Genomic DNA, 54,079 nt, shown 5'->3' on the forward strand with positions numbered 1-54,079 from the left:
GATCACGCTCTGAGTGGGGAGGAGGACCGGATCCCCTACCCCCGTCGCCTCGGGCAGGCCTTCTGCGCGCTGCTGGAGCATCTCGACCCGACCAAGCTGCCCCAGCATGGTGGGGATGCGACCACGGTGATGGTCACCATCGGCCTCGACTCGCTGCGCGCCGAGCTGGGCGCCGGCAGCATTGTCGGCGGCGAACCCCTCTCCGCCACCCAGGTCCGGCGGCTCGCCTGCAACGCGGACATCATCCCGGTCGTCCTCGGCGGGAACGGCGAGATCCTCGACCTCGGCCGCAGCCGGCGTCTGTTCTCACCGGCGCAACGCAAAGCGATGCGGCTACGTGACCAGCGCTGCCGGGCCGAGGGCTGCACGATCCCCGCCGCCTGGACCGAAGCCCACCACTTGAAACCCTGGGCCGCCGGCGGGAACACCGACCTCGACGACGGCATCCTCCACTGCAACTACCACCACCACCTCGCCCACGACCCCACCCACACCACCGAACGACTCCCCAACGGCGACATCCGCTACCACCGCCGGACCTGAGCTGAAAACGGGCAGGCTTTCAGGGGCCAGGGTTCCGTATCGCATTCACCAAAGCTCTGCGCACGTCCAGATGGGCGGGAGGAGGCAGTTCCTCCAAACCAAACCATCCGATGTCGTCGTGTTCCTCGGGAGCAACGTTCGCTGGCGTTCCGTGCCACTCGCGCACGAGCCAAGCGCTCAGTAGTGCTGACTCTTCTTCAGGTCCAGCAGTCACCCGACACAGATGGGACGCCGAGCCTGTCGCAATCTGCACGTCGAGCTCCTCCTGCAGCTCGCGCGCGAGCGCGCCCAGCTCTGACTCGCCAGTCTCCATGACTCCCCCGGGCAACTCCCATACGTCCGGGTACGCACGCTTGTCCGGACGCCGATGGACGAGCAGGACTCGACCTTCACGAACCAGCGCGCCGACAACGACCTTGTGCATTCGCGGATTGAAGCACTGACATCCGACACTCGATGTCCGCGATTGCCGTCAGTCCACCATCGCCAACAGGTGCCTGGCCTGCGCCTCGGTCGTGCCGGGCGGGTTGCGGCGGAAGCCGCCGTTGCCCGGGAGCAGCATGGCCAACCAGAAGGCGGCCCACACCGGACGGAAGGCCTCCATCCGGGCCCGGTCCTCGGCTGACAGGCCGACCGCCTCGACCAGACCGGCGGCGTCATAGACCGGTGGGATGCGACCAGCGATGTGCTCGATGTGGTCGGCGAGCTCGTACGCCGGATCAGTGAGACCGCCGTCCTCAAAGTCGACGAGTCGGCAGGCGGTGCCGTCCCAGATGACGTTGGCGGGGTTGAGGTCTGCGATCCCGAGTGCGGTCAGCTGCGGCTCAGGACGCTGATCGGGTCGCGCCAGCCAGTCGAGAGCTGCGTCGACCGCCTCCGCGACCAGCTGCGGCTCGCGACACTCGCTGACGTCGTTCGAGTCGCTGAGCCATCCCGCCACGATGTCGTGGTGCGTCGACGGTCCGTAGCGACGCTCGCCGATCCCGGCGTCACGGACGGCGGCGAGAGGGACGTCGTACACCCGCCGCAGTGCTCGTCCGAGAGCACGGGTCTGGTGCGCATCGAGTGGCGCGGCGCCGAGCGGCTCGCCGGGCAGCCGATCCATGACGACGACCGGGCCGCCGGACTCCGACTCGCGGCGCAGCGGCCGCGGGGCGACGCCGGGCGCGTGCTCGGCGAGCACGCTCAGGCAGAGCCACTCGCGGTCGGCCTCGCCGTCGTCCCACAAGACGTACCGCTTGCGCACCTCCGTCGCGGTGAAGGCGAGATGGTGGGTGTGGGTCTGCACGTCGGCGAGGGTAGTCCCGGGCTTGGGATCCGGACCGAGACCGACGGGTTGCGACGGGCACATCGGGGAACTGGTCCCTTATGACGAATCGCAGCGACGAACCTCGGGAGAGCGGGAGCGAGGCGGACATCGTCGAGCAGACGCAGGAGCTGGACGGCGCCGGCTCGGTGAGCGACGGACCGGACGTCTCGAGCGCCGAGGCCGACGTGGCGGACGCGCTGGACCAGGGCGCGATCCTGGACGCCGACGAGGACGACTACCCGCACCAGGCCGAGCAGACCGACCGCTAGGACTCTCGCAGTCCCCGGGCGGAACTAGAACGCGTTATCGTTCCGGGCGTGGATCGATACGCGGGCAAGGTCGTGCTGGTCACTGGTGCGTCGTCGGGGCTGGGAGCGGCGTGCGCCCAGCTGTTCGCCGCGCACGGGGCGCGGGTGTTTGCCGTGGCGCGCGACGAGACCCGCCTCGCCAAGGTGGCGGCGGATGCGACCGGCGAGGTCACCACGCACGTGGCCGACCTCGCGGACCCGGATGCGTGCGGCGACGCGGTCTCGGCATGCGTGCGTGAGCTCGGTCGGCTCGACGTCGTGGTCAACAACGCGGGGCGGCACGACTTCCGCATCACCACCGAGGTCACCCAGCAGCAGTGGTCCCGGGATCTCGCGGTCAATCTCGACAGCGTCTTCTTCACCAGCCAGGCCGCACTCCCCCACCTGCTCGAGAGCCGCGGCAACATCGTGAACGTAGCCTCCGTCGCCGGGGTCCTCGGCGAGGCCTACTCGGCGGCCTACACCGCGGCGAAGCACGGTGTCGTCGGGATGACCAAGGCGCTGGCCGTCGAGTACGCGCGGTCTCCCGTGCGGATCAACTGCGTGTGCCCCGGCGGCATGGACACGCCGCAGGCGCACACCATCGACGTGCCTGAGGGCGCCGACTGGGAGCTGATCATGCGGGTCGCTGCTCTGCGCGGCTTCATGTCCGCCGAACAGGTCGCTCAAGTCGTCGCGTTCGTCGCCTCGGACGAGGCGTCAGCGATGCACGGCAGCATCCTCGCCGTCGACCAGGGCCACACCGCCGGCTGATCGCCGGCTCGACCGAAGGCTCTCAGAGCCGGCCGGGGTCCGCCTCGACGCCGAGCTCCGCCGCGGCGACGGAGATCTCCCGGGCCAGCGCCACGTCGCGCTCGGTCAGGCCGTCGACCTCGTGCGTGGACAGCCGCACCGTCACCATCGGGTAGCGCAGATCGACGTCGGGGTGATGGTCCGCGGCATCGGCCAGCGCCCCGATCCGGACGACGAAGTCGACCCCCTTGTTGAAGGAGCCGGTGCGGAACACCGTCCCGGCCTGGCCGCTCTCGAGCACCCGCCAGTCGGCTACCCCGTCGGCAGCGCTGAACTCATCCGCAGTGATCGCCTCGACCATGTCGCCGACCCTAGGTGCGGCCGACGTGCCGATCAACCGAGGCGGTCCTCGGGACCCCGCGGCAGGATCACGGCAGCGATCCCCGGCCACGCGTCGTCGATCAGCGCCGCCATGTCGAAGTCGGTCGCCCGGCGGACGTAGGGCTTGGCGAGCTCGGTGCGGACCACCTTGACCAGGAACCGTCGCAGCTCGGACTCGAGGCCTGCCACCTTCTGCAGCACCGCTCCACGGCGGGTGTCGGCCTGCAGGGTGAGGGCCACCTCGTCCTCCCCCGGCACCGTGATGTCGATCCGGACCCGCAGCGGCGCCGCGGTGTGGACGGTCAGGGTGAGAGGCACGACCACGTCGGCCGTGAACCGGTGCTTGTCGACCCGCAGGTCGACGTCGAAGACCACGCTGATCGGGAGGAAGACCCGGTAGGAGAGCAGGTCGCCGGGGATCTCCTCGCCCTTGGTCTCGCGGAACGTCCCGAGCACGCTGACCATGGCCGCCTTGCGGCCGGGTCCGGCGCCGATCGGCCCGAGCTCGATCGTCGGGCCGAGCACGTCGTTGACCATCTTCAGGATCCGGTCCTTGTGCAGGACCTGGCGGATGTAGGCGGCGCCGAACTGCTCATAGCTGATCTCGGGCGCCGGCTCGTCCTCCGGTCGGCCGCCCTGGGCGACGATGACCACGCCCTCGGCGACGTCGAGACCCGCGAAACCCGGGAGCTGGTCGACACCCTCGCCCATGGCGTCGAGGAGGACCTCGACCGAGTCGTCCTGCTGGTCTGCCTCGGTCACCCAGCGAGTCTAGTCACGGCCGGCGACGACCCGGCCCCGCACCTCACCGAGCTCGATCGTCCCGCCGTCGGCAGTCGGCGCGGTCGCTGTGATCACGACTTCGTCGCCGTCCTCCAGGAAGGTCCGCTCCTGGCCGTCCGCGAGCTCGACCGGCTCGGCGCCGTTCCAGGACAGCTCGATGAACGAGCCCCGCTCCCCGGGCTCCGGCCCGCTGACCGTGCCCGACGCGAACAGGTCGCCGGTGCGCAGGGACGCCCCGTTGACGGTCATGTGGGCGAGCTGCTGGGCGCCGGTCCAGTACATCTGGGCGAACGGCGGCACCGACACCAGGTTGTCGTTGAGCCGGACCTCGAGCCGCAGGTCGAGACCGGCAGGCGCCGTCCCGGCGTCGTCGAGGTAGGGCAACGGCTGAGGGTCGCGCGGCGGTGGCGCGACCCAGGCAGCGTCGAGCGCGGCCAGCGGGGTGACCCAGGCCGCTACCGAGGTCGCGAACGACTTGCCGAGGAACGGCCCGAGCGGCTGGTACTCCCAGCCCTGGATGTCGCGCGCCGACCAGTCGTTGACCAGGCAGACGCCGAACACGTGGTCGGCGAACGCGCCGAGCGGCACCGGGCTGCCGAGCCGGGAGGGTACGCCGACGACGTACCCGACCTCGGCCTCGATGTCGAGCCTCGTGGTGGGCCCGAAAACCACCTCGCTCTCCGCGGTCCGGCGCTGGCCGCTCGGCCGCACCACGTCGGTGCCCGACACGACGACCGTGCCCGCCCGGCCGTGGTAGCCGACCGGGAGGTGCCGCCAGTTGGGAGGCAGCTCCGGCTGGCCGGGCCGCAGGATCCGGCCGAGGTTCCGGGCATGGTGCTCGGAGGAGTAGAAGTCGACGTAGTCGGCGACGGTGAACGGCATCAGCAGCCGTACGTCGGCGAGGTCGTGAAGGTGCTCGTCGGCCGGCTCCAGCACTCCGACCGCGTCGAAGACCTGCTGCCAGACGGCCGGGCCACCGGCGAGCAGGTGGTCGAGGTTGGGCCCGGCGACCTGAGCCGCGAGCTCCGGGTCGAGCGCGGCGGCGAGGTCGAGCACCCGGTCGCCGTACCGCACTCCGACCCGCGAGCCGCCGTCGGATCCTCGAGGTTCGAACGCCCCGTAGAGGTGGGTCACGAACGACGCCCGCCCGTCCAGGACCAGGCGTACTCGCCGTCGTCGCTGGCGCGACCGGCCTCGCCGATCTCCAGCGGCCGGAAGGTGTCGACCATGACCGCGAGCTCGTCGAACCGCTCCGCGCCGAGACTGGCCTCGATCGCACCCGGCTGCGGACCGTGGGCGTGCCCGCCGGGGTGCAGCGTGATCGACCCGATCCCGATGCCCGAGCCCTTGCGCGCCTCGTAGTCGCCGGCCACGTAGAACATCACCTCGTCGCTGTCGACGTTGGAGTGGTAGTAGGGCACCGGTACCGCCAGCGGGTGGTAGTCGACCTTGCGCGGCACGAAGTTGCAGACCACGAAGTTGTGGCCCTCGAAGACCTGGTGGACCGGCGGCGGCTGGTGCACCCGCCCGGTGATCGGCTCGAAGTCGTCGACGTTGAAGGCGTAGGGATAGAGGCAGCCGTCCCAGCCGACGACGTCGAACGGGTGGTTCGGCACGACGTGCACCGACCCGGCCAGTCCGCCCGGTCCGACGCCGCGGTGCTTGATGTAGACCTCGACGTCCGTGTCGCCGCCGTGCGTCTCGACCAGCTCGAACATCGATGCAGGCGGGCGCAGGTCGCGCTCGCAGTACGGCGCGTGCTCGAGGAGCTGCCCGAAGCGGGACAGGTAGCGCTTCGGCGGGGTGATGTGGCTGTTGGCCTCGATCGCGTACAGCCGGAGCGGTTCCTCACCTGACGTGACCCAGCGGTGGGTGGTCGCCCGGGGGATGACGATGTAGTCGCCGGGACCGGCCTCGAGCAGGCCGAAGACGGTCTCCACGGTCGCCGTACCGCTCTCGACGAAGACCACCTCGTCGCCGACCGCGTTGCGGTAGAGCGGGGAGGTGGTGCCGACGACCGCGTAGCTGATCCGCACGTCGGCGTTGCCGAGCACGAGCCGGCGGCCCGTGACCGCGTCGACCCCCTTCCACCCGTCGCCCGGGAACAGGCCGTGCAGGCTGAGGTGCCGCGGCATCAGCGGCGCGTTGGTCTCGGTCGACTGGTCCGGCAGGTCCCACGTCCGGGCGTCGACCATCGCCGACGGGACGTTGCAGTGGTAGAGCAGCGAGGAGTCGGACGAGAACCCCTCCTCGCCCATCAGCTCCTCGTAGTAGAGGCTGCCGTCCGGGTCACGGTGCTGGGTGTGCCGCTTCGGCGGTACGTCGCCGACCCGCTGGTAGTGCGCCATGTCTCTCCCGCTTTCGGTGGTCGAGTAGCCGAGCCGCTAGGCGAGGCGTATCGAGACCCTAGAGGTTGCCGCGCTTCTCCTGCTCACGCTCGATGGCCTCGAAGAGCGCCTTGAAGTTGCCCTTGCCGAACCCGAGCGAGCCGTGCCGCTCGATCAGCTCGAAGAAGACCGTCGGCCGGTCGCCGATGGGCTGGGTGAAGATCTGCAGAAGGTAGCCGTCCTCGTCGCGGTCGACCAGGATGCCGCGCTTCTGCAGCTCCTCGATCGGCGCCCGCACGTTGCCTATCCGCGCCCGGAGCTCGGGGTCCTCGTAGTAGCTGTCGGGAGTGTTGAGGAACTCGACGCCGGCCGCGCGCAGGTGGTCGACCGCGGTGAGGATGTCGTTGGTGGCGAGCGCCAGGTGCTGCGCGCCGGGACCGCGGTAGAACTCGAGGTACTCGTCGATCTGGCTCCGCTTCTTGGCGATCGCCGGCTCGTTGAGCGGGAACTTCACCCGGTGGTTGCCGCTCGCGACCACCTTGCTCATCAGCGCGGAGTAGTCGGTCGCAATGTCGTCGCCGATGAACTCGGCCATGTTCGCGAAGCCCATCACCCGGCGGTAGAAGTCGACCCAGTCGTCCATCCGGCCGAGCTCGACGTTGCCTACGACGTGGTCGAGCGCCTGGAACAGCCGCTTCGGTGCGCCGGCCGGGCGCTGCAGCGACGACGTCCGCGCGACGTAGCCGGGCAGGTAGGGACCGTGGTAGCGGCTGCGGTCGATCAGGGTGTGCCGGGTCTCGCCGTACGTCGCGATCGCCGCGCGGCGGACGGTGCCGTGCTCGTCGGTGACGTCGTGCGGCTCCTCCAGCACCGTGGCCGCCTGCGAGGCGGCGTGCGCGATGCAGCGATCGACATCGGGCACCTCGAGCGCGATGTCGACGATGCCGTCGCCGTGCTGGTTGTGGTGCCGGATCACCTCGCTGTCGGGATCGACGCCGCCCTCGATCACGAACCGCACCGCACCGCTCTCGAGCACGTAGGACTTGCGGTCGCGGTTGCCGGTCTCCGGCCCCGAGTAGGCCACCAGGTTCATACCGAACGCGGACATGAAGAAGTGGGTCGTCTGCGTGGCGTTGCCGACCGCCCACACCACCGAGTCCCACCCGGTGACGGGGAACGGGTCGTGGCTGCCGTCGTACTCCACGAGGCCGACGAGCTGGTGCAGCTGCTCGAGGCTGAGGTGGGCGAGGCGCTCGGCGTCCGTGAGCTGTTCCAGTGTCATACGTGCAGCCAACCGGGTGGGCATCGGGCTGTTCAAGTCAGCCAGCGAGTGATGGACCAAATGGCAACTTCTGCCCAGGTCGCGGTCGGTGAACTAGGCTATCTGCCTACCATGCACCTCGACCGCCTCGACCTCGCCCTGCTCACCGCGCTGCGCGATCATCCGCGCGCCGGCGTGCTCGAGCTGTCACGGCTCACCCAGGTCGCCCGGGCGACCGTCCAGGCCCGGCTCCAGCGGCTCGAGTCGACGGGGGTGGTGACCGGCTACGGCCCCGACATCGACCTCGAGGCGGCCGGTCAGCACGTGTCGGCGTTCGTCACCCTCGAGATCGCGCAGGGCGCCCTCGACCAGCTCGCCCCCGAGCTCGAGGCGATGCCGACCATCCTCGAGGCCTACGTCACCACCGGCACCGCCGACGTGCTCTGCAAGGTCGCGGCAACGTCGCACTCCGACCTGCAGGAGACGCTGATCGAGCTCAACCGCTCCCCCTCCGTCGTCCGTACGACGAGCGTGGTCGTGCTCGGCACCGTGATCGCACCCCGGGTGCTGCCGCTGCTCGAGCGCTCGGCCGAGCAGCGCGACGCCCGCGCGCCGGCGTACCGCTCCCGCTGAGCAGGCAGGTCACGCCACGAACAGGTCGCCGCGCGCCGACCGCCGGTAGTCAACGTGCCGGCCACGCCGGCTGGCGACGAGCAGTCCGGCAGCAGCGAGCGCTCCGAGGTGGTGCGAGACGGTGGCCTTGGCGAGCGAGTGACGGGCGCTGAGCTCCGTCGTCGTGCGGGGGACGTCGAGGTCGCGCAGCAGCGCTGCTCGGGAGCTGCCGAGGAGCTCCCCGAGCCCGCCGCCACCGCCACGGTGCCTGCCCTCGCCGAACGCGGTCGCGGGAAAGACGACGCTGCCCCTGCTCTCGTGGACCACCTGGACGGTGAGCCGCGGCCAGGTCAGCACCGAGGGCGACAGGACCAGCTCCTGGTCCCGGTAGCGGACGGACTCGTCGAAGGGCTTGGCGATCCGAAGCTCGCCACCGGTCCACCGGACATCTCGGTGCATCCCGTCGAGCACGGCGCCCACACCCTCACGAGCGGCGGTCGCCGCTGCCTCGTGCGTCGACCGCTCCAGCATCCCGGTGACGGACTCCCACCGATCTCCCATCGCCCGACGGGCGGCCGCGAGACCACGCGCCGCCAGCCGACCGAGATCGCCGCGATCGACCGCATCCCGGACCCGGCGCGGTGCGGGCCGCCCGGCCGACCACCACGCGACCTCGGTCGCGCTCTGGGCCTGGTCGGCCGCAGCGACCGCGTCGAGCTGGTCGCCGAACGCGGTCTGGACATCGCCACAGCCGGCCACGGGCGTGAGGAGGTCGGGCTGGTAGCCACCTCCGGCCACCATGGCCGCGACCAGCGACACGTCGGGATCGCGCAGCGCCGCCCGGTCGGATGCGTTCGCCCGCCCGTAGACGGGGTGCCGGTCGCCCGAGGCGATGAGGCGGAGCCAGCCGATGACCTCATGGACGGGCGACGGCCGGATCGTCATCCGGGCGAGGGTCGACGCGTCGAGGTCGGCCACGATCATGCCCGCCAACGTAGGCGGCGCGACAACAGGCGACGAAGTGCAGGGATTCGATCGTGACCGAATCGTTGGCCGGTCGGAACGGGCGCGATGTCTCCTGGGGCGACCCACCTCACCCTCGGATCGGAGATCCCCATGTCCAGGATGCGTATCGCCACCCTCTCGACCACCGTGCTCGCGGCCTTCGCGGTCGGCGTCGGCGCGCCGGCCGTCACGTCGGCTCACGACTCGGCGGAGCAGAGCCGCCCGTTCAACCACTGCCAGCGCAGCTTCGCCGGCGCGGTCGAGGACTACCGGCAGACCACGTTCGACAAGGACGCAGACGGCTTCAACGACCTGCTGCACGACGACGTCTCGGCGATCTTCGCCGACGGCAGCACGCTGCTCGGCAAGGAGGCGACCGCCGGGTTCATCGAGAGCTTCTTCGCCGACGAGGAGTGGACGCAGACCCTCGACGTCGTCCACACCGAGGTCGAGGGCTGCCGCAGCGGCTTCGTCCTCTTCGACTCGGTCTACACGCCGTCGCCGTCCAGTGAGGGCGTGCCCCTGGCCATCGGCGTGACCTTCACCTTCGAGCGGGGCGAGTGGCTGGTGCTGCACAACCAGGACAGCGACGGCCCCGTCTCGTAGCGCCCGTCACTTGCGGCGGACGGCGTGACTTCGGCCAACTAGAACGCGTTATCGTCCTGGGACCCCGGGAGGAGCAACAACCATGCGCCGTCGTCACGCCGTCATCGCCGCTCTGGTCGCCGTCACAGCGCTGCTCGGCGCGACGGGTGGCGTCGTGACTGCGCCGGTCGGCCACGCCGAGGACGGCGGTAGTGGCGACCTGCCGGTCAGCTACAACTTCCTCCTCAGCGCGGTGACGGCGGGTGCGCAGGTCGACGCCGACCCGCCGGGTGGCAACGACTGGTCCTGCCGGCCCACCGCCCGGCACCCGCGGCCCGTCGTACTCGTGCACGGCACCGCCGGCAACAAGAACTCGAACTGGCAGACCTACTCGCCGCTGCTCGCCAACGAGGGCTACTGCGTCTTCGCGCTGACCTACGGCGTCCCCCCGGGCGCGCCGCCCGTCCAGGACCAGCTCGGAGGCATCACCGCCATGCAGGGCAGCGCCCGTCAGCTCAAGGCCTTCGTCGCCCGGGTCCTGCGGGCGACCGGCGCCAGCAAGGTCGACATCGTGGGGCACTCCCAGGGGACGTTGATCCCGGAGTACTACGTGAAGCTCCTCGGCGGAGCGAAGCACGTGAAGCGCTACATCTCGCTCGCGCCGCTCTGGCACGGCACCACGATCGCCAACTACTACCGCCTGCTCGCCAAGGTGTTCGGCGTGCCGGAGGACCAGATCCCGTTGTGCCAGGCGTGCGGGCAGTACGCGGCGACGTCGGACTTCATGCGCCGGCTCCGGGCGGGCGGGCTCGTGGTCGGCGACATCGAGTACACCAACATCATGACCAAGTACGACCAGCTGGTGGTCCCGTACAGCAGTGGCCGCGAGCCCGGGATGCGCAACGTCGTCGTGCAGGACCACTGCCGCACCGACTACTCCGAGCACTTCGAGATCGCGGCCGACCCGGTCGCCGCCCGGATCGTGCTGAACACCCTCGACCCGGCCCACAAGCGACCAGTTCCTTGCATGGTCGTGCTGCCCTTCATCGGACCGGTCGGCGGCCCCTAGCGGCCCGCTGAACATCGCACTCCTAGGCTCGGCGCCATGCCGCTGCCGTTCCGCCAGGTCAACGTCTTCAGCCCCGATCCCCTGCTCGGCAACCCGGTGGCCGTCGTCCACGACGCCGACGGGCTCAGCGCCGAGCAGATGGCGGCGTTCGCCCGTTGGACCAACCTGTCGGAAACGACATTCCTCCTGCGCCCGACCGACGCGACGGCCGACTACCGGCTGCGGATCTTCACCCCCCGCGGCGAGCTGCCGTTCGCGGGGCACCCGACGCTGGGTTCGGCGCACGCGTGGCTCGAGGCGGGAGGCATTCCGAAGGACGAGCGGCTGGTGCAGGAGTGCGGCGTCGGACTGGTGCGGCTCAGGCGCGCGGAGCGGATCGCCTTCGAGGCGCCCCCACTGATCCGGTCCGGCTCCGTCGACGACGACGACCTCGACCGGATCGCGGAGGCGCTGCGGATCGACCGCGCCGAGATCGTCGACAGCCAGTGGGTCGACAACGGTGCGCGATGGGTCGCCGTACGGGTCCGCGACGCCGAGGCGGTGCTGGCGCTCGCGCCCGACTTCGGTGCTTTCGCCGGTCTCGACATCGGTGTGGTCGGGCAGCGCCCGCCGGGCGGTGAGACGGCGGTGGAGGTCCGCGGCTTCGCACCGGACTTCGGGATCCCCGAGGACCCGGTCACCGGTTCGCTCAATGCCGGCCTGGCCCAGTGGCTGGTCGGCAACGGCGTGCTGCCGGCGTCGTACGTCGCCGCGCAGGGGACGGCGCTCGGTCGCGCCGGCCGGGTGCACGTCGACTCCGACGCTGACGGCACCATCTGGATCGGCGGCGCCACGGAGACCACGATCAGCGGAGCGGTCAGCCTCTGACGACCCGCACCCGGGTGCCGACCCGGCCGAAGTCACGGTGGCACTCGTAGTCGCCGGCGGCCATCCGCCTGGTCCTTTGGGGCCATTGCCGAGAGCGCGCCTGTATGGCATTTTCCGGATCGTCTTGCTCCAGACCGAAGGAATCGTCATGTCCAGTTCCCGTCAGACATCAGCTCTCAGCATCGCCACTCTCGCCATCGCCCTGCTCGCGCTCGTTGCGAGCATCGCCGGAGCGGCGTACGCCGTCACCACCGCACCCAAGAACTCCGTGATCACCAAGTCGATCAGGGACGGTGCGGTGACCTCGCCCAAGATCAGGAACGGGGCCATCGGCATCAACAAGCTCGCCGGCTCCACGATCAACAGGTTCCTCCCCGCGAGACGGAGCGTGCCGATCGAGGTGTTGGCGACCAACTGCGCCACGGGCGCGAGTCCCGGGTGCTCCGGCACCCTGGTGAAGTTCCCGGGCAATCCGCTCCGGTTCTCCTGCTCGAGCCCGGACGCGTTCTCGTCCACGATCAAGCTCGAGGGCACGGTGCCGGACAACGAGCGCGGTGTCTCCGGGAACTTCGTCAACTCGGACGGGAACGTCAATGCCATCACCGTCGCAGGTACGACCCCAGCCGTCGACGAGACGTACGGCACCTTCGGCCACGGCAGTGGCACGCTGATCCTGCGCAACGGAGCCGACGTCATCGGCACGATGACGTTCAGCGTGGCCGGGATCGCCGGGGGATCCATTCCGGGCGCGACCGGATCCACGTGCCGGATCTTCGGTTCCGCGGTCGTCTACTAGCGAGCGCGCGCCGGTGAGTGAAGTAGTCAGCCTCTGACGACCCGCACCCGGGTGCCGACCCGGCCGAAGTCCCAGAGCCGCGCGGAGAACTGCTGCGGCAGCCGGACGCAGCCGTGCGACGCCCGGAGGTTGGTCCCGACCATCCAGTCGGGGTGGATCTGGTTGCCGCTGGACATGTACCGCGGGATCCGGTGGAAGCCGATCCCGCAGGCCGCGAACCGGGTGAAGTTGTCGAGCCACAACCCGCCACCGGTCGCGGTGTTGCGGCGGATCTTCGCGGCCCGGCCGCAGTAGGACCCGACCCGCTTCCACCCGGTGCCCAGCTCGCCGGGGTTGTCGATCATCCCGCTCTGGCCGACCACGTTGCCACCCGCGGCCACGAGCCACACCCAGTTCTGGCGCTGGCTGATCACGATCCGGCGTCCCGTCCCGCTGCGCGGCGGCACCGGTCGTACGTCGCAGCGGTGCGCGCGGTCGCCGTACAGGGTGCGGGTGGTCGCGGTGTTGAGGTGGCCGGTCTGGGAGAGCCGGTGGCGGGACTGGAAGCGGACGACGGCCGACCGCGTCCACTCGCCCATCTGGCCGTCAGCGGGTCCGGAGCTGCACCCGAGCTGGTTGAGCCGACGCTGGGCACGCTCGACCGCGGGGCTGGCGTCCGCCGGCGCGGACGGCACCGCGGCCAGCACCAAGCCGGTGAGCAGTGCCAAGAGAGTGCGAAGCATGAGGAGGGCCCTTCCGAGAGGAAGTGTCTACCTCCGTGACGCGCCTGTCCTCACTTTGGTTGCGCAGGGCGGCAGGCGAGCTCAGCCCGGGATGACGTCGAGCGCGAGCCGGGTGGCCCGCTCCGTGCCGGACCAGGTGCCGTCGCTCGTGAGCTGGTCCTGGGTGTTGCCGGCGCTGAGGTAGGCGTCGATCCGGAAGGCGTCGTCGACCGGGTTCGCCGATCCGGCCGCGGCCAGCTCCGACTCGAGCAGGTCGAGCCACTCGCGCTTGAGGCGTCGTACGGCGTCGGCCACTGGTCCGCTCCGATGGCCGTACTCCACCGACGTCGCGGCGATGAAGCACCCGCCGGGGAACACGCCCGCCTTAAGGTAGGCGACCCACGAGCGCAGCAACGCCCGCAGCCGCGGGCCGCCGGCCGGCTCGGACCAGATCGGCGCCAGCACCTGCTCCTGGTAGATCCGGCGGGCCTCGGCCACGGCCGCCACCTGGATGGCTTCGCGACTGCCGAAGACGGTGAGGATGCCGCTCTTGCTGACGCCGGTGCGCTCGGACAGGGAGCCGACGGTGATCGAGTCGAGGCCGCTGACGGTCGCGATCATCGAGGCCTCCCGCGCCACCCGACGCCGGGTCACGTCGCCGCGGGCTCGGCGTCCGTCGGTGGTGGGGGTGTCGGTCGTCACGCGGTCCACCATACGCCAACAATAAGACCGACTGGACGTATAGGGGCAGACGGCGTACATTGAAACAATACGACCGATCGAACGTCTATCTTTGGGAGCTCACGGTGATCGACACCAGCGCCGGCGTCCTCGTCCGCAAGCGGGTCTATCTCGACGACCTCGACGGTTTCGGGATGCTGCACCACGCGCGGTTCGCGCTGCTCTTCGACAACGCGGTCATCGACTTCTGGGCCGACGCCGGCTGGCAGCTCGATCCCAGCGAGTCGGTCCTGGTCATCCGCGAGCTCAAGATGACTTACCACCAGCCGGTGGTCGGCCTCTCCGAGGTCGACGTCCACTTCTGGGTCGAGCGGGCCGGCCGCACCAGCGTCACCTATCGCTTCCAGGTGCTGTCGGCCGATCACACAGTGCTCCACGCCGACGGGCACCGGGTCGTGGTCAACCTCGACGGCCAGACGCTCCGACCGGCGCCGATCGGCGAGCGCGTGTGGGAGCTGGCCGCGCCGCTGCTGGCGCCCGGCGTGGAGCGGCCCGCTGCCTGATTCAGGCGTCGGATGCGTCCCAGGTCTCGCCGAGCACCTCGCGGTGCGTGGGCCGGGCCTCCTGGTGCACCTTGCGGCCCTCGTCGCTCAGGCACACGAAGATCGCCCGCCGGTCGTCGGTGCACATGCTGCGGTGGACGAGACCGTCGCTCTCGAGGCGGGCGACCGCGCGGGACAAGGCGCTCTGGCTGAGGTAGATGTCCGACGCCAGGTCGCTCATCCGGTAGCTGCCCTGGTTGGCGTCGACGAGACGGTCGAGGATCTCGAACTCGCTGAGGCCGATGCCGTGCTCGTGCTGCAGCGTCTTCTCGAGCGCGCAGCTGACCTTGGCGTGCCGGTCGAGCAGGGTGCGCCACTCGTCCACGACCGCACCAGGGGCCGGGGAGGACGCACGGGTGGGCATGGCCCGCATCTTAGCCGGGCCGATTAGTTTATGCAAACACATTAATTGCTCTTGCATTCAATGCACACGCATGGAAGTCTATTCTGCCATGACCACCACCTCTCCCCCCGCTCCTACCGGAGCCATCACCACCACCGGCTGGTCCCTCCGCGTCTGGGCGATGCTCATCACCCTCTGCATCGTGCTGTTCCTCGACGGTCTCGACGTGTCGATGATCGGCGTCGCGCTCCCGTCCATCGGCGCCGAGCTGGACCTCGGGACCTCCTCCCTGCAGTGGCTGATCAGCGGTTACGTCCTCGGGTACGGCGGCCTGCTGCTCCTCGGCGGCCGTACGGCGGACCTGCTCGGTCGCCGTCGCGTGTTCCTGATCGCGCTGGCCGTCTTCGCCGTCGCTTCGCTCGCCGGCGGCCTGGTCTCCAACGGACCGCTGCTCATCCTGACCCGCTTCGTGAAGGGTCTCGCGGCCGCGTTCACCGCGCCCACCGGCCTCTCGATCATCACGACCAACTTCGCCGAGGGCCCGGCGCGCAACAAGGCGCTGTCGATCTACACCGTGTTCGGTGCCGGCGGCTATTCCTTCGGCCTCGTGTTCGGCGGCCTGATGACCGGCGTCGGCTGGCGCTGGACGTTCCTGCTGCCGGTCCCGATCGCACTCGCCGCGCTGGTGTCGGCGTACCTCCTGCTCCCGAAGGACAAGCCTGCCGAGGAGGGCGGCCACGACATCTTCGGCGCGGTCTTCTCCACCGGTGCGATGCTCCTGCTCGTCTACACCGTGGTGAGCGCGCCCGAGGCCGGTTGGGGGTCCGCGCGGACGGTCCTGTCCTTCATCGGAGTGGCCGCGCTGGTCGCGGCGTTCATCGCGGTCGAGTCGCGGGTCCGCCACCCCCTGATCCGGCTCGGCATCCTGCGCAAGGTGTCGCTGGTGCGCGCCAGCCTGGCGATCGTCGCCCTCGGCGGGTCCTACTTCAGCTTCCAGTTCATCGCGACGCTGTACTTCCAGGACACCCTCGGCTGGAGCCCGCTGGAGCTCGCCCTGGCACTGCTGCCGGTCGGGCTGATGGTGACCGCGTCGGCGTTCTTCTCCGACCGGCTGGTCGAGCGGTTCGGGACCGGACCTGTCATCGCGGTGACGCTGAGCGTGATGGCGATCGGCTACCTCGCGTTCCTCCGCATCGACACGTCACCGTCGTACGTCGCGATGATCCTGCCTGCCGTGTTGCTGATCGGCGTCGGCTGGATCGGGTTCCCCGCCGTCAACATCCAGGCCACGAGCGGGATCGACGACCACGAGCAGGGACTGGCCGCCGGCGTCCTCCAGACCTCGATGCAGGTCGGCCCGGCACTGATCCTCGCGGTCACGACCGCGATGATCACGTCGGGCAGCCCGGCAACGACCCCGACCGAGGCGCTCGATGCGTTCCGTCCGGGCCTGGTGTTCGCCGGGGCAGTCGCGCTCGCCGGCGCGGTGGTCGCGATCCTCGGCCTCGCGCTCGCACGGGAGCGGACGGCGGACCCGACCACCGATCCGACCACCGATCCGACCGTCGACCCGTCCACCGATCCCACCACCGACGCCGACCCCGAGCCCGCGCTCGAGGCGGCCTGACCCACCGCACCCCACGGCGTCCGGTCGCAGTCGTCCCACGGCTGCGATCGGGCGCCGTCCGTCGTCCCGAGGTGCGTTACGTTCCGACCATGCAGTCGACCGTCCGAACGACCGTGTCCGACCCGATCGACGCCGTGTGGAAGGTGCTCGCCGACCACGAGGGGCTCAGCGACTGGGGCCCCGGGATCTCGGCCAGCCTGACCACCCCCGGTCGGGCCGAGCCCAACGGCGTCGGCGCGGTCCGGCGGATCAGCACGCCGCTGCCGGCGCCTGCCATCGTCGAGGAGGTCACCACCTTCGAGCCCGGACGGCGGCTGTCCTACAAGGCCCTGTCGGGCGTGCCGCTGCGCAACTACCGGTGCGACGTCGTGCTCGAGGAAGCCGGCGGCGGCACCGCCATCAGCTACACCGTGCTGGCCGACCAGCGGGTGCCGCTGGTCGAGAAGGCGCTGACCAAGGTGATCGCGGCGGGCCTGCTCAACGGGCTGGTGCGGGCCGTCAGGAAGGCCGACTGACCCTCGCCGTTGGTTTCACGATGCCGCCGTGGGCCCGTCATTCCGCTCCAGCATCGCCTTGAGCCGCGCCAGGTCCTTGGTGGTCGCGCGGCGCATCGCGGCCTCCATGACCGGCGCGGCGATCCGTCCGAACCCGGCGGGCGATCCGGCATTCTGCAGCGTCATCCGGGTGCTGCCGTCGGCAGGCTCCCAGGTGTAGGTGGTCCGCATCGGGAACGGCCCCTGCGCCGTCTCCATCACCAGGCGCCGGCCGGGGACCAGCTCGGTGACGCGATAGGTGTAGGACAACGTCCGCCCGAGGAAGCGGGCGATGAAGTCCATCTCCGAGCCGACCTTCACCGGCGGCTCCGTCCGCCACTCGACCGAGGTGATGCTGGCGTACCACTCGGGCGCGTTGCTCGGGTCGCCCGCGTACGCCGCCACCTCGGCCACGGGCCGCGCGATCGTGGTCTCCACGACGACGTCGACACCCACGGCACGAACCTACTCCGGGGAGGTCTCCCGACCGTCCGCGACCGTCGGACCACTGATGGGGAGCGGAGCTTGAGATCAAGCCAGGTGGCCTGGTCCGCCCTCGACGAGCAGTGAGTGCCCGACCTTCTCGACCCAGCGCCGCTGGGAGCGGGTCTCGACCGCCTCCGGGTGGTAGTGCGTCCGCACCCACGCGACGGCCTCGTCGGGACCGACGCCGCTGAGCACGGCGAGCACTGCCAAAGCCGTGCCGGTCCGGCCGCGACCGCCGGCGCACGCGACCTCGACCCGCTCGGTGGCGGCGCGGGTGTGCGCCGCAGTCAGCACGGCGACGGCGTCCTCCGCGGAGGCCGGCAGGTGGAAGTCGCGCCACCGCACCCAACGGCTCGGCCAGTCGGTGACCTGCGGGTCACGGCCGAGCAGGTAGACGGCGAACTCGGGAGCAGGCGCGCTGTCGCGCGGTCGCCGGATGCCGGTGCCGCATACGCGGCGGCCGTCAGGAAGCTCGACGACGCCGGGCGCCGCGGGCCACTCGCTCATCCGCCCAGGGTAGGGACTCGCCGGAGTGCCCTCAGGGGTGTCGGTGGCAACGCGGGCTTCGACCGGTGCAGCGAGGCGGCACACGTTGGGTTGCCCGCGTTCCCTAGCTCGCCCAGACGAAGCCGTCGGGGTCCGTGAACGACCCTGCTGTGCACCCGATGACGACCCGGTGCGACCCGGAGCCCTCGGCCGGGACCCCGGCGTCCTTCGCCGCGAACTTCCGCGAGTACAGGGCAAGCTTGATCGACCCTTCCGGGCTGGCGAACTCGGCGTACTTGCCGCCGAAGCTCTTCGCCACCTCGAGCCCTTGGTCGACGTAGAACCGCTTGGTCGCCTTCACGTCGTCGACCCCGAGCAGCAGCACGACCTCGTCGATGTCGCGCGTGGCCGGGCCGGTGTCCTTCTTGGCGGAGGTGGCGATCTTCCAGATCGTCCCGTCCGGCGCCTGGACGACGCCGCCCACGCCCCAGAACGACTTGGTGGCCGGCTTGAGCGTCGTCGCGCCGGCGGCAACAGCGGCGTCGACGAGCGCGTGGACGGTGCTGGGCTGCGCGACGACCAGCGAGATCGTGAAACCGCGGAACCCGCTGGTCGGGTCGTCGGACTCGCGGAAGTCGAGGGGGAGGTCGTCGCCGAAGGCGGACTTGTAGAAGTTGGCGGCGGCCTGGGTGTCGGCCACCTCGAGGGTGATGGTGTCGATGGAGTTCATGTCGATGACGCTAGGTCCGGCAGCACGGCGGCGGCTTCTTGATTCCTGCTCGATCGCGCCGCCGAGCGTCCGGGCAGAATTGCGCAACCAAAGGTTGCGTTCATTCCGGCTCTGCCGTAGATTGATGTGCAACCAAACGTTGCACGATCGAGGAGCAGGACATGGAGTACGGAACGATCGAGCGGGAGATCCACATCGAGGCGACTCCCGAGGTGGTCTACGAGGTCATCAGCACACCCGAGCACCTGCGGGAGTGGTGGCCGGACGAGGCCGAGCTCGACCCGACGCCCGGTGGCACGGGCGTGGTCTCGTTCGGCAAGCCCGGCGAGCCTCCCGCCCATGTGGAGGAGCTGACGGTGGTGGAGGCGGACCCGCCCCGGCGGTTCGCGTTCCGCTGGGTGTACGACGACGGCGTGACCCCGGCGGCGGACAACTCGCTCCTCGTCACCTTCGAGCTGTCCCCGTCGGGCGACGGGACGCTGCTGCGCTTCACGGAGTCGGGCTTCCGCGAGCGGGGCTGGGAGGTCGCCGTCCTCGAGGAGGCCTACCGCGACCACGCCACCGGATGGGACCACTTCCTCCCCCGCCTGGTGACCTACGCGGACCGGCTGGTGTCGCAGTCGTGAGCACCGCCATCGACGACGACCTGTGGTCGGCGGTCGGCGACCCGACCCGGCGCCGGATGCTCGACCTGCTGCTGGCCGCCGGCAGTGGTACGTCGACCTCGCTGAGCGGACAGCTCCCCGTGTCCCGACAAGCGGTGGCCAAGCACCTCGCCGTCCTCGAACGCGTCGGTCTGACCCGCGCCACACCGTCCGGGCGGGAGCGCCGCTACCAGGTCGACGAGGCCCAGCTCGCGCGCGCGGTCGCTCAGCTGTCATCCGTCGGCGATGCCTGGGACGCCCGCCTCAACCGGATCAAGCGCATCGCCGAGACGATCGAGCGCAACAAGAAGAACTGACTCCCCCGTCCATCACCCGACGATCCCCGCCACGCGAGTGGCGGGCCCCATGAAGCGCGCCCGAGAACCGGGCGTGCACCCACCCAGAGAGGTACCGCAATGTCTGACATCCTGCACCGGATCGGTGCCATGGCGTTCCCGGAGGACGTCTACGCAACCCTGACCACGACCGACGGGCTGGCCCGCTGGTGGACCGCGGACACCAAGGGCGACAGCGATCCCGGCGGCGTCGTCGCCTTCCGGTTCGGCGAAGCCGGCGGCTTCGACATGAAGGTGCTCGAGGCCCGGCCCTCCGAGCTCGTGCGGTGGGAGGTCGTCGACGGCCCCGAGGAGTGGATCGGCACCCAGATCCGGTTCGACCTCAAGCGCGAGGGCGAGTGGACGATCATCCTGTTCCGCCACGAGGGCTGGCGCGAGCAGGTCGAGTTCATGCACCACTGCAGCACCAAGTGGGCGACCTTCCTGATGAGCCTGAAGAGCCTGGTCGAGACCGGCCAGGGCCAGCCGGCGCCGTACGACGTCAAGGTCAGCAACTGGCACTAGGTCCAGTGAGCACACCCCGCCACGGGACTGGTCGTCTAGCCTCCGAGGGGTGATGATCCGACCCGCCGAGCTCGAGGCCATCCGGGATGGCGAGATCGACCTGGCGTTCCGACGCTGGGACCGGCCCAGAGTGAAGGTCGGCACCCGGTTGCGGACGGCCGTCGGGCTGCTCGAGGTCACCAGCGTCGAGCCGGTGCCGCTCTCGGCGCTCCGCGCCGATGACGCCAGACGATGCGGCGCGGCATCATTGGCGGCGCTCAAGAACGCCCTGTCCGTGCGCACGGACGGCCGCGTCTTCCGCGTGGGCCTGAGCTACGCCGGACCCGACCCGCGTGAGCGCCTGCGCGAGACCGTGCCCGCCCCCGACGAGCTGGCCGACATCATCGCCGGGCTCGACCGACTCGACGCCGCGTCGCCGATCGGGGCGTGGACCCGCGCCACCCTGCGGCTGATCGACACCAACCCCGAGGTGCGGGCGCCGGAGCTCGCCCTGGAGGTGGGACGGCCCACTCCGGAGTTCAAGCGCGACGTCCGCAAGCTCAAGGAGCGCGGGCTGACCGAGTCGCTCGCGATCGGCTACCGGCTGTCGCCGCGCGGTGAGGCGGTGCTCGACCACGAGGACGGTCCCCGCGAGCGCGCGCCCCGTCGGACGGGCACGCCGCTGCCGCGGACGATCGGCGCGCCGGCGACCCGCGCACTGCGCGCGGCCGACCTCCACACGGTGGAGGCGGTGAGCACCTGGACCCGGCGCGACCTGGCCGCCCTGCACGGGGTCGGGCCGATCGCGTTGGACCGGCTGGCCGCGGCACTGGCCGCGATCGGCCTCGACTACGCCGGCGAGCAACACGACTAGGCTGCACCGGCAACGGTCGCGCATCCTCGTCAGGAGGTAAGAGTGAAGCCACGCATCTTCCTCGGGTCGTCGGGTCACCAGGCGAAGCTCCTGGACTCGCTGACCCGCGGGCTCGAGCAGGTGGCCGACGTCGAGCCGTGGACCACGACGTTCAACCCCGGCACGTCGACGCTCGAGCGGCTCGTCGAGCTCACCCACCAGGTCGACTTCGCGGCGTTCGTCTTCGCGCAGGACGACTGGACGTCCCAGGGCGACGCGGCCGGACAAGCCTCACCGCGCGACAACGTGGTGTTCGAGGCGGGCCTGTTCGGCGGCGTCCTCGGCATGCGGCGGACGTTCATCCTCCACGCCAACGGCGCCAAGCTGCCCACCGACCTGCTCGGGCTGACCTGCGTGCGGTACGCCGGCACCACCCCGACTGAGATCAAGGCGATCAACCAGAAGCTCCGCCACGCGATCGAGACCGAGGGCCGGCTCGCCAGCATCGAGGGACTGTGGTGGCAGCACTCGCTGACCGTGCGCACGGAGCAGGAACCCTCGGCGGTGAGCCTGCTGCGGATCTCGCGGGCCCGCCACGGCGGGTTGGAGGTGAGCGGTCGCGCGTGGCAGGAGGACGGCACCCTGTCGACGCGCTACTGGAGCGAGGCGGCGAAGGAGATGACCGACCCATCGGGCGTCTTCTACTATTGGAACGGCGAGCGCCCCCGCCACCCGGATGCACCACAGCTCGAGGGCACCGGCCAGATCAGGCTCGAATCCGTCGACCGGGCCGCCGGCTACTGGACCACCCGGGCCGACTCCGACCCGACCCTCCGGGCGCGCACCTCCGGCGTCTACCTGCGGGCAGACCAGGAGGACCTGGCCATCCTGGACGGCAACGACCAGAAACGCCGCGCCGACCTGATCGGGGCGAAGCTCGAGGAGTGGCGGGCGATCGCCGGCTCCTGAGCCGTCAGCTCAGCTCCTGCGCACCGGTCGCAAGGGTCGCTCAGGCGGCGGTCAGGAGGACGACGAACGCCGCGAGCGCGCCGATCGCGGCCACCCCGTAGCAGAGCACCGCGGTGATCCGCTTGCTCTTGATCTGGAGCCCGTCGTAGAGCGTGTAGCGGAAACGGTGGGCACTGTGGACGAGGAGGACGACGAACATCCCGAGGAGGAAGAGGAAGGTCAACGGGTTGCCGACGACCGCAGCGAGGTGCTCGTGGTCGGGCGGGGAGATCCAGTCCAGGGGGAACGCGAAGGCGAACAGGAACACGAGCACCGGCAGGAACACCGCGGCCATCACGCCGCCGCCGCTGAACATCAGCCACACGAGCGGCTCGATCCGGCGCTTCAGGGGAGGGTGGGCGACTGTACTCATCGGGTCACCAGCCAGAGCACGAAGGCGGACACGACCGCCAGGCCGACGTACTGCGACGCGATGATCACGGCGGCGGGCGCCTTCTCGCCTCGGATCCGGACGTCCATCGCCTTCGGGGTGAGGCTGAACCAGGTCACCACGTGCAGCACCAGGAACGCGAACGCGATCAGGTTGATCGCCACCATCCACGGGGCCGCCGCCCAGTCGAGGAAGTCCTGGTACGCCGCGTCGCCGCGCCCCACGGCCGCGACGAGGACCAGCAGGAAGGCCACGAACCACGCGATGAAGAAGCTGCTCAGCTCCCGCATCACGAACACGAAGTAGGAGCGCTTCTTCGTCCACCACCACGTGGACATGGTGGGTCGGTGGACCCGCGGCTCGGTGACGTCCGGGGTCGTCATTGCAGGAACCTCGGCAGCACGAAAGCCTTGACGTTCTCCTTCGCGGCTTTCAGCTTGTAGCGCTGGATGGCGCCGGCGGGGTCGACGTGCTTGGGGCAGACCGTCGTGCACTCGCCGACGAAGGTGCAGCCCCAGACACCCTCGTGCTCGATGAGCACGTCGAGCCGTTCCCGCGCTCCGTGGTCCCGCGAGTCGAGGTCGTACCGCTCGGCCAGGGCGATCGCGGCGGGCCCCATGAACTCCGGGTCGAGCCCGTAGACGGGGCACGCGGCGTAGCAGAGCATGCAGTTGATGCACATGCTGAACTGCTTGTAGGCGTCGAGCTCCTCGGGCGTCTGGAGGTACTCGCCGTCGATCTCCGTCACGTCGTCGTCGCGGATGATCCACGGGCTGACCTTCGGCAGCTTCTGCATGAAGTCGTCGATGTCGACGACCAGGTCCCGGATGATCGGGAAGTTGGACAGCGGCTCCACTCGGATCGGGCCGGGCGCATAGTCGCTCAGGAACGTCGCGCAGGTCAGCTTGGGCTCGCCGTCGACGTTCATGCCGCAGCTGCCGCAGATGCCCATCCGGCAGGACCACCGGAACGACAGCGTGGTGTCCACCTCGTCCTTGACGTGGTTGAGCCCGTCGAGGACCGTCCACTCCCTGCGCAGGGGTACGTCGTACTCCTGGAGCTGTGGCTCGGAGTCGCCGTCGGGCCGGTACCTGGTGACCTCGAGCCGGATGCTGTCCTCGTTGCTGGCCATGGCTACCTTCCGTAGACCCGTTCGCCGGGGGGCCACCGCGTGATGGTCACCGGCATGGACTCGACCCGCGGGGTGCCGTCGCGGTGTCGGTAGACCAGCTGGTGCTTGAGAAACTGCTCGTCGTCGCGGTCGGGGAAGTCCGTGCGCTGGTGGGCACCGCGCGACTCCTCGCGCTGCAGGCCGGACTGGAGGATGCACTCGCCGATGTCAAGCATGTTGGCCAGCTCCAGGGCCGCGAGCAGCTCGGTGTTGAACGACCGGCTCGTGTCGGCGATCCCCACCCTCCCGATCCGCTGCTGGAGCTCGCGAAGGGTGTCGATGCCCTTGGCCATCTCGGGTCCGGTCCGGTAGATGCCGGCGGCGTCCTCCATCGTCGCCTGCAGCTCGCCGCGGATCGCCGCCATGCTCTCGCCTCCGGACTCCTTGCCCAGGAGGTCCCGCTCGAGCCGGCGCACCTCGTCGGCGGCCTGGGCCTCGATCACGCCCGGTGTCGGGCCCGCACTGCGGGCGAACTCCGCGGCGGCCCGGCCGGCGCGGGCGCCGAAGACCAGGCACTCCGGCAACGAGTTGGACCCGAGCCGGTTGGCGCCGTTGATGCTCACGCAGGCGGTCTCGCCCGCGGCGTAGAGCCCGCCGAGGGGGGTGGCGCCGTCGATGTCGGTGTGGACGCCGCCCATCATGTAGTGCACGACCGGGCGGACCGGGATCAGCTCGTGCACGGGATCGATCCGCTCGTACTTCAAGCAGAGCTCGCGCACGAACGGGAGCTTGGTGTCGATGAGGTCCGCGCCCAGGTGCCGCAGGTCGAGGTGGACGATCGGGCCCCACGGGGAGTCCGTCGTACGACCCTTCTCGACCTCGTGGACGAACGCCTGCGAGAGCCGGTCGCGCGGGCCGAGCTCCATGCTTCGCAGCTCCGGCGTCGGTGTCGGCTTGCCGAGGTCGTAGTCCTGGAGGTAGCGGTAGCCGTCCTTGTTGATCAACCACCCGCCCTCGGCGCGGGTGGCCTCGGTGATGAGGATCCCGGTGAACGGCAGCCCGGTCGGGTGGTACTGGACGAACTCCATGTCCTTGAGCGGCGCGCCCGCGCGGTAGGCGAGGCCCATGCCGTCGCCGGTGTTGATGTTGGCGTTGGTGGTGAACGGGAAGACCTTGCCGCAGCCACCGGTGGCGAGGATGACCGCCTTCGCGGTGACCGCCTGGATCTTGCCCGAGTAGAGCCCGATCCCGACCACACCGTGCACGCGGTCGTCGTCGTGCAGGAGGCGGGTCACGAACACCTCGTCGTAGCGTTTGACCTCGCGGTACTTCAAGGTCGTCTGGAACAGGGTGTGCAGCATGTGGAAGCCGGTCTTGTCGGCCGCGAACCAGGTCCGCTTCTTCTTCATGCCGCCGAACGGGCGGACGGCGACGCGGCCGTCGTCCTGTCGGCTCCACGGGCAGCCCCAGTGCTCGAGCTGCAGCAGCTCCCGAGGCGCCTCGTTGACGAACGCCTCGATGGCGTCCTGGTCGCCGAGCCAGTCGCTGCCCGAGATCGTGTCGTAGATGTGCTCGTCGATGCTGTCGTCGTCGGCGATGACGCCCGCCGCACCACCCTCGGCCGACACCGTGTGACTGCGCATCGGGTAGACCTTGGAGATCACTGCCACGTCGAGATCCGGGTCGGTCTCCGCGATCGCGATCGCCGCCCGCAGGCCTGCCGCGCCGCCGCCCACGATCAGGACATCGTGGGCGGCGCGTATCAGGCCTTCACTCACCTCGCAGCTCCTCGTCGAGAAGCACCTTCCCGTGGTGGTTCACGACCATGAAGTGGACGCTGCCGTCGTGGTACTCCTCCTTCGTGGTCCGACACCCGCAGGAGTAACGGCGATCCTCGGTGAAGAGGCCCTGGTGGTCCTCGGTCATCACGCTCTCGCCGTCGCGCTTCTTGCCGCATGGCGCGAGCCCGGTCTCGAAGCGGCTGACGGTGGTGGTCACGCTGCACCTCGCTCACGAAGGGGGCTGTTCGTTGTCAGGGTGCTCCCCTCCGGGCCGAATGTGAAGAGGTGATCGCGCGCCCGGCCGGATGTCTTCCCCTTCGACCCGGGTTGCGGGCATGCTCTGACGATGAGCCTTGACCCCGCGGAGACGAACCCCGATTTCTACAAGGTCATCTTCGAGAACGACCGGGTCCGGGTGCTGGAGTACCAGGACCAGCCGGGCGACGCGACGACGACGCACGCCCACCCCGACAGCGTGATGATCACACTCAGCTCGTTCCGCCGCCGTCTCGTGCACGGCGACGAGCAGCGTGACGTCGACCTCGAAACAGGCACCGTGCGTTGGCTCGACGCACAAGTGCACCGTGGCGAGAACATCGGCGACACCCCCAGCCACTCGATCTTCATCGAGCTCAAGGAAGGTGCGGGCGGCGAGGCCAAGGGGACACTCGGACCGTCGTGACGATCGACGGTGCTAGCCCGCCGCGATCTGCTCTGTCCAGGTCCTGCCGGACGTGGGTCGTCCCTTCGTGCAACCGATGGGCGGGTGTGTGCGTCAGTCCTACTACGACCACATCCGCATCGTGAGGAGCAGGAATGCCGGACGGGACCAGGGGTCAGCGGGAGCGCGGCCATGGGCAGGAGCAGTACGTCATCGAAGGCGAGGGATCGGTGGGCGCCGACCGGGCTGTGAGCGCGGCCGAGGCGGCACCGCCGTTCCGCTTCTCGCGGGTCGGGCCCCGGGGCAAGCGCCTCGACTCGAGGGTCCGGAGCAAGGTCGCGCGCGCGATGACCACCGGACGCCAGCGGGACGGGAGGATCCCTGCGGGCTACACCTACTTGGGGCAGTTCGTCGACCACGACCTCACCTTCGACGCCACGACGGTGGCGCTCGGCGAGAACATCACACCCGCCGACCTGCTGCAGGGGCGGTCGCCGACCCTCGACCTCGACAGCCTCTACGGCTTCGGTCCCGACGACGAGGTGTCCCAGAAGTTCTACGCGGACGACCGGACCCACCTCGAGGTCGGCACCACGACCAGGATCGGCAACCTCGTCGCCCGGGAGGGGTTCGACGTACCCCGGGTGGGGACGGGCACCCGGCCCCGGCGGGCGAACATCCCCGATTCTCGAAACGACGAGAACCTAGCCGTCGCCCAGCACCACGCGGCCTTCATCCGGTTCCACAACCGCGTCGTGGACAAGCTGCCCGCATCGGTGCCGGCGGCCGACCGGTTCCAGAGGGCACGGCGGGTCGTCGTCCTCCACTACCAGTGGATGCTGAAGACCGACTACCTGCCGCGGATCGTCGATCCCGCAATAGTCACCGACGTGTTCACCAACGGACGGAGGGTCTTCGAGGTCGGCGCCGATCCGTTCGCGATGCCGACGATGCCGGTGGAGTTCTCGGTGGGCGCGTTCCGGCTGGGGCACTCGATGATCCGCGAGTCCTACGACTGGAACGCGGAGTTCCCTGACGGTGCGGGCTCGCTGTTCCTCCTCTTCGACTTCTCGCGCACCAGCGGGACCTTGGGCGGGTTCCCGACGCTGCCGAGCAACTGGATCGCCGATTGGCGCCGCCTCTACCGGTTCAGCCAGATCGACCGCCCGGACCTCGACCCGCCGGCCGGGGAGTTCAACAACGCCCGGCGCATCGACACCGCGCTGGTCGACCCGCTCGCCGACCTACCGCTCGGTTCGTTCGGTGGGGAAGACGGAGACGCCGGGACGCTGCGGGCGAACCTTGCCTTCCGCAACCTCACCCGGGCCGCGATGCTCAGGCTGGCCAGCGGCCAGCAGCTGGCCGACTTCATGACGGCACGAGGTGTGCCCATCGCCAAGCTCACCGCAGACCAGATCCGTGACGGGCTGAACGGCGCTGACCTGTCCGCTCTCACCCCGGCCCAGCTGTCCGCGTTCCTCACCGACACACCGCTCTGGTTCTACGTGCTGCGCGAGGCCGAGCTCAACAACGGCCGGCTGACCGGGGTTGGGGGCAGGTTGGTCGTCGAGACGTTCCACCGGGCGATGGAGGGCAGCAGGAACTCGATCGTGCGCAACCCCGCGTGGCGGCCGAGGATCGGTCCGGTGGCCGAGCGGTTCGGGATGGTCGACCTGCTGGTCTTCGCGTTCCAGAACAAGAAGTCCCTGCTCGCACCGCTGGGCGACTGACCGGTCGACCTACCCGGCCACGAAAACGGCCCACGTGATCAGCCGGCCAGCCATGTTCGGAGTATTCCGGGTGAGGCAAGAGCCGACACACCGCGACGCGCTGCGTCCTCAGCCGGTGTAGCTGGTCCACACGGGGTCGGTCAGGAGCTCCTTGACGTGCTCGACGGTCAACGCCGGCTGGTCGGCGGGGTCGTGCTGGGTGTCGGGCCGGTCGTCCCGCGTGCCTTCGCCGACGTAGATCTCGACGTGGCCGCCGTCGGGACCGACGAGGGTGGCCAGGATGTAGGACTTGTCCGTCGGTTCGTCCTGGCCGTTGACGACCGTCGCCTCGACCTTCTCGGTGATGACACCGACCAGGTTGCCTTCGTCGTCGCGGATCTCTTCGCACGTGATCGCGGGGTCGCAGGCCTCGACCGTCTGCATCGGCTCCCAGGTGGCGCAGAGCGTGATGGTGCCGTCGTCATTCGGCATCGGCTCGACCGCCGGCGCGGGAGGCGGGAGGAGCCGCACCGATGCGAAGTCGGGATCAGCCGCCTCGACCAGGTTGCCGCTCCAGATGCCGACGGACGCGTCCTCGGTCTTGCCGATGGTCATGGCCCGGGGCAGCCGGTCCGCCAGCGTGGCGGTGACCTGGTCGGCCGGCATGTCCCACCAGCCGGCGGGGCGGACGCGACAGCCGTTGTCGTCGATGACGTCACTCTTCGATCCGGTCGGGTCGGCCTTCGGGGAGGGGCTGGGCTCGTCGCCGTAGCCCGGATCCGTGGCTCCGCCACCCGGCTCGGTGCCGGTGCCCTGGGTCAGCGGATATCCGAGGGCACCGGCGGCAGCGATCACGGCCACCCCACCAGCGGCGTAGCCGACGCGCCGATGGGTGCGGTGCCGCCGTGCCTTCGCCATCACGCCGTTCGTGACGTCGGGCGCACGGAGACCTCCGACCGCGCGGTCCATCCGGTCTCGCAGGCCGATGTTGTCGTCGATGTCGAACATGGTCGTCTCCTCGAAGTGGCCGGTCACGCCACGGGGTTGGGGCTGGACGGGTGGGATGTCGTGGGATCGGGGGCGTCGTCGCCGAGCAGGTCGCGGAGCAGCCGTAGGCCGCGCAGGCAACGGTTCTTGACGGCCGCCTCGGTGAGACCCAGGTCGGCGGCGGTCGCCGCGACGCTCTGGTCGTTCCAGTAGCGCAGCACGACCGCGGCCCGGTCGAGCGGAGCCAGCTCGGCCAGCGCCGCCATCAGCGTCAGTCGCTCGACGGGGTCCACCGGCTCGCGCGCCGGCGGCTCGGGTGTCCGGTCGACCGGCAGCTCCCCGCTGCGGCGGAGCCGGCGCTCACTCAGGAACGACTTGATCAGGATGCCGTGGGCATAGGCGACCGGGTCGTTGGCGGCACGCAGCCGTCGCCATCCGACGTACACCTTGGTGAGGGTGGTCTGCAGCAGGTCTTCGGCGGCGTGCGGCGAGGTGGTGAGCAGGTAGGCGCTGCGGTAGAGCTGGTCCGATCGTGCGGCCACGAACTCGGTGAACTCCGCGTCGTCGCGGGCACTGCGTCGCAATGGTCCTCCTCGGTGGGTTCACGCTGAAGACGCGCCGTACCAAGGATCCGGTCTCAACCGATCTGGTGCACGAGAACGGCCGGTCAGTCTCCGAGGTGCGCCCGCTCGGCGCCGATCGTGGTGTCGTCGCCGTGACCGGTGTGCACGACCGTGTCGTCGGGGAGCGCGAACAGCTTGGCGCTGATCGACGCCTCCAGGGTGGGTAGGTCGCTGAACGAGCGACCGGTCGCGCCCGGGCCACCCTGGAACAGGGTGTCGCCGGTGAACACGCAACCCAGGTCGGGCGCGTGCAGGCAGACCGCACCCGGTGCGTGGCCCGGGGTGTGCAGCACGGTCAACGTCGTACCGGCCACATCGATCTTCATGCCGTCGGAGAGGTCGACGTCCCACAGGTGGCCGTCGACGGCATCGGGGCCACCATGGGTGAGCTCCCACAGTGGCCGGTCGTCGGGGTGGAGCAGGATCGGCGCCCCTGATCCGTCGTTGGCCCGTTCGCGCAGTGCCGGTGCCACCCGCACGTGGTCGTCGTGGGCGTGGGTGCACACGATCGCCCTGATCCGGCGATCCCCGACGACGGCGAGGATGTCGTCGACCGAGTGCGGTGCGTCGATGACGACGCACTCGCTGTCGTCGCCGACGACCCAGATGTTGTTGTCGACGTCGAAGGTCTCGCCGTCGAGGCTGAAGGTGCCGCTGCTGACAGCGTGGTCGACCCGGAGGCCGCTCGAGGGGCCGGCCATCAGAGGACGACGACCGAGCGCAGGACGTCGCCGTGGTGCATCCGCTCGAACGCCGCCTCCACGTCACTGAGCCCGATCTCCTCGCTGACGAAGGCGTCGAGATCGAGCCGACCCTGCAGGTAGAGGTCGACCAACATGGGGAAGTCGCGGCTGGGCAGGCAGTCGCCGTACCAGCTGGACTTCAGCGCGCCGCCGCGGCCGAACACGTCGATGAGCGGGATGTCGGGGACCTTCATGTCCGGCGTCGGTACGCCGACCAGGACCAGGGTGCCGGCAAGGTCGCGGGCGTAGAACGCTTGTTGCCAGGTCTCCGGGCGCCCGACCGCCTCGACGACCACGTCGGCGCCGTCGGCGCCCTCGTAGGTCTCCGCGCAGATCCGCTTGATCTCCGTGACCGGGTCCAGCCCGGACAGGGGCGAGGAGTCGATGGTGTGGGTAGCGCCCATCTTCTTCGCTGTCTTCAGCTTCTTGGCGTCGATGTCGACCGCGATGATCGGGCTCGCGCCCGCCAGCGCTGCGCCGGCGATGGCTGCGACGCCTACGCCGCCGCAGCCGATGACCGCGATGCTGCGACCCCGGGTCACGGCGCCGGTGTTGATCGCAGCACCGATGCCGGCCATCACGCCGCACCCGAGCAGGCCCACGGCGGCGGGTCGGGCCGCCGGGTCGACCTTCGTGCACTGGCCCGCAGCGACCAGCGTCTTCTCCGCGAACGCACCGATGCCCAGCGCCGGCGACAGCTCCGTACCGGCGTCCGGTCCCTCGGCCAGTGTCATCCTCTGCTGCGCGTTGTGGGTCGCGAAGCAGTAGTGGAGATCGCCGCGCTTGCAGGCGCGGCACTCGGCGCACACCGCGCGCCAGTTGAGGACGACGAAGTCGCCCGGCGCCACACCCGTGACGTCCGGGCCGACGGCCTCGACGATCCCCGAGGCCTCGTGTCCCAGCAGGAAGGGGAACTCGTCGTTGATGCCGCCCTCGCGGTAGTGCAGGTCGGTGTGGCAGACCCCGCAGGTCAGCACCTTCACCACCGCCTCGCCCGGGCCCGGGTCCGGGACGTTGATGGTCACGATCTCGACCGGGGCTCCCTTTGCGCGGGCGACGACCGCCCGGACCTGCTGCATGCGACTGGTCTCCTCTGTGGCTGACGACGAACCATCGAGTGCATCAACCTAGGCGCAACCGACTGGTCGGCGCGACGGTCGGCCGGCCATCAGCCGCGTCGGACTGTCCGTCGCTTCTGCTTGGCTGGCGCCATGTTCGCCGATCTGCCGCCCTTCGCGGCCTGGCGCTTCGTCGACGCGGTCGACGGGTTCGAGGTGATGTACGCCGAGCCGGGCCGACTGCGCGGGCACACCTCCGCCGTCGAGGACGGCGAGGCCTACGCGGTCACCTACGAGATCACGCTGGACGACCGCTGGCGGACCCGCCGGGTGCAGGTCTCGTCCGACACCGTGGCCGGCACCCGCACGACCGTGCTGGTCTCCGACGGGGACGGCCGGTGGACCGTGGAGGGCCACCCTGCGCCGCACCTCGACGGCCTCGTCGACGTCGACCTCGAGGCATCGGCATGCACGAACACCCTGCCCATCCACCGGTTGCGGCTGCCCGCCGACGAGGTGGTCACCGCGTCCGCGGTCTACGTCCAGGCCCTCGACCTCACGGCGCGGCGCCTCGACCAGACCTACCGGCGGCTCGACGACCACCGGTTCGACTACACCTCGGAGGGCGACTTCCGAGCCGTGCTCACATACGACGATGCCGGGCTGGTCCTCGACTATCCCGGCATCGCCGTTCGGTTCGCCTAGCAGCAGGCGGCCTCGCTCCTTCATCGATCAGCTGCGCCTGCGCGACAGGAGGCCTCCTCCGACCAACGCCAACTCGGCGAGGCCGAGTGTCGCGCCGGTGATCCACAGGGCGCAGGTGACCCACCCGAACACCGGCACCGTGGCGCCGACGTCTGCCTGCACGGCGACACCGCTGGTGGCGTCGGCGTTCATGATGACCGCCGTCCAGTTGCCGTTCCTGGGGGTCCAGGTCACGCTCTGGGTGCCGGGACCGCTCGTCTGGGCGATCCAGATGTCCGCGTCCGCCGGCGTGCTGGCCGGTGCTCCGCCGATGTGGTCGGTGTTCGTCGTCTCCTGGTCGTCGACGTCCTCGACCGTCGTGTAGGCGACACCGCGCAAGTACGCCTTGGCGTCGTCCGCGCGGGCGATGCCGATGAAGACCGAGGTGTCCGGGTCGGCGCTGGTGGCGCGCAGCCGCGCGCGGCCGAGGATCCAGTCACCGCTCAGTCCGTTGAGATCGACCTCCTTGACGGCGAGGGCGTGACCGCCGGTGTCGAGCGAGGTCTCGTCGGTGGTGAGGTAGTCACCGTCCCGACGGTCGTCGTCGAACCAGCTGAGCACGCCGGCGGTGGCGAGGGAGCCGGCGGCTCCGATCAGCAGGAACAGCCCCAGGACGAGCGCGACCACGCGGCGGGCGGACCGCCGGGGGGCCCGGACGGGCTGGGGGACGGGGGGTCGGGGGTGAGGGGCGGTGATGGTCATGGTGTTTCTCCTTGCTGAGGTCAGTAGTCGTTCGAGTGAGTGCGGCGCAGGTGCCGCCGAGCCGGGCAGTGTCGGGTGACACTGCCCGGCCTGGTGCGGGACTGGGTCAGTCCGTGACCACCGCCTTGAGGACATCGACCTTGGCGGCCGACCTGGCGGGTCCAAGCGCCGCGAGCACGCCGGCGACGGCAGCCAGGACGACGTACACGGCGATCTGCGGTGCGGGGATCGAGACTCCCGTGATGCCCTGGTCCTCGAGGACCCTGGACAGAGCCACCCCGATCCCGATCCCGAGGCCGGCACCGGACAGCGCGCCGATCAGCGAGATCACGACCGACTCCCAGCGGACCATCGCCCTGACCTGACCGCGGGTCATGCCGACCGCGCGGAGCAGACCCAGCTCGCGGGTGCGCTCGAAGACCGAGAGCGCCAGCGTGTTGACGATGCCGAGGAGCGCGATCACGACCGCGAGCAACAGCATCACGGTGACGAAGGTCAGCAGTCCGTCGATGAACCCGCTGGCCTCGGCCTCGTAGGCGTCCTGGTCCAGCACCTTGGCGTCCGGGTGGTCGGCCAGGGCCGCCGTGATGGCGTCCTGGACCTCGTCCCGATCGGCACCGGCCGCCACCTTCACCAAGGCGGAGGTGACGAGCTGCGGTCCTGCAAGGGCGTTCTGCTCGTCCAGCCCGATCACGAAGTTGTCCGTGACCCAGCCCTTGGAGTCGAAGATCCCCACGAGCTCGAGCTGGTGCTTGCCCGTGGCTGCGAACTCAGCGTCCACGGTGTCACCGAGCTCCCACCCGTTGCTCTCGGCGATGTCCCTGGAGACGACGACGGTGTCGTCCCCCAGCTCGGACAGCGAGCCCTGGGAGAGGTCGAGCTGCATCAGGTCGCCGGCGGTTGCCGGGTCGACCGCGGAGTAGCTCGTGTCATGGCCCTCGAACCTGGCCATGCCCCAACCGCTGGCAGCGACCGAGTCGACGCCCTCGACGTCCTCCACCGCAGCCACCACGGTCGGGCTGAACCCGGGGCCCTGGGAGCTCGCGCTGGTGACGTAGAGGTCGGCATCGGTCTTGTCACCGATGACTTCCCCGAAGGAGGTCTTCAACGAAGAGGCGAAGACGCTCATGCTCACGACCAGCGTGAGCCCGATCATGAGCGCTGCGGCGGTGGCAGCAGTACGACGCGGGTTGCGCACCGCGTTCTGCGTCGCCAGCTCGCCGGAGAGTCCCCGGAGCTTCATCGGAGCACCGATCGCCGCGGCCAGCGGACGCACCGCCATCGGGAGCGCGACGATGACTCCGACCAGCACGGAGAGCAGGCCCACGCCGAACACGACCATCGGTGCGTCGGCGTACAACGTGCTCAGGACACCTGCGGTTCCCAGGCCGAGGACGGTCGTTCCGACCAGTGCCCGCCGTTTGGAGAAGCTGCCGGTGTCGGCCGCGGACTCCCGCAGCGCCTCGACCGGACGCACCTTCGTGGCGCGGCGGGCGGGGACGAGCGCGGAGACGACGGTGACGAGGGTGCCGACGGCCATCGAGATGATGATGGTGCGGGGCTCCACCTGGAGCGACGTCGTCGGCAGGCTGAACCCGGCCACGTCCATGAGGACCTTGAGGCCCTTCGCTACTCCTAGGCCGAGCGCGACGCCGATCGCGGACGCTCCAGCGCCGATCAGGATCGCCTCGAAGAGCAGGCTCCGCTTGATCTGCCGTTTGGTCGCGCCGATGGCCCGCATGAGGGCGATCTCCCGCGAGCGTTGCGTGACGATCATCGTGAAGGTGTTCCAGATGATGAAGCCACCGACGAACAGCGCGATGCCGGCGAAGATCGAGAAGAGGATGTTGATCATCTTCATGTTGCTCTTGACGGCGTCGGCGTTCTCCTTCGACACCGCGTCGCCGGTCACCGCCTCCGTGCCTTCCGGCACGACGGCAGACAACCGCTCCGCGAGCTCGGCCTGAGAGATCCCGGGGTCCGCGCTCACCTCGATGGTGTCGAAGACGCCCGGGGTGCCCAGCACCCGCTGAGCGGTCGCTACGTCGAAGTACGCGGACGTGCTGCCGCCGAGGTCCTTGTCGTCGCCGAAGCCGACGGTGCCGACCACGGTGAACTCCTCGGTGGGTCCCTGGAACAGGATCTTGATGGTCGACCCGACCTCGATGTCGTTCTCCTCGGCGCTGGTGGCGTCGATGGCGACCTCGTGGGGTCCGTCCGGCGCTTCGCCGGCCAGCACCTTGACGTCGCCGCGGAGCTTCTCGTCGGCCGACATCGTGGCGCCCGTCGTGGGCAGCCCGCCCGGGGGGATGACGGCGTCGCCGTCGGTGTCGGTGAGCAGGGCGTACCCGCTGACCGATCCCTCCGCCGCGCGCACGCCTTCGACCTGCTCGACCTGGTCGAGGACGGCCGCGTCGATCGGGGCACGGCTGGTGCTGACGCCCTCCGAGGCCGAGTAGGCGGCCTCGGTCCGGACGACCGCGTCGGTGCCGGCGGCGACCTTGTCGAACAGCCGGTCGAACGCGGTGCCCATGGTGTCGGTGAGGACGAGCGTGCCAGCCAGGAAGGCGACCCCGAGGGCGATCGAGGCCGTCGTGAGCGCGAGCCGCAGCTTGTGCGCGAGCATGCCGCGGAGGGTGGTGGTCAACATGATCAGGCCCCCAGCGTCTTCATGTAGTCGTAGACCTCATCGGCGCTCGGCCGGCGCATCTCGTCGACGATGCGACCGTCCGCGAGGAAGATCACGCGGTCGGCGTAGCTCGCGGCGTTCGCGTCATGGGTGACCATGACGACGGTCTGGTTGAGCTCGGTGACGGCCCGGCGCAGGAACCCGAGCAGCTCGGCGCCCGAGCGTGAGTCGAGCGCGCCGGTGGGCTCGTCGGCGAAGACGATCTGCGGCTTCGACGCCAGCGCCCGGGCAGCGGCGACCCGCTGCTGCTGGCCGCCCGAGAGCTGGGCCGGCCGGTGGCCGAGCCGCTCCGTGAGGCCGACGGTCTCGACGATGGATGCCACCCAGTGCTCGTCGGGCGTGCGCCCGGCGATCTTCATGGGAAGCACGATGTTCTCCGCCGCGGTCATGGTCGGCAGGAGGTTGAAGGACTGGAAGATGAACCCGATCCGGTCCCGACGGAGGAGGGTGAGCCCCTTGTCGTCGAGGGTGCTGATGTCGGTGTCGCCGAGGAACACCTGACCGCTCGTCGGCTGGTCCAGCCCGGCGAGCATGTGCAGCAGCGTCGACTTGCCGGAGCCGGAGGGTCCCATGATGGCGGTGAACTCACCGGCACCGAGGCCCACGGTCACGTTGTCGAGGGCGGTGACGGTGGCGTCGCCGGTCCCGTAGCTCTTGTTGAGGTTGACGGCGCCGGCGGCGGTGGTGACCACTGCCGACTCCGTGGAAGTGATGACAGACATGTGAGTCTCCCGTTGGGTTCTTGGGTTGGTTTCCGCCCGGTCGGGCGAGGTGTGACCAGCACACGCGAGTCCGGCGCCGGTGCCGATGGAGGTGGGCGCACGCTCGGCGGGCGCTCCCCGTCCGGTTCCGACGGGCAGGTGTGCGGCCAACCCACCCGCAGGGTTCGGGGATCCCCCTCCCGCGGCCCGACCGCAGGGCGCAGACTGCACGGCATGGACGGAGTGATGAGCCTGCGCCGGCGGTCGCGCCGCGAATGGCTGGCGACCGCCCTCGTCGGCGCCGGGTTGCTCGCCTTCGTGACGCTCGTCTACGCCGTGGTCGTGCTGGCCGGCGGCGCGCTGCTGGGACGACCGACGTCGTCCCCCGCCGTCGCCCTCTCCGTCCTCGCCACGGCCGTGGTGGCGCTGACCTTCGACCGGGTGTCCTCGTGGCTCAGCGGGCTCGTCTCCCGGGCAGTGCACGGCGGGCGGCCGTCGCCGTACGACGTCCTGGGTCAGTTCTCCGGTACGGCGGCGGGCGGCTACGCGGCCGAGGAGCTGCCCTCCCGGATGGCGCGGGTGCTGGCCGTCGGGACCGGGGCGCAGTGGTCGCAGGTGTGGCTCGTCCTGGACGGCAAGCCACGTCTGGCAGCGCCCTGGCCTCCCGATGCGCCGCTGGACGCGGTGCTGGACCCGACCGACACGTCGGTGCGCGGCCGGCGCTCGCAGCCGGTCCTGCACGACGGTGAGCTGCTGGGGCTCTTGGTCGTCCAGGAGCGCGACCAGGTCCCGCTCACCTCGGTCGAGGAACGGCTCTTCGCCGGACTGGCCGTCCAGTCGCGGCTGGTGCTGCGCGGGGCCCGTCTGCGCGTCGAGCTCGAGCAGCGGGCGGCGGAGCTGTCCACGCGCGCCGAGGAGCTTCGAGCCTCGCGGCAGCGACTCGTCGACGCCCAGGACAACGAGCGGCGCGCGCTGGAGCGCGACGTCCACGACGGTGCGCAGCAGCACCTCGTGGCCCTCGCGGTGAACCTCCGGCTCGCCGAGACCCTGGCGGCGCGGTCGCCCGAGCGCGCCGTTCCGCTCCTCGAGGCACAAGAGGCGGCCGCCGCCCACGCGGTCGAGACCGTCCTCCAGCTCTCCCAGGGCATCTATCCTCCGCTGCTCGCGGACGGTGGCCTGGAGCCCGCACTGCGCGCGGCGTCGATCAACAGTGCGACGCCGGTCGACCTGACCGCGGACGGGCTCGGTCGCTACCCGCCGGGCGTCGAGGCCGCGGCGTACTTCTGCTGCCTCGAGGCCCTGCAGAACGCCGCCAAGCATGCGCGAGCCTCGACGATCAGGATCGAGCTGCGTGGCGCGCCCGACGGTTCGTTGACCTTCCGCGTCTCCGACGACGGCTGCGGCTTCGACCCCGACGGGATCCCGGCCGGCAGCGGGCTGACGAACATGCGGGACCGGCTCGACGCCGTCGACGGGGTCCTGACCCTGTCTTCGTCCTCCGGCTCGGGAACCCTCATCGAGGGCCGTATCCCGGGCGGGGAGAGATCGAGGTGAGCGCCCGGCTCGCTTGGGTCCTCGCTGGTCTGACCCTGGCCTTCGTGATCGGGGACGTCGCCGTGACCGCCGCCTACCGGCCCCTGTTCTCGGAGGCAGCGGTCGCAGAGCACGGCTTCCCGTTCACGCCCCTGGCCGTCCTCGGTTCCGCACTGATGGGGGCGGTCATCCTGACCAGGTACGAGGGGCATGCCGTCGGCATGCTGCTCAACCTGGTCGGCGTGGTGTCGGCCGCCTCCCTGCTCACCGAGGCCTACCATCTCTGGGTCCTCGAGGCGGGGGGACCCGGCCCGATGGGCGCGGCTGCCGTCGCCGGCTGGATCTCCAGCCTCACGAGCGGCCAGGTCGCGTTCGCAGGTCTCACGGTGATGTTCCTGGTCGCGCCCGACGGCCACTTCCTGTCGCCACGATGGCGCTGGGTCGGTGGGCTCGTGTTGGCCGGGCTGGTCCTCTGCACCCTCGTGCTCCTCTCCATCGAGCCGACCTCTTTCCGTCTGCGCGACTCCGACATCGGCGCCGTGCGTGGCCCCGTGTTCACGATCGGGTTCGCGCTGATCGGCTTCGGGCTCATCGCGGCGCTGGTCTCGATGGGCGTCCGCATCCGGCGGAGCGCGGGTGAGGAGCGGCAGCAGCTCCGGCTGATCGCGCTCGCGGTGGCTGCGCTCGTCGCCGGCCTCGCGAACTCGCTGGTCGTCCAGTCGCTCAACGGTGGGCGACAGACCTGGGCGGCCTCGCTGCCGCTCTTCATCGCGTACGTGCTCCTCCCCCTTGCCTTCGCGGTCGCGGCCCTGCGGTACCGCCTCTACGACATCGCGGTCGTGATCAACCGGACGGTCGTGCTCGCGGTGGGCTTCGCGTTCGCGGGCATCGGCTACACCGCGGTGGTCGTCCTCGTGGGTCGTCTCGTCGACACCCGCACCGGTGACCTGTGGCTGTCGCTGCTCGCCACGGCCGGGGTGGCGTTCGCCTTCCAGCCACTGCGCCGCGGCGTGATCCGCGTCGCCAACCGGGCGGCCTACGGATCCCGGGCCGTGCCGTACGAAGCGCTCTCGAGCTTCAGCCGACAGCTCGGCGACACCCCGTCGGCGACCGAGCTGCTCCCCGCCGTCGCGGAGGCAGCCGGGCGCGCCGTGGCTGCCCGACGGACCGTGGCAACCCTGCTCGGCGTCGACGGAGCCGTGGTCGACTCTTCTTCCTGGGGCGGGGAGGGGCGCGATCCGGCGACCGTCGGGCACGTCGTCCCGGTGCGCAGTGAGGGCTCGCTGCTCGGCACCATCCAGGTCGACGTCCTCAGGGCACGTCCGCTGCGCGCGTCGGACGAGCGCCTCCTGGCGGCCCTGGCCGACCAGGCGGCCGTCGCCTTCCGCAACGCCGCCCTGGAAGCCCAGCTGGCCGAGAAGGTGGCCGAGCTGGACCGGACCACGAGGGACCTCGCCGAGTCCCGGTCGCGGATCGTCGAGTCCGACGTCGTCGTACGCCGCGACCTGGAGGAGGCGATCTCTCACCGCGTCCTGCCGCGCCTGGTCGCGCTCCCCGAGCAGCTCCGGTCGGCCCGGGTGGCAGTCGCGAGCGGCGACCCGGCCCACGGGTTGGACGCTCTCGTCGCCGGCACCAACGAGGCACTGGAGGCCCTGCGGGAGCTCACCCGCGGCGTCTTCCCGACCCAGCTCGCCCGCGTCGGCATCGCGCCGACGCTGCGCACCTTCCTGGCGCGGGCGGACCCTGCGCCCACCCTGAACATCGTCGAGCCGGTCGCCTCCCGGCGGTTCCCCGACCGGGTGGAGACCGCTGTCTACTTCTCGTCCGTCGAGGCGACGCGGCTCGGCGCCGCCTCCATCGCGCTGCGGGCGGAGGGCGACGACCTGGTCGTCGAGATAGAAGGGCTCGCCGCCCGCGAGGTCGATCTCCGCGCGGTCGTCGACCGGGTCGAGGCGACCGGCGGGTCGATGTCGACGGTCGACGGCGGGCTGGAGCTGCGGATCCCGGCGGCGGAGCCGGCGCGAACGGCTCCGGTGTGAAGGCCTACCGAGCTCGCCCGGCGGCCCCCCAGATCTCCGCCAGCCGGTCGGGTCCGAACGCCGCCTTGGCCACGTAGGCAGTAGCACCCGAGCCGGAGATGTCGAACTCGTCCTCGTCGTACGTCGAGAGGAGGACGACCACCGGGGACGCGCCGGACGACGTGAGGCTGCAGGCGGCCTCGATCCCGCTGATGCCCGGCAGGTTGACGTCGAGGAGCACCAGGTCGGGGGCAAGCTCCGACGCAGCGGCGAGGGCCTCCTCACCGGTCACCGCGGTCCCGGCGACGCGGAAGCCAGCGGTCGCCTCGACCACGGCCGCCATCGCCTGGCGGAACGGCTCCTGATCATCGACGATCAGGACGCGAACATCGGTCACGTCACACACCTCCGCCGCCATTGTTCCCGGCGCGCACGGCGAGAGGGAGGGTGCTAGCCGCCCGTCGGGGGGTGGGTGCCCGCACCTCCGGTCGCTTCGAGGAAGACCAGGACGGCCATCACCCGCCGGTTGACGTCGGACTCGTGCACGAGGTCAAGCTTCTGGAAGACCGAGCTGATGTGCTTCTCCACGGCCCGCTCGCTCATGAACAGCGCCTTCGCGGTCGCTGCGTTGCTGCGCCCGCTCGCGAGCTCCTGAAGCACCTCGCGCTCGCGCTCCGTGAGCCCGAGCAGCGGCGAGCTCTCCTGGCTCGACTTGCGTGCCATCAGCCCCTCGACCACCTTCGGGTCCAGGGCGGAGCCGCCGCGGGCGACGGCATGCAGCGCCGCGATCAGCTCGTCGACCTGGGAGACTCGCTCCTTGAGCAGGTAGCCCAGGCCCTCGACGCCGTCGGACAGCAGGTCGAACGCGTAGTCGTCCTCGATGTATTGGGAGAGGACCAGCACCCCCGTCTCCGGGAACTCGGTCCGGATCCGCTTGGCGGCATCGATGCCCTCGGTGGTGAAGGTAGGGGGCATCCGGATGTCGGTGAGCACGGCGTCCGGGCGGTGCTCCGCAACCGCCGCGTGGAGCTCCACGGGATTGGTGGCGGTCGCGAGGAGCTCGATCTCTGGGGTCGCCTCCAGCAGCCCGGCGACACCCTCGCGCACGAGGTAGCTGTCATCGGCGAACACAACGCGGACAGTCACCCGCCCACTGTAGGGCGGAACGGCCGCTCCCGAGCCCGAGCCGCGTGACAGCCACCAGGAAGGTGGTGGCAGCCCCCGATGGCGTACGGCCTGCACCATGTCGACGGGACGTCGCGCGAACCTAGCGTCGCGGACATGGCAACCACTGCAATGACCTCCGCCTACGGGCGAGTCCTGAGGCTTCCCGGAGCACTGGCCTTCTCGGTCAGCGGCCTGGTCGCGAGGATGCCCATGTCCATGGTCAGCCTCGGCATCGTGCTGCTGGTCTCGACCCGCAACGGGTCCTACTCGCTGGCAGGGACGGTGTCGGCCGCCTTCCTGGTCGCCAACGCGTCGTTCGCCATCCTCCAGGCCAGGCTGATCGACCGGCTCGGACAGAGCCGGGTCTTGCCGACCGCGGCTCTGGGGTTCGCCGGCGGCCTGCTGGCCCTGATGCTGTTCGTCGAGCTCGACCTGCCGGCACCTTGGCCTCACCTGGCGGCGGCCGCCGCCGGGGCGACGCTCCCGCAGATCGGCTCGTCCATCCGGGCACGCTGGTCCCACCTGGTCGAGGACAAGCGGGACCTGCCTAGGACACCGAGTCCCGAGGGAACTCAGGCGGCGGAGCCGTGCTGACGTTGGCCGTGTCCCTGATGAGGCGGCGCGTCGGGTCGCTGCTGGGAGCCGGAGCCGCCGTCGGGATCGCAGCAGTGCTCATCATGTCCTGCGGCATCCTGCTGGAGTCCGCGCTGAAGAGCGCCGTCCCCGTCGAGCGGCTGGAGGGCGCCTCCGTCGTCGTGCAGGCCGACCCGACCATGACCTCCGGAGGGGAAGCCGGCCTGACGGTCCTGCTGCCCGAGCGGCCACGAGTGGACGCTGGTCTGGCGCTCCGGCTCGACAACCTGCCCGACGTCAGCCGCGCAGTGGCCGACCGATCGTTCGACGTCGGGATCGAGTTCCTGTCCGGCGACCCGGTCGGTGGGTCCGCCGACGGAGTCACCACCGGCCACGGCTGGAGCAGCGCGGCGCTGACGCCGTACCAGCTCGATGAGGGGAGGCGGCCCACGGGATCCACCGAGATGGTGCTGGGACAGTCCGAGGCGTCCACGCTCGCGGCCGAGGTCGGCGACCGCCTGCGGGTGGCCGGACCCACGTCGCAGCGCGTCTACACGGTGGTCGGGATCGCGAGCACGAGCGCCCCGGTGACCGACACCCAGATCTTCTTCCGGGACGACGTCGCGGAGGCCTTGTCGGGGACGGATGACCGCGTCGACCTGATCGGGATCGTCACCGCCGACGGCGTGTCACCGGCAGCCACGGCCGACCGCGTGGCCGAGGTGTTGCCGGAGGACCTGCGCGTCCTGACCGGCGACGAGCGGGGAGAGGCGGAGTCGCACGGTGGAGCGATCAGCAGGGAGGACATCGTCGCGGGCCTCACCATGTTCGGAGTGCTGGCCGCTTTCGTCTCCATCTTCGTGGTCGCGAGCGCCTTCGCCCTGTCCATCCACGGCCGCCATCGCGAGCTCGCCCTATTGCGGGCCATCGGCACGACTCGCGGGCAGCTACGGCGCCTGGTCGCCGCTGAGGCGCTGGTCCTGGCAGTTGCGGCGTCCGCGGTCGCGGCTCCGATGGCCGTCGGCTTCGCAGCACTCGAGCGATGGTTCTTCGTCCGCGTCGGGCTCCTCCCCGAGGGTGTCAGCCTGACGGTCGGCTGGCTGCCGTTCGTCGTGGGGCTCCTGGCTGCGGTCCTCACCACCCAGCTGGCCGCGAGGGCGAGTGCGCGCCGCGCATCTCGGGTCAGGCCGACCGAGGCGCTCCGTGACGCGGCTGTGCAACCGCGTCGGACCCCCCGGGTCCAAGTGCTGGCGGGACTCGTTCTCGCGGGCCTCGGCGTGTGGGTGCTCGTCGACTCCGTCGCCAAGATCGACTCGGGCGGTGCAGACACCGCAGCGCTAGCGAGCGCGATCTGGATGGTCAGCGCAGCGTTCCTGGCGCCGGTCCTGGCGCGTCCGTTCACAGCACTCGTCGGCATACCCGTGAGGCTGTTCGGAAAGGCATCAGGGCTCCTGGCGCGGGTCAGTACCCGCACCAACGTGCGCCGCGTCGCGTCGGTCGCCACGCCCGTGATGCTCACTGTGGCGCTCGCCGGCACGGTCCTCGTCTCGAAGACCACCCTGCAGCAGAGCGGCGAAGACGACAGCGCGGCACGGACGACAGCGGACCTGGTGGTGCGCACCGACGACGGTTCCCCTGTTCCTCGGACGGTGTCGCAGGCGACCTCAGGTCTCGAGGGGGTCGAGGCGTCCTCGGGGACCTTGACCACCTCGGTGGTCGCGAACGACGGCGACAACCTCCACCTGTTGCCGGCACTCGCCGTCGACCCGCGGACCATCGACAGAGTCATGGACCTCGACGTCACCGGCGGCTCGTTGACCGACCTGCGGGGGAACACGCTCGCGGTCCGCGAAGGAGCGCGTCCGGCTCTCGGAGAGATCGGCGACCGGGTCGAGATCCACCTGGGCGACGGCACGCCCGTCACGCTGCGCATCGCGGCGACGTACGCCCGTGGCCTGGGGTTCGCCGACGTCGTGATTCCCCGTGGCTTGGTCGCCGGTCACACCACCCGGGCGAACGACGACGCCGTGCTCGTCAGGCTCCGCGACGGTGCCGACCCCGGCGCCGTGGCCGAACGCATCGAACGGCTGGACGCCGCACCCGCCACCGACCTCCATGTGCTCACCCGGGCGGAGTACCTCGAGAGCCTTGCCGACGACGCAGCAGAGAGGAACGTCGGTCTCTACCTGTTGCTGGGAATCGTCCTCCTCTTCTGTGGGCTGGCCATCGTGAACACCCTTGGCATGGCGATCGGGCAGCGGGGTGAGGAGTTCGCCCTGCTCGGCCTCCTCGGGGCATCGCGGCGCCAGATCATCCGGATGGTGCGGACCGAGACCATGATCGTCGTCGCGTTCGGGGCGACCCTCGGGGTTCTCGTCGCGGCCCCTACAGTCGCCGTTCTCAGCTACAGCCTCACCGGGGACCTGGCTCCGGCCGCACCGATGCCGCTGTACGTCGGAGGAGGAGCCACGCTGCTTCTCGTCGCACTGATGGCTGGCAGCCTCCCAGCACGACGCGCGGTGAGGCTCCACTCGTCAGGCGTGATCGAGAGGATGTCGTGACCCGGCTGCCGCTGGGCGCGGACCGCCCTCAGGAAGTGGTGAAAGCCGCCCCGGGGTGTGCGGACAGCTGCATGTCGTCCGGGATGCTCGCGAACCTAGCGTCGGCTGCATGACCACGACAGCACTTCTCGACATCGATCTGCCCACGACGACCGCGCCCCCGAGCTCCGGCGTTGGCAAGCGCGTTGGCCCACGCGAGCGCAACGTGTTCCTGACGGCTACCGCCGCGGTGATGCTGCACATCGCCGACGACAACTTCCTCCAGCCGGAGCCCGGCGTCTCGGCCGGCGACCACCTGGTCAGCGGCCTCGTCCCCCTAGGACTGCTGGCCATCGCGGCAGCGGGGTACCTGCGGGTCCGGCCGGGGGCGCGAGCCGTGCTCGCGATCGTCGTCGGCCTGATGGGGATGGTGACCGGTTTCGCCGAGGCCGGCTACTACACGGTGACGGTGGGACCGTCGGGCGACGACTTCACCGGGTTGGTCGCCGGCTTCGCCGGCCTGGCTCTGCTCGGGCTCGCCGGGGCTGTCCTGTGGCGCACCCGGAAACCGGGCCCGACGCGGCGCCGCCGCTACCTCCGCCGCGGCCTCCTCGGCCTCCTCGGGGTGGCGCTCGTGGCCGAGGTCTTCGCACCCTTCGCAGGCGGCTACATCGCGACCCACGTGCACACTGCCGGCGTCCCGGAGGCACACCTCGGCGCGCCGTACGAGGACGTCACCTTCACCACCAGCGATGGCCTCGAGATCCACGGCTGGTACGTCCCCTCCCGCAACGGGGCTGCGGTGATCCTCCCCGGCCGGACCAAGTCGCAGCCGCACGCGCGGATGCTCGTGGAGCACGGGTACGGCGTGCTGCTCTTCGACCGGCGCGGTGAGGGTGCCAGCGAGGGAGATCCGCATCTCTTCGCCTGGCCAGGGGCACGCGACGTGCACGCCGCGGTCGAGTTCCTCGAGGACCAGCCCGAGGTGGACCCGGCAAGGATCGGCGGGCTCGGGCTGTCGATGTCCGGCGAGATGCTGCTCCAGGCCGCGGCCGAGAGTCCCAAGCTGGCGGCTGTGGTGTCCGAGGGAGCCGGCACCCGTTCACTGGAGGAGAAGCTCGCGGACTACTCCGCCGGCATGGTCGTACGGGGCTTCCATGGGCTCGTCGCCCACCAGGCGTCGCTGATGCTGTTCTCCAACGAGAGCACCCCGCCTAACCTTGTCGACCTGATGCCCGCGATCGCGCCGCGTCCCGTGCTGCTCATCTGGGCGCCGAACAGTCCCAACGGGGAGGGTCTCAACCCTACCTACCAGAGGCAGATCGGGCCGTCCGCCGACATCTGGACGCTTCACGACGCTCCCCACGTCGGCGGCCTGAAGACGCATCCTGAGGAGTACGAGCGCCGGGTCGTCGACTTCTTCGACCAGGCGCTGCTCGGGAGATAGGTCGACTAGGCAGCGGCGAGCCGGCCGACGCGGACCCGCCGCAGGGCCTCGCCCCAGAGCGTCACCTCGTCGAAGAGCGTCTCGAGGCTGCCGGACAGCTCGGGACGCGGAGCAAGTCGCTCGAAGTCCTCGAAGTCGAGGTAGAGCGACAGGCCGACGTACTGCCGCACGACCGGGACCTTGAGCTCGCCGAAGATCTGCCGGAGGTGCTCTGCTGCCCGGGCTCCGTTCTCGGCGCCGTAGGCGACCACGCCGGCGGCCTTGTGGTTCCGCTCGGCGAACAGGAAGTCGATGGCGTTCTTCAGCACGCCGGGGATCGAGTGGTTGTACTCCGGCGTGACGACGATGAACCCGTCGTACTCCGCGATGGTCGCGGCCCACGCGCGGGTGTGCGGCTCGGTGTACGAGCCGAGGATCGGCGGCATCGCCTCGTCGAGGTGCGGGAGCGGGTGGTCGGCAAGATCGACGACGTCGTACGTCGCGTCCGTCCGGCGCCGTGCCGCGTCGGCCACCCATGCGGCGACGTCGGCACCTCGCCGGCCGGGGCGGGTGCTGCCGACGATGATCGCGATCCTGAGCTTGTCGTGTTCGTTGGTCATGGCTCCACCGTGGCGGGGATGCCGGACCGGCGGGAGGCCGTGCTGAGGGTGGCCCCCGCAGGGCCACGCTGCCCAGCCGCCGGTGGGGGAGAATGGCGGGGTGATCGAAGGTGAGCTCGGCAGCTTCCTGCGGGCGCGCCGGGAAGCGGTGCGGCCCGAGGACGTCGGCCTGCCCAGGGGCGAGCGCCGGCGGACGCCCGGGCTGCGTCGTTCGGAGCTGGCGACGCTGGCGGGCATCAGCGTCGAGTACCTGACCCGGCTCGAGCAGGGACGGGACCGGCGACCCTCGACCCAGGTCGTGGCCGCGGTCGCGGACGCGCTGCGACTCGATGCCGCCGACCGGTCGCACCTCCACCAGCTGGTGGCGCTGAGCCAGGGCACCGAGCTCGTCTGCGGTGACGGCTGTCCCGGAGCGCGCGATGTGCCGCCGGGCCTGCTGACGTTGCTCGACCGGCTCGAGCCGACCCCCGCCGTGCTGGTCGGTCCGCAGACCGAGCTGGTGGCCTGGACCGACGCGTTCGACCGGCTGGTCCGGCCGCTCGGGATGCTCGACGACGCGCGACGGGAGCTGCTCCGCTACGCCTTCTCGGACGACCGTGCCCGCGGCGCGGTCGCCGACTGGACGGTCCTGGCCGACGCGCTCGTCACCTGGCTGCACGTCCACAGCGGGCCGGGCACCGGCGCCGTCGTCGCCGAGCTCTCCGCCACGCTCGGCAGGGAATTCACGTCGCGGTGGGAGAGCCGGCCGACGGGGACCTGCGACCTCGGGCTGCGAGCAGTCGTGCACCCCGAGGTCGGCCTGGTCCGGATCTCACCCGAGGTGCTCCTGGCAGGCGACACGCTGACACTGGTGGTCCTGCTCCCCGCCGACGGAGCAGCCCAGGCCGCGCTCGACCGGCTGACCGGCCGGCACCCCGGCGCGCTACGTCAGGTCTTGCCCTAGGCCTGGACCGTCATCCGATCGCCGGCAGCGAGGTCGCGACCCGCGCCAGCTGCTCGGGATCGGCGTGCACGTCGATCTCGACGATCCGCCCGCCGGTCACGGTGAACGCCATGACGCTGAACAGCCCGCCGTCGACCGTGATGACCACGCCGGCCCGGCCGTCGACCAGCGCCGGGCGGACGACCCGCTCCGGGCTAGCGAACATGAGGGCGTTGCCGGCCACGGTCTCGGCACCGTCGTACTCCACGACTCCTCCGCGCAGCGCACCCAGGTCGGAGCGGAGCACGACATCCGGGTCGAGCACGCTGACCAGTCGGGAGAAGTCACCGCCGTGGGCGGCGGCGAAGAAGGCGTCGACGATCTCGCGTTGACGCGCAGCGCTGTCGGTCGGGGAGAGTCCGGTGCCGCGGATCCTGCGTCGGGCCCGGCTCGCCAGCTGACGGGTGGCGGCCGCGGAGCGGTCGACCACCGGGGCGATCTCCTCGAACGGCACGGCGAACAGGTCGTGGAGCACGAACGCCAACCGCTCGGCCGGGGAGAGCTGGTCGAGGACGGCCAGCAGGGCGAGCCCGACCGAGTCGGCGAGCAGGGCGTGGTCCTCCGGCTGCGAGCCGTCGTCAAGGGTGACGACCGGATCGGGGAGGCGCTCGATCCGCTCGTCGAGTGAGTCCTCCCTCCGGGTGGACCGGGAGCGGAGCGTGTTCAGCGCGATCCGGCCCACGACGGTCGTCAGCCAGCCACCCAGGTTGTCGATGTCCGCCGCGTCGGAACGGTGCAGCCGCAGCCACGCTTCCTGGACAGCGTCCTCCGCGTCACTGGCGGAGCCGAGCACCCGGTAGGCGACGGCGTGCAGGTGACGGCGGTGCTCCTCGAATCGCTCGGCCAGGCTGCGTTCGTCGTTCACGTCGTTCCCTCTCGCTCGCAATGGGTCACTGTGGTGACCCGTGCCGGGCGCCGGATGTGACCGATTGGAGAATCTCTCCGCCAATCGGTCACACATCGATCGTCGCGTGGGTCAGGGATGTCGACAGCAACGCAACGACAACCTGAGGAGATTGAGATGACCTTCGAGCCGCGCATGGCCAACCCCGCCCAGATCCTGCCCGACTCCTTCAAGGGCATGGGCCACCTGATGGCCGCCGTCGCCAAGGGCGGCCTGTCCGCGACCACCGCGGAACTCGTCGCGCTCCGCGCGAGCCAGCTCAACGGCTGCAGCGCCTGCGTCCAGAGCCACGTCGAGGCGCTCCAAGGCGCCGGCGAATCCGTGGACCGCATCGTCGGCGTCAGCGCGTGGGGCGAGTCGCCGTACTACGACGAGGCGGAGCGCGCCGCGCTCGCACTGACCGACGCGCTGACCCGTCTGGCCGACAGCCACGACGCAGTGTCCGACGAGCTGTGGCGCGAGGTGACCAAGCACTACGACGAGAAGCAGGTGTCGGCGCTGATCCTGCAGATCTCGACCGTGAACCTGTTCAACCGGATCAACGTGACGGTGCGCGAGCGTGCCGACAAGCCGAGCTGGAAGCAGGCCTGACGCCAGGGCAGTACGACGTGGCGCCGACCCTCGGGGCGGCGCCGTGTCGTCCTCGGGCGACGTTGCGCACAGCTGCTGCGAAGGCGGCCAAGTCAGTCGGCAGTCCAGAGATCTACCGCGATCTCGCGCATCGCTTCGCTGAAGCGCCCGGTCGGGCTGGCTTGGGTCAGCAGAATCCGCAGCTCGTGCTCGAACGAGCCGACGCGGTCGCCGAACAGGTGGGGAGCCGCGAAGGACAGGGAGAACACGCTCGCGACGATCTCGTCGGCGCTGCGGGTCACGACCCACCCCGGCACCTCGAGGCGCTTTGGCCCGGCGAAGCCGGCCCTGCCGAAGATCCGGGCCTCGACCTGCCCACGCTCATCCTCCGTGACGGAGTCGATCTGTCGATATCCGCGGCCCGCTCGGCGCTCCTGGCCCAGGTAGTCAGCCACCAGAGCCTCGATCTGTTCCCATGGCGGCCGCGGATGTGGCACGCGATCGGTACCTTCGATGCCTTGGTGCGTGGTGGCATGCACGAACGCGAGGGCGCCGCCAGGGATGAGCAACTGGCGCAGCAGGCCAGCGACTCGGTCACGGTCCATCCAGTGGAAGGACTGCGCCATCGTCGCCATGCGGAAGTCACCCAACGACCGCGAGACGTCCTCGGCACGTGAGCACACCCAACTGACGTTCGTGATGCCAGCTGCCTGCGCCAGTCGTGCGCCTTCGGCCAGCATCTGCTCGTCGGCGTCCACAGCGACGGTCTGCTCGAAATAGGGCGCTAGCGGCAACGTGAGTGATCCTGGCCCACAGCCAAGATCCAGGAGGCGACCGCGGCCGTCGAGGGCGAGCTCATCGACCAGGAGATCGGCCAGTTCCGCCGGGTAGGGCACTCGCCCCCGTGCGTAGTAGGCGGCGCTGCCCGCGTACAACGACGGATCCCACCGCCATGCTCCACCGGATCTGGGCTCTGTCACCTGGCCAGTCTCCAGATCAGTGATGGGACCGGGCAACCGTTGCGCCCGCCGGCGCCTTCCGTGGTGAGGCTGGGTGCGGTGGCGGCGTCGGGCCGGTGCTCGACGGAAGCGCTACGCGACCGCTCGACCGCACGACATCCGGTCGGTCGGCGCGGCCTCCCCATGAGTGCGCTCGAGGTGGGCCTCGCCCCACAGCCGGACGCTCTCCACCACCGGCAGCACCGTCGTGCCGTACGGCGTCAGCCGGTAGATGACCGGTGCCGGCACTGGCCCGGTCTCGATCCGCTCGACCAGTCCGTCGGCCTCCAGCTCCCGCAGCTGTTCGGCGAGCACCTTCGGCGTGATCGGTGCGGCGCGACGACGGAGACCCGCGAAGTGCGACTCACCGTGAGCCAGCCAGTAGATCAAGGTCAGCTTCCACTTCCCGCCGACCGCCGCGAACGCCGCAGCCATCGGGCAGCCGGGCAGCGGGTTGGGGCGGGACGCGGGGGGGTTACCTGAAAGTGCCTTCTTGTCCACGGGTCGCTCCGTTCGGATGCTCGCTCTATGAACCTCTTTCCGGGAAGAACCCTGGCACACAAACGAATCCTGGTCGCCTGCCTCACGGCGGTCATGCTGACGGCGACGACCAGCAGCGGCGAGGCCCTGACGCCGGCCCCGGCCACCACCGCCCCTGCCACCTCGGCCGACGGACAGCACGACTTCGACTGGGAGCTCGGCGTCTGGCGGTCCGAGGTGCGGGTGCTGGCCGACCCGCTCTCCGGGTCGGAGGACGAGTGGCTCCGGTTCCGTGGCACGAGCGTCGTGCGTCCGCTGATGGACGGGCGCGCGAACGTCGTCGAGTTCGACGTCTCCGGCGAGGCGGGTCGGATCGAGGCGCTCAACCTCCGCCTCTACGAGCCCCAGGCCGATCGCTGGAGCTCGACGTTCGTCAGCATGCGCGACGGCGTGCTCCAACCCTCGGTGCACGGCGGGTTCCACGACGGAGTGGGCGAGTTCTACGGGAAGGACCAGCTCGGCGGGCGACCGATCGACGTGCGCTTCCTGATCTTCCGGCTGGGGCCGGACAAGGCGAGGTTCGAGCAGGCATTCTCGGACGACGGCGGCGCGACGTGGGAGACGAACTGGATCGCCGTGGACCGGCGGGTCCACCGCTAGCGTCACCGGACCACCGGACCGACCCTGCTCCCACACCTAGCCGCACGCCTCGACGCTGATCCGGTCGACCAGGAGCACCGCCGGGAGGTCCGGGTCGTCGGTGTCGTTGCCGGGCCAGTTGCCCCCGATCGCGAGATTGACCAGGAGATAGAAGGGGTGGTCGAAAGGCCACGGCCCGGGCACGTCGGGCGGCGTGAGCCGGTGGTGCTCGCAGCCGTCGAGGAGCCAGGTGATCCCGGATCTGTCCCACGCCACGGCGTACTCGTGGAAGTCCTCGGTCAGGTCCGTTCCCGCGTCGATGGGGCTGCCGATCCCCCCGGCGAGTCCGCTGTAACCGGGACCGTGCACCGTCCCGTGGCAGCGCCGTGGCTCAGAGCCGACGTGCTCCATCACGTCGATCTCGCCACAGGCCGGCCAGCCCACCCGGCCGATGTCGGTGCCCAGCATCCAGAATGCCGGCCAGGTGCCACGACCGTCGGGCACCTTGAGCCGCGCCTCGACCCGGCCGTACGTCGGGGCGAATCGGTCCCGTGTCGTGAGTCGCGCCGAGGTGACAGTGCCGTCCGTCTCCCGCCGCGCGGTGATCGCGAGGTTCCCGGCACCGTCGAGGGCCGCGTTGCCCGGGTCGGCTGTGTAGACCTGCAGCTGACGGTCACCCCAACCCCCGCCGCCGAGCTCATGGGTCCAGATCTGCGGGTCGGGCGGCTGCCCTGCCGGTCCCTCGAAGTCCTGGACCCACATGGTCTCAGTATGGCGCCGGCGCGGCGGCAGGTGTCGTCGTGTGGTCAGCGATCCAGCATCGCCGCCGCGACCTGATCGGTGGCGGCCTCGGGGATCGCCGTCGAGGCCTGTTCGAGGACGAGGAGTCGGGCACCGGGGATCTCGCGCGCGAGCGCTTCGCCGTTGCCGACCGGGAAGAACGGGTCCCGACGGCCGTGCACCACCAGGGTCGGCGTCGCGAGCTCGGCGAGGCGCTCGCGCCAGCGCGGCGTGCAGTCGAGCGCGGCGAACACGATGCCCAGCTGGTTGGCCATCTGCACGGCAGGCGTCGTGCCCGGTGTGCGGTCCCAGATGCGAGCGGCGGCGGCACGGGCGGCGACGGGGTCGTTTCCGAGGATCGCAGCGCCCTCGGCGGCGAACTCCGTCACGGCCTCGCGGTCGGACCAGTCGGGCATCGCGCGGGAGAACAGCCGGCCCATCGTCGGCGCATCGTGGTCGGGCAGGTCGTCGTCGACCGGGCCCGGGGCGACCGGTCGCGTACCAAAGAGGGTCAGCGCCTCGAACGCCTCGGGGTGGTCGAGCGCGGCGACCTGAGCGACCATCCCACCGACGCCGATCCCCGCCAGGTGCGCCGGCCGGTCGTCGAGCTCACGGGCGAGGGCCGCGGCGTCGGCGGCAAGGTCGCGCAGCGTGTACGCCGGCGCCTGGGGATCGACCGTGGTCGAGGTGCCGGAATCGCGCAGGTCGTAGCGCACGACGTGACGTCCGCTGCGCGCGAGGGACTCGCAGACGTTGTCGGGCCAGGAGAGCATCGTCGTCCCGCCCGCGCAGAGCACGAGCGTCGCCGCCGCGTCTCCGAAGTGCTCGACGCCCAGCGTCACGCCGTTCGCCTCGACCGTTGTCATCCCACCAGCTCCTCCGTCGTGCGCTCTGTGGGGGTGGACACCCGGTGGGACGAGAACTCATCGCCCGGCCGCGTCGCGAGCCCTTCTCCGGGCGAGGCTGTGGGCCTGCCCGGCGTGGATGTCGCTGACCCATTCCCAGCCGGGCTTGGCGGATGCGCCGATCCGCGGGTCGTCGGGGGTGCGGCCGTCACGCAGCGCGTGCAGGTAGGAGCGGTCCTGCTCGATCCGTGCGCGCAGCTGATCGGCTCCGCCGGCCGACCCGTGGCCCGGGATGACGACATCGACGCCGTCCGCCACGCCCTCCAGCAGGCGGAGCCCGGTCAGGTACTCCTCGATCGGGTCGTTGGACTCGGTGAAGTCGTCGAGCATCGGGATGAACACGTCGGAGAGCATGTCGCCGGCGACGAGGACTCCGCACTCCTCGATCAACAACGCCGCATGGCCGGGTGCATGCGCCGGATGCTCGATGATCCGGACCCGAGGGCCGTCCCACGGAACCTCCGTGGCGCCCGCCGGCAGACCGACGACGAGGCCGAACAGGTCCAGCGGCGTCTCGTCGGCGATCTCCGGTGGCAACCCTTCGGCGACGCGGATCTTCCAGTCCGGGCTCGACAGCAGGTCCCGCATCCGGGCCGCGCACCGGGCGGTGCCGTATCGAGGTGCGTCGCCGAGCTCGGCGTGCCAGAGCACGTGATCCCAATCAGGATGTGTCGCGAAGCCGGCCACCACCGGCTGGCCGACCTCGCGGAGGTCGTTCGCGAGACAGGCCATCTCGTCGCCGGTGGTGCCGGGGTCGACGAGCAGGACGCCGGCCCGGCCCTGGACCGCGACGGTGTTGTTCTGGAGCAACGCGCTCTGGTGGACCAGCACGCCTTCTGCGACCTGCGTCAGCATGGGGAACCTTCCGCTCGTCATCTACGACCGCCGAGACGGTCATCGGTCTCCAGGTACGACGGCGGAGGCCCGGACAACTCATCTCTCGGGCGGACACTCGACGAGGGATCCCTGATCAGTGGGCCATGTCGACGAAGCGGGAGTAGTGGCCCTGGAAGGCCACGACAATGTCGCGGGTGGCGCCGTTGCGGTGCTTGGCGACGATCAGGTCGGCCTCGCCGGGCCGGGTCGACTCCTTCTCGAAGACGTCGTCGCGGTGCAGCAGGATCACCATGTCCGCGTCCTGCTCGATGCTGCCCGATTCGCGAAGGTCGCTCATCATCGGACGCTTGTCGGCGCGCTGCTCGGGACCACGGTTGAGCTGGGAGAGCGCGATGATCGGGACCTCGAGCTCCTTGGCCAGGAGCTTGATCTGGCGGGAGAACTCGGAGACCTCGAGCTGGCGGGACTCGACCTTTTTGCCGGACGTCATCAGCTGGAGGTAGTCGATGACGACGAGCTTGAGGTCGTGCCGCTGCTTGAGCCGCCGGGCCTTCGCCCGGATCTCCATCATCGTCATGTTGGGGCTGTCGTCGATGAACATCGGCGCCGAGGACACCTTGGCCACGTGGCGGGCCAGCCGGTCCCACTCCTCCGTCGACATCTTGCCGTTGCGGATGTGGTTGAGCGGGATCCGACCCTCGGCCGACAGCAGCCGCATCGTGATCTCCGACTTCGTCATCTCCAGGCTGAAGAAGGCGCTGGTGAGGTTGTTGCCGATCGACGCGGCCCGGCACAGGTCGAGAGCGAGCGTCGACTTGCCCATCGCCGGCCTGGCGGCGACGACGATCATCTGGCCGGCGTGGAGGCCGTTGGTCAGGTCGTCGAGCTCGGCGAAGCCGGTGGGCACGCCGTAGATTCCGGCCTCGCGGCTCTCGATCGCCTCGATCTCGTCGAGGACGCCGTCCATGATGTCGCTCAGCGGGGCGTAGTCCTCGGCCTTGCGGCGCTCGGTGACGCTGTAGACCTCGGCCTGCGCGGCGTCGACGATGTGGTCGACCTCGCCCTCCCCGGCGTAGCCGATCTGCACGATCTTGGT

The 54,079-nt window shown here is 70.4% G+C and carries 63 protein-coding genes (2 of these 63 only partly in view); 27 read left to right on the forward strand and 36 right to left on the reverse strand.

Annotated elements, in window-relative coordinates:
• Positions 1-543, forward strand: the final stretch of a protein-coding gene (locus SHK19_RS21595) for an HNH endonuclease signature motif containing protein (RefSeq protein ID WP_322937426.1). It extends 702 nt beyond the left edge of the window; only the last 543 of its 1,245 coding nucleotides appear in the window; the start codon falls outside the window, past its left edge; the stop codon is at positions 541-543.
• Positions 544-562: 19 nt separating this feature from the next.
• Here SHK19_RS21595 and SHK19_RS21600 read toward each other — a convergent pair whose 3' ends face one another.
• Both SHK19_RS21600 and SHK19_RS21605 read right to left on the reverse strand, forming a co-directional pair.
• Positions 563-967 carry an NUDIX domain-containing protein gene (locus SHK19_RS21600; protein ID WP_322937427.1) on the reverse strand — a complete coding sequence of 135 codons (405 nt, stop codon included), beginning with the start codon at positions 965-967 and terminating at the stop codon, positions 563-565.
• Positions 968-1,015: 48 nt separating this feature from the next.
• A complete protein-coding gene (locus SHK19_RS21605) occupies positions 1,016-1,831 on the reverse strand; it encodes an aminoglycoside phosphotransferase family protein (RefSeq protein WP_322937428.1) in 816 nt (271 codons plus the stop codon).
• Positions 1,832-1,911: 80 nt separating this feature from the next.
• Between SHK19_RS21605 and SHK19_RS21610 the strand changes: the two genes are divergently transcribed.
• Positions 1,912-2,121 carry a hypothetical protein gene (locus SHK19_RS21610; protein ID WP_322454330.1) on the forward strand — a complete coding sequence of 70 codons (210 nt, stop codon included), beginning with the start codon at positions 1,912-1,914 and terminating at the stop codon, positions 2,119-2,121.
• 48 nt (positions 2,122-2,169) lie between these two features.
• Positions 2,170-2,913, forward strand: a complete 744-nt coding sequence (locus SHK19_RS21615) for an SDR family NAD(P)-dependent oxidoreductase (RefSeq protein ID WP_322937429.1) — start codon at positions 2,170-2,172, stop codon at positions 2,911-2,913.
• A 22-nt stretch (positions 2,914-2,935) separates the two neighbouring features.
• Here the strand turns inward: SHK19_RS21615 and SHK19_RS21620 are convergent, their stop codons facing one another.
• From SHK19_RS21620 to hppD, 5 genes are read right to left on the reverse strand one after another with little or no spacing between them, the layout of a single operon-like run.
• A complete protein-coding gene (locus tag SHK19_RS21620; RefSeq protein ID WP_322454328.1) occupies positions 2,936-3,253 on the reverse strand; it encodes a 4a-hydroxytetrahydrobiopterin dehydratase in 318 nt (105 codons plus the stop codon).
• Positions 3,254-3,285: 32 nt separating this feature from the next.
• Positions 3,286-4,035: a hypothetical protein gene (locus SHK19_RS21625; RefSeq protein ID WP_322937430.1), complete on the reverse strand. Its 750-nt coding sequence runs from the start codon at positions 4,033-4,035 to the stop codon at positions 3,286-3,288.
• A 9-nt stretch (positions 4,036-4,044) separates the two neighbouring features.
• Positions 4,045-5,190, reverse strand: coding sequence for a fumarylacetoacetate hydrolase family protein (locus SHK19_RS21630; protein ID WP_322937431.1), 1,146 nt, complete (start codon positions 5,188-5,190; stop codon positions 4,045-4,047).
• Positions 5,187-6,404: a homogentisate 1,2-dioxygenase gene (locus tag SHK19_RS21635; RefSeq protein WP_322937432.1), complete on the reverse strand. Its 1,218-nt coding sequence runs from the start codon at positions 6,402-6,404 to the stop codon at positions 5,187-5,189. Before SHK19_RS21635 ends, SHK19_RS21630 begins: the two co-directional genes overlap by 4 nt.
• Before the next feature lie 58 nt (positions 6,405-6,462).
• Entirely contained in the window at positions 6,463-7,665 is a 1,203-nt protein-coding gene (hppD, locus tag SHK19_RS21640) for a 4-hydroxyphenylpyruvate dioxygenase (RefSeq protein WP_322454324.1), read from the reverse strand.
• 111 nt (positions 7,666-7,776) lie between these two features.
• Here hppD and SHK19_RS21645 point away from each other — a divergent pair, with 111 nt between their 5' ends.
• Positions 7,777-8,277 carry an Lrp/AsnC family transcriptional regulator gene (locus tag SHK19_RS21645; protein ID WP_322454323.1) on the forward strand — a complete coding sequence of 167 codons (501 nt, stop codon included), beginning with the start codon at positions 7,777-7,779 and terminating at the stop codon, positions 8,275-8,277.
• Between the two features lie 9 nt (positions 8,278-8,286).
• On the opposite strand, the gene SHK19_RS21650 is transcribed toward SHK19_RS21645, so the two are convergent.
• The gene (locus SHK19_RS21650) at positions 8,287-9,240 is read right to left on the reverse strand and encodes a helix-turn-helix domain-containing protein (protein WP_322937433.1); all 954 of its coding nucleotides are present in this window, start codon (positions 9,238-9,240) and stop codon (positions 8,287-8,289) included.
• A 132-nt stretch (positions 9,241-9,372) separates the two neighbouring features.
• On the opposite strand from SHK19_RS21650, the gene SHK19_RS21655 reads away from it, so the two are divergent.
• The 4 genes from SHK19_RS21655 to SHK19_RS21670 all read left to right on the forward strand — a co-directional run bounded on the left by SHK19_RS21655 (position 9,373) and on the right by SHK19_RS21670 (position 12,578).
• The gene (locus SHK19_RS21655) at positions 9,373-9,867 is read left to right on the forward strand and encodes a nuclear transport factor 2 family protein (protein ID WP_322937434.1); all 495 of its coding nucleotides are present in this window, start codon (positions 9,373-9,375) and stop codon (positions 9,865-9,867) included.
• A gap of 82 nt (positions 9,868-9,949) precedes the next feature.
• Positions 9,950-10,915, forward strand: coding sequence for an esterase/lipase family protein (locus tag SHK19_RS21660; protein WP_322937435.1), 966 nt, complete (start codon positions 9,950-9,952; stop codon positions 10,913-10,915).
• 36 nt (positions 10,916-10,951) lie between these two features.
• A complete protein-coding gene (locus SHK19_RS21665; RefSeq protein WP_322937436.1) occupies positions 10,952-11,782 on the forward strand; it encodes a PhzF family phenazine biosynthesis protein in 831 nt (276 codons plus the stop codon).
• A 148-nt stretch (positions 11,783-11,930) separates the two neighbouring features.
• Positions 11,931-12,578 carry a hypothetical protein gene (locus SHK19_RS21670; RefSeq protein ID WP_322937437.1) on the forward strand — a complete coding sequence of 216 codons (648 nt, stop codon included), beginning with the start codon at positions 11,931-11,933 and terminating at the stop codon, positions 12,576-12,578.
• 26 nt (positions 12,579-12,604) lie between these two features.
• On the opposite strand, the gene SHK19_RS21675 is transcribed toward SHK19_RS21670, so the two are convergent.
• Together SHK19_RS21675 and SHK19_RS21680 are read right to left on the reverse strand one after the other, a co-directional pair.
• Positions 12,605-13,300 (reverse strand): peptidoglycan-binding domain-containing protein, encoded by a 696-nt coding sequence (locus SHK19_RS21675; protein ID WP_322937438.1) that lies wholly within the window; start codon positions 13,298-13,300, stop codon positions 12,605-12,607.
• Between the two features lie 81 nt (positions 13,301-13,381).
• A complete protein-coding gene (locus tag SHK19_RS21680) occupies positions 13,382-13,981 on the reverse strand; it encodes a TetR/AcrR family transcriptional regulator (protein ID WP_322937439.1) in 600 nt (199 codons plus the stop codon).
• 104 nt (positions 13,982-14,085) lie between these two features.
• Between SHK19_RS21680 and SHK19_RS21685 the strand changes: the two genes are divergently transcribed.
• Entirely contained in the window at positions 14,086-14,523 is a 438-nt protein-coding gene (locus tag SHK19_RS21685; RefSeq protein WP_322937440.1) for an acyl-CoA thioesterase, read from the forward strand.
• Between the two features lies 1 nt (position 14,524).
• On the opposite strand, the gene SHK19_RS21690 is transcribed toward SHK19_RS21685, so the two are convergent.
• Positions 14,525-14,926: a MarR family transcriptional regulator gene (locus tag SHK19_RS21690; protein WP_322454314.1), complete on the reverse strand. Its 402-nt coding sequence runs from the start codon at positions 14,924-14,926 to the stop codon at positions 14,525-14,527.
• Positions 14,927-15,014: 88 nt separating this feature from the next.
• Between SHK19_RS21690 and SHK19_RS21695 the strand changes: the two genes are divergently transcribed.
• The gene (locus tag SHK19_RS21695) at positions 15,015-16,532 is read left to right on the forward strand and encodes an MFS transporter (protein ID WP_322454313.1); all 1,518 of its coding nucleotides are present in this window, start codon (positions 15,015-15,017) and stop codon (positions 16,530-16,532) included.
• A gap of 89 nt (positions 16,533-16,621) precedes the next feature.
• A complete protein-coding gene (locus SHK19_RS21700) occupies positions 16,622-17,047 on the forward strand; it encodes an SRPBCC family protein (protein WP_322937441.1) in 426 nt (141 codons plus the stop codon).
• 15 nt (positions 17,048-17,062) lie between these two features.
• Here SHK19_RS21700 and SHK19_RS21705 read toward each other — a convergent pair whose 3' ends face one another.
• From SHK19_RS21705 to SHK19_RS21715, 3 genes are all read right to left on the reverse strand, one after another.
• A complete protein-coding gene (locus tag SHK19_RS21705) occupies positions 17,063-17,521 on the reverse strand; it encodes an SRPBCC family protein (protein WP_322937442.1) in 459 nt (152 codons plus the stop codon).
• Between the two features lie 75 nt (positions 17,522-17,596).
• Positions 17,597-18,058, reverse strand: a complete 462-nt coding sequence (locus SHK19_RS21710) for a protein-tyrosine phosphatase family protein (protein ID WP_322937443.1) — start codon at positions 18,056-18,058, stop codon at positions 17,597-17,599.
• A gap of 103 nt (positions 18,059-18,161) precedes the next feature.
• Positions 18,162-18,767 carry a glyoxalase gene (locus SHK19_RS21715; RefSeq protein ID WP_322937444.1) on the reverse strand — a complete coding sequence of 202 codons (606 nt, stop codon included), beginning with the start codon at positions 18,765-18,767 and terminating at the stop codon, positions 18,162-18,164.
• A gap of 161 nt (positions 18,768-18,928) precedes the next feature.
• Between SHK19_RS21715 and SHK19_RS21720 the strand changes: the two genes are divergently transcribed.
• The 5 genes from SHK19_RS21720 to SHK19_RS21740 all read left to right on the forward strand — a co-directional run bounded on the left by SHK19_RS21720 (position 18,929) and on the right by SHK19_RS21740 (position 22,072).
• The gene (locus tag SHK19_RS21720; RefSeq protein ID WP_322937445.1) at positions 18,929-19,393 is read left to right on the forward strand and encodes an SRPBCC family protein; all 465 of its coding nucleotides are present in this window, start codon (positions 18,929-18,931) and stop codon (positions 19,391-19,393) included.
• Positions 19,390-19,728, forward strand: coding sequence for an ArsR/SmtB family transcription factor (locus tag SHK19_RS21725; protein ID WP_322937446.1), 339 nt, complete (start codon positions 19,390-19,392; stop codon positions 19,726-19,728). Before SHK19_RS21720 ends, SHK19_RS21725 begins: the two co-directional genes overlap by 4 nt.
• Positions 19,729-19,827: 99 nt before the next feature.
• A complete protein-coding gene (locus SHK19_RS21730; protein ID WP_322937447.1) occupies positions 19,828-20,271 on the forward strand; it encodes an SRPBCC family protein in 444 nt (147 codons plus the stop codon).
• A 49-nt stretch (positions 20,272-20,320) separates the two neighbouring features.
• A complete protein-coding gene (locus SHK19_RS21735) occupies positions 20,321-21,124 on the forward strand; it encodes a hypothetical protein (RefSeq protein WP_322937448.1) in 804 nt (267 codons plus the stop codon).
• 42 nt (positions 21,125-21,166) lie between these two features.
• Positions 21,167-22,072, forward strand: a complete 906-nt coding sequence (locus SHK19_RS21740; RefSeq protein WP_322454304.1) for a TIR domain-containing protein — start codon at positions 21,167-21,169, stop codon at positions 22,070-22,072.
• 40 nt (positions 22,073-22,112) lie between these two features.
• Here the strand turns inward: SHK19_RS21740 and frdD are convergent, their stop codons facing one another.
• Genes frdD through SHK19_RS21765 form a run of 5 tightly spaced genes read right to left on the reverse strand, consistent with a single transcriptional unit; the run spans position 22,113 to position 25,611 of the window.
• On the reverse strand, positions 22,113-22,484 hold the full coding sequence (gene frdD / locus SHK19_RS21745; RefSeq protein WP_322454303.1) for a fumarate reductase subunit FrdD: 372 nt from the start codon (positions 22,482-22,484) through the stop codon (positions 22,113-22,115).
• Positions 22,481-22,885: a fumarate reductase subunit C gene (locus SHK19_RS21750; RefSeq protein WP_322937449.1), complete on the reverse strand. Its 405-nt coding sequence runs from the start codon at positions 22,883-22,885 to the stop codon at positions 22,481-22,483. The genes frdD and SHK19_RS21750 overlap by 4 nt, the downstream gene beginning before the upstream one ends.
• Positions 22,882-23,634, reverse strand: coding sequence for a succinate dehydrogenase/fumarate reductase iron-sulfur subunit (locus SHK19_RS21755; RefSeq protein ID WP_322454301.1), 753 nt, complete (start codon positions 23,632-23,634; stop codon positions 22,882-22,884). The genes SHK19_RS21750 and SHK19_RS21755 overlap by 4 nt, the downstream gene beginning before the upstream one ends.
• A gap of 2 nt (positions 23,635-23,636) precedes the next feature.
• Complete coding sequence (gene frdA, locus SHK19_RS21760; protein WP_322937450.1) at positions 23,637-25,391, reverse strand: fumarate reductase (quinol) flavoprotein subunit; 1,755 nt, start codon at positions 25,389-25,391, stop codon at positions 23,637-23,639.
• Entirely contained in the window at positions 25,384-25,611 is a 228-nt protein-coding gene (locus SHK19_RS21765) for a hypothetical protein (RefSeq protein WP_118925851.1), read from the reverse strand. The genes frdA and SHK19_RS21765 overlap by 8 nt, the downstream gene beginning before the upstream one ends.
• Positions 25,612-25,740: 129 nt before the next feature.
• On the opposite strand from SHK19_RS21765, the gene SHK19_RS21770 reads away from it, so the two are divergent.
• Complete coding sequence (locus SHK19_RS21770) at positions 25,741-26,076, forward strand: cupin domain-containing protein (RefSeq protein WP_322937451.1); 336 nt, start codon at positions 25,741-25,743, stop codon at positions 26,074-26,076.
• A gap of 134 nt (positions 26,077-26,210) precedes the next feature.
• Complete coding sequence (locus tag SHK19_RS21775; protein WP_322937452.1) at positions 26,211-27,785, forward strand: peroxidase family protein; 1,575 nt, start codon at positions 26,211-26,213, stop codon at positions 27,783-27,785.
• A 108-nt stretch (positions 27,786-27,893) separates the two neighbouring features.
• Here SHK19_RS21775 and SHK19_RS21780 read toward each other — a convergent pair whose 3' ends face one another.
• From SHK19_RS21780 to SHK19_RS21795, 4 genes are all read right to left on the reverse strand, one after another.
• Entirely contained in the window at positions 27,894-28,799 is a 906-nt protein-coding gene (locus tag SHK19_RS21780) for a hypothetical protein (RefSeq protein ID WP_322937453.1), read from the reverse strand.
• Complete coding sequence (locus SHK19_RS21785) at positions 28,796-29,335, reverse strand: SigE family RNA polymerase sigma factor (protein ID WP_322454296.1); 540 nt, start codon at positions 29,333-29,335, stop codon at positions 28,796-28,798. The genes SHK19_RS21780 and SHK19_RS21785 overlap by 4 nt, the downstream gene beginning before the upstream one ends.
• An 83-nt stretch (positions 29,336-29,418) precedes the next feature.
• Complete coding sequence (locus tag SHK19_RS21790; protein WP_322454295.1) at positions 29,419-30,075, reverse strand: MBL fold metallo-hydrolase; 657 nt, start codon at positions 30,073-30,075, stop codon at positions 29,419-29,421.
• The gene (locus SHK19_RS21795) at positions 30,075-31,196 is read right to left on the reverse strand and encodes an S-(hydroxymethyl)mycothiol dehydrogenase (RefSeq protein ID WP_322937454.1); all 1,122 of its coding nucleotides are present in this window, start codon (positions 31,194-31,196) and stop codon (positions 30,075-30,077) included. Before SHK19_RS21795 ends, SHK19_RS21790 begins: the two co-directional genes overlap by 1 nt.
• Positions 31,197-31,328: 132 nt before the next feature.
• Here SHK19_RS21795 and SHK19_RS21800 point away from each other — a divergent pair, with 132 nt between their 5' ends.
• Entirely contained in the window at positions 31,329-31,880 is a 552-nt protein-coding gene (locus SHK19_RS21800; protein ID WP_322937455.1) for a putative glycolipid-binding domain-containing protein, read from the forward strand.
• A 27-nt stretch (positions 31,881-31,907) separates the two neighbouring features.
• On the opposite strand, the gene SHK19_RS21805 is transcribed toward SHK19_RS21800, so the two are convergent.
• The 3 genes from SHK19_RS21805 to SHK19_RS21815 form a co-directional block, all read right to left on the reverse strand.
• Positions 31,908-32,621, reverse strand: a complete 714-nt coding sequence (locus tag SHK19_RS21805; protein ID WP_322937456.1) for a hypothetical protein — start codon at positions 32,619-32,621, stop codon at positions 31,908-31,910.
• A 106-nt stretch (positions 32,622-32,727) separates the two neighbouring features.
• Positions 32,728-35,271: an ABC transporter permease gene (locus SHK19_RS21810; protein ID WP_322937457.1), complete on the reverse strand. Its 2,544-nt coding sequence runs from the start codon at positions 35,269-35,271 to the stop codon at positions 32,728-32,730.
• Between the two features lie 2 nt (positions 35,272-35,273).
• Positions 35,274-36,032 carry an ABC transporter ATP-binding protein gene (locus tag SHK19_RS21815; RefSeq protein WP_322454290.1) on the reverse strand — a complete coding sequence of 253 codons (759 nt, stop codon included), beginning with the start codon at positions 36,030-36,032 and terminating at the stop codon, positions 35,274-35,276.
• A 213-nt stretch (positions 36,033-36,245) separates the two neighbouring features.
• On the opposite strand from SHK19_RS21815, the gene SHK19_RS21820 reads away from it, so the two are divergent.
• Both SHK19_RS21820 and SHK19_RS21825 read left to right on the forward strand, forming a co-directional pair.
• Entirely contained in the window at positions 36,246-37,565 is a 1,320-nt protein-coding gene (locus SHK19_RS21820; protein WP_322937458.1) for a GAF domain-containing sensor histidine kinase, read from the forward strand.
• Positions 37,562-39,583, forward strand: coding sequence for a hypothetical protein (locus SHK19_RS21825; protein ID WP_322937459.1), 2,022 nt, complete (start codon positions 37,562-37,564; stop codon positions 39,581-39,583). The genes SHK19_RS21820 and SHK19_RS21825 overlap by 4 nt, the downstream gene beginning before the upstream one ends.
• 4 nt (positions 39,584-39,587) lie before the next feature.
• Here the strand turns inward: SHK19_RS21825 and SHK19_RS21830 are convergent, their stop codons facing one another.
• Positions 39,588-39,959: a response regulator gene (locus SHK19_RS21830; RefSeq protein ID WP_322454287.1), complete on the reverse strand. Its 372-nt coding sequence runs from the start codon at positions 39,957-39,959 to the stop codon at positions 39,588-39,590.
• A gap of 53 nt (positions 39,960-40,012) precedes the next feature.
• Positions 40,013-40,708, reverse strand: coding sequence for a response regulator transcription factor (locus SHK19_RS21835; RefSeq protein ID WP_322937460.1), 696 nt, complete (start codon positions 40,706-40,708; stop codon positions 40,013-40,015).
• A gap of 135 nt (positions 40,709-40,843) precedes the next feature.
• Here SHK19_RS21835 and SHK19_RS21840 point away from each other — a divergent pair, with 135 nt between their 5' ends.
• The 3 genes from SHK19_RS21840 (at position 40,844) to SHK19_RS21850 (ending at position 45,289) form a co-directional block, all read left to right on the forward strand.
• Positions 40,844-41,323 carry a hypothetical protein gene (locus SHK19_RS21840; protein WP_322937461.1) on the forward strand — a complete coding sequence of 160 codons (480 nt, stop codon included), beginning with the start codon at positions 40,844-40,846 and terminating at the stop codon, positions 41,321-41,323.
• Positions 41,317-43,863 (forward strand): ABC transporter permease, encoded by a 2,547-nt coding sequence (locus tag SHK19_RS21845; protein WP_322937462.1) that lies wholly within the window; start codon positions 41,317-41,319, stop codon positions 43,861-43,863. The genes SHK19_RS21840 and SHK19_RS21845 overlap by 7 nt, the downstream gene beginning before the upstream one ends.
• 109 nt (positions 43,864-43,972) lie before the next feature.
• The gene (locus SHK19_RS21850) at positions 43,973-45,289 is read left to right on the forward strand and encodes an alpha/beta hydrolase (protein ID WP_322937463.1); all 1,317 of its coding nucleotides are present in this window, start codon (positions 43,973-43,975) and stop codon (positions 45,287-45,289) included.
• Between the two features lie 5 nt (positions 45,290-45,294).
• Here the strand turns inward: SHK19_RS21850 and SHK19_RS21855 are convergent, their stop codons facing one another.
• Positions 45,295-45,888 carry an NADPH-dependent FMN reductase gene (locus SHK19_RS21855; RefSeq protein WP_322937464.1) on the reverse strand — a complete coding sequence of 198 codons (594 nt, stop codon included), beginning with the start codon at positions 45,886-45,888 and terminating at the stop codon, positions 45,295-45,297.
• 100 nt (positions 45,889-45,988) lie between these two features.
• On the opposite strand from SHK19_RS21855, the gene SHK19_RS21860 reads away from it, so the two are divergent.
• Positions 45,989-46,831: a helix-turn-helix domain-containing protein gene (locus SHK19_RS21860; RefSeq protein WP_322937465.1), complete on the forward strand. Its 843-nt coding sequence runs from the start codon at positions 45,989-45,991 to the stop codon at positions 46,829-46,831.
• Positions 46,832-46,841: 10 nt separating this feature from the next.
• On the opposite strand, the gene SHK19_RS21865 is transcribed toward SHK19_RS21860, so the two are convergent.
• Positions 46,842-47,735: a sigma-70 family RNA polymerase sigma factor gene (locus SHK19_RS21865; protein ID WP_322937466.1), complete on the reverse strand. Its 894-nt coding sequence runs from the start codon at positions 47,733-47,735 to the stop codon at positions 46,842-46,844.
• A 156-nt stretch (positions 47,736-47,891) separates the two neighbouring features.
• Between SHK19_RS21865 and SHK19_RS21870 the strand changes: the two genes are divergently transcribed.
• Positions 47,892-48,365 carry a carboxymuconolactone decarboxylase family protein gene (locus SHK19_RS21870; protein WP_322454281.1) on the forward strand — a complete coding sequence of 158 codons (474 nt, stop codon included), beginning with the start codon at positions 47,892-47,894 and terminating at the stop codon, positions 48,363-48,365.
• A gap of 92 nt (positions 48,366-48,457) precedes the next feature.
• Here SHK19_RS21870 and SHK19_RS21875 read toward each other — a convergent pair whose 3' ends face one another.
• Both SHK19_RS21875 and SHK19_RS21880 read right to left on the reverse strand, forming a co-directional pair.
• On the reverse strand, positions 48,458-49,279 hold the full coding sequence (locus SHK19_RS21875; RefSeq protein WP_322937467.1) for a class I SAM-dependent methyltransferase: 822 nt from the start codon (positions 49,277-49,279) through the stop codon (positions 48,458-48,460).
• Positions 49,280-49,435: 156 nt separating this feature from the next.
• Entirely contained in the window at positions 49,436-49,843 is a 408-nt protein-coding gene (locus tag SHK19_RS21880) for a winged helix-turn-helix transcriptional regulator (RefSeq protein WP_322454279.1), read from the reverse strand.
• Positions 49,844-49,870: 27 nt separating this feature from the next.
• On the opposite strand from SHK19_RS21880, the gene SHK19_RS21885 reads away from it, so the two are divergent.
• Positions 49,871-50,482, forward strand: coding sequence for a hypothetical protein (locus SHK19_RS21885; protein ID WP_322937468.1), 612 nt, complete (start codon positions 49,871-49,873; stop codon positions 50,480-50,482).
• A 36-nt stretch (positions 50,483-50,518) separates the two neighbouring features.
• On the opposite strand, the gene SHK19_RS21890 is transcribed toward SHK19_RS21885, so the two are convergent.
• The 4 genes from SHK19_RS21890 to dnaB all read right to left on the reverse strand — a co-directional run.
• Positions 50,519-51,223 (reverse strand): glycoside hydrolase family 16 protein, encoded by a 705-nt coding sequence (locus SHK19_RS21890; RefSeq protein ID WP_322937469.1) that lies wholly within the window; start codon positions 51,221-51,223, stop codon positions 50,519-50,521.
• Positions 51,224-51,267: 44 nt separating this feature from the next.
• Positions 51,268-52,107, reverse strand: coding sequence for an alpha/beta fold hydrolase (locus tag SHK19_RS21895; protein ID WP_322937470.1), 840 nt, complete (start codon positions 52,105-52,107; stop codon positions 51,268-51,270).
• Between the two features lie 57 nt (positions 52,108-52,164).
• Positions 52,165-53,001: an MBL fold metallo-hydrolase gene (locus tag SHK19_RS21900; RefSeq protein ID WP_322454275.1), complete on the reverse strand. Its 837-nt coding sequence runs from the start codon at positions 52,999-53,001 to the stop codon at positions 52,165-52,167.
• 115 nt (positions 53,002-53,116) lie between these two features.
• On the reverse strand, positions 53,117-54,079 hold the 3' portion of the coding sequence (gene dnaB, locus SHK19_RS21905; protein ID WP_322454507.1) for a replicative DNA helicase. It continues 327 nt past the right edge of the window; the window shows 963 of its 1,290 coding nt (coding positions 328-1,290); its start codon lies beyond the right edge, outside the window — the gene reads right to left on this strand; it ends in the stop codon at positions 53,117-53,119.

This window comes from Nocardioides bizhenqiangii (assembly GCF_034661235.1).
Lineage (GTDB): Bacteria > Actinomycetota > Actinomycetes > Propionibacteriales > Nocardioidaceae > Nocardioides > Nocardioides bizhenqiangii.

Excerpts from the sequence above, each read along its gene's own strand:
- SHK19_RS21800 (WP_322937455.1), top strand. The coding sequence starts at position 31,329 with ATGTTCGCCGATCTGCCGCCCTTCGCGGCCTGGCGCTTCGTCGACGCG.
- SHK19_RS21805 (WP_322937456.1), bottom strand. The coding sequence starts at position 32,621 with ATGACCATCACCGCCCCTCACCCCCGACCCCCCGTCCCCCAGCCCGTC.
- SHK19_RS21620 (WP_322454328.1), bottom strand. The coding sequence starts at position 3,253 with ATGGTCGAGGCGATCACTGCGGATGAGTTCAGCGCTGCCGACGGGGTA.
- SHK19_RS21720 (WP_322937445.1), top strand. The coding sequence starts at position 18,929 with ATGGAGTACGGAACGATCGAGCGGGAGATCCACATCGAGGCGACTCCC.
- SHK19_RS21855 (WP_322937464.1), bottom strand. The coding sequence starts at position 45,888 with ATGACCAACGAACACGACAAGCTCAGGATCGCGATCATCGTCGGCAGC.
- SHK19_RS21750 (WP_322937449.1), bottom strand. The coding sequence starts at position 22,885 with ATGACGACCCCGGACGTCACCGAGCCGCGGGTCCACCGACCCACCATG.
- frdD (WP_322454303.1), bottom strand. The coding sequence starts at position 22,484 with ATGAGTACAGTCGCCCACCCTCCCCTGAAGCGCCGGATCGAGCCGCTC.
- SHK19_RS21885 (WP_322937468.1), top strand. The coding sequence starts at position 49,871 with ATGAACCTCTTTCCGGGAAGAACCCTGGCACACAAACGAATCCTGGTC.
- SHK19_RS21810 (WP_322937457.1), bottom strand. The coding sequence starts at position 35,271 with ATGTTGACCACCACCCTCCGCGGCATGCTCGCGCACAAGCTGCGGCTC.
- hppD (WP_322454324.1), bottom strand. The coding sequence starts at position 7,665 with ATGACACTGGAACAGCTCACGGACGCCGAGCGCCTCGCCCACCTCAGC.
- SHK19_RS21815 (WP_322454290.1), bottom strand. The coding sequence starts at position 36,032 with ATGTCTGTCATCACTTCCACGGAGTCGGCAGTGGTCACCACCGCCGCC.
- SHK19_RS21770 (WP_322937451.1), top strand. The coding sequence starts at position 25,741 with ATGAGCCTTGACCCCGCGGAGACGAACCCCGATTTCTACAAGGTCATC.
- SHK19_RS21820 (WP_322937458.1), top strand. The coding sequence starts at position 36,246 with ATGGACGGAGTGATGAGCCTGCGCCGGCGGTCGCGCCGCGAATGGCTG.
- SHK19_RS21895 (WP_322937470.1), bottom strand. The coding sequence starts at position 52,107 with ATGACAACGGTCGAGGCGAACGGCGTGACGCTGGGCGTCGAGCACTTC.
- SHK19_RS21795 (WP_322937454.1), bottom strand. The coding sequence starts at position 31,196 with ATGCAGCAGGTCCGGGCGGTCGTCGCCCGCGCAAAGGGAGCCCCGGTC.
- SHK19_RS21700 (WP_322937441.1), top strand. The coding sequence starts at position 16,622 with ATGCAGTCGACCGTCCGAACGACCGTGTCCGACCCGATCGACGCCGTG.
- SHK19_RS21775 (WP_322937452.1), top strand. The coding sequence starts at position 26,211 with ATGCCGGACGGGACCAGGGGTCAGCGGGAGCGCGGCCATGGGCAGGAG.
- SHK19_RS21670 (WP_322937437.1), top strand. The coding sequence starts at position 11,931 with ATGTCCAGTTCCCGTCAGACATCAGCTCTCAGCATCGCCACTCTCGCC.
- SHK19_RS21695 (WP_322454313.1), top strand. The coding sequence starts at position 15,015 with ATGACCACCACCTCTCCCCCCGCTCCTACCGGAGCCATCACCACCACC.
- SHK19_RS21790 (WP_322454295.1), bottom strand. The coding sequence starts at position 30,075 with ATGGCCGGCCCCTCGAGCGGCCTCCGGGTCGACCACGCTGTCAGCAGC.
- SHK19_RS21610 (WP_322454330.1), top strand. The coding sequence starts at position 1,912 with ATGACGAATCGCAGCGACGAACCTCGGGAGAGCGGGAGCGAGGCGGAC.
- SHK19_RS21900 (WP_322454275.1), bottom strand. The coding sequence starts at position 53,001 with ATGCTGACGCAGGTCGCAGAAGGCGTGCTGGTCCACCAGAGCGCGTTG.
- SHK19_RS21600 (WP_322937427.1), bottom strand. The coding sequence starts at position 967 with ATGCACAAGGTCGTTGTCGGCGCGCTGGTTCGTGAAGGTCGAGTCCTG.
- SHK19_RS21870 (WP_322454281.1), top strand. The coding sequence starts at position 47,892 with ATGACCTTCGAGCCGCGCATGGCCAACCCCGCCCAGATCCTGCCCGAC.
- SHK19_RS21655 (WP_322937434.1), top strand. The coding sequence starts at position 9,373 with ATGTCCAGGATGCGTATCGCCACCCTCTCGACCACCGTGCTCGCGGCC.
- SHK19_RS21715 (WP_322937444.1), bottom strand. The coding sequence starts at position 18,767 with ATGAACTCCATCGACACCATCACCCTCGAGGTGGCCGACACCCAGGCC.
- SHK19_RS21650 (WP_322937433.1), bottom strand. The coding sequence starts at position 9,240 with ATGATCGTGGCCGACCTCGACGCGTCGACCCTCGCCCGGATGACGATC.
- SHK19_RS21665 (WP_322937436.1), top strand. The coding sequence starts at position 10,952 with ATGCCGCTGCCGTTCCGCCAGGTCAACGTCTTCAGCCCCGATCCCCTG.
- SHK19_RS21890 (WP_322937469.1), bottom strand. The coding sequence starts at position 51,223 with ATGTGGGTCCAGGACTTCGAGGGACCGGCAGGGCAGCCGCCCGACCCG.
- SHK19_RS21850 (WP_322937463.1), top strand. The coding sequence starts at position 43,973 with ATGACCACGACAGCACTTCTCGACATCGATCTGCCCACGACGACCGCG.
- SHK19_RS21840 (WP_322937461.1), top strand. The coding sequence starts at position 40,844 with ATGGCAACCACTGCAATGACCTCCGCCTACGGGCGAGTCCTGAGGCTT.
- SHK19_RS21730 (WP_322937447.1), top strand. The coding sequence starts at position 19,828 with ATGTCTGACATCCTGCACCGGATCGGTGCCATGGCGTTCCCGGAGGAC.
- SHK19_RS21755 (WP_322454301.1), bottom strand. The coding sequence starts at position 23,634 with ATGGCCAGCAACGAGGACAGCATCCGGCTCGAGGTCACCAGGTACCGG.
- SHK19_RS21660 (WP_322937435.1), top strand. The coding sequence starts at position 9,950 with ATGCGCCGTCGTCACGCCGTCATCGCCGCTCTGGTCGCCGTCACAGCG.
- SHK19_RS21710 (WP_322937443.1), bottom strand. The coding sequence starts at position 18,058 with ATGAGCGAGTGGCCCGCGGCGCCCGGCGTCGTCGAGCTTCCTGACGGC.
- SHK19_RS21635 (WP_322937432.1), bottom strand. The coding sequence starts at position 6,404 with ATGGCGCACTACCAGCGGGTCGGCGACGTACCGCCGAAGCGGCACACC.
- SHK19_RS21690 (WP_322454314.1), bottom strand. The coding sequence starts at position 14,926 with ATGCCCACCCGTGCGTCCTCCCCGGCCCCTGGTGCGGTCGTGGACGAG.
- SHK19_RS21645 (WP_322454323.1), top strand. The coding sequence starts at position 7,777 with ATGCACCTCGACCGCCTCGACCTCGCCCTGCTCACCGCGCTGCGCGAT.
- SHK19_RS21675 (WP_322937438.1), bottom strand. The coding sequence starts at position 13,300 with ATGCTTCGCACTCTCTTGGCACTGCTCACCGGCTTGGTGCTGGCCGCG.